Raw genomic sequence first — 56,808 nt, 5'->3', positions numbered from 1 at the left:
GATGCCGTCGGGGCTCTCGACGAGCTGTGCCCGGACATGCCCTCGGCTCAGCAGTGAGAGCAGGCCGCGCGCCGGGCGCGGCGGCCGAGCGTGAAGGTGTCTACACGCTCGGCGGCGGGTGTGCAGACACCTTCACGCTCGGCCGCGGTCGCTCGGGATCACTGTCACGTGGCTTCAGCTCCGGTTTCAGCGAGAAGCTCAGCCCTGATCCGAACATAGCGTTCGAGGAAGAGCCGTTCGTCGAGCCGCTTGCGGCGCAACCAGCCGGTGACCTCGTCATTGCACTTGCTGGCGTTGCATGCCGCGCAGGCGGGCACCACATTGTCGATGGTGTAGCGGCCGCCTCGCGAGATCGCCATGACGCAGTCGCGCTGCATCGGGCCTGTGGTCTTGCCGCAGTAGGCGCACCCCGCCCACGCCAGCTGCAGCGCGGCCCACTGCTGCTCGGTCAGGTCGTTGAGGACGGCCGCGACCCGGCGCTTGCGACGACGCGCTGCACGCGCCCTGCGACTGTTGTTGACCGCCACCCCGAAAGCATGGGGTGCGAGCGTGCACGAACTCCGCTATGCCCGCGGCGTGTCGCCCGCAGACCCGCACGCTCGCGCCAGGAGAACGGGGGTCAGGCGGTGTCGAACTGGCGTGCCTTCAACGAGCGCTCGACCCCGGCGCGGCCCTCCAGCACCAACCGGCGCAGCGCGGGCGGCACCTCCGGGTCAGCCAGGAACCGGTCCGCGGCGGCCAGGGCGTCCTGGCTGATGTCCCACGACGGGTACAGACCGACCACGACGGTCTGGGCGACCTCGCTGGAGCGGCGTTCCCACACACCGGAGATGGCGCCGAAGTAGCGCTCCCGGAACGGGGCCAGCACCTCACCCTGACCGGGCTGCACGAAGCCGCCGATGATCGCCCGGGCGGTGATGTTGGCCAGCGTGTCGTCCTCGACGACCTGCTCCCACGCCGCGTCCTTGACCGCTGCCTGCGGACGGGCCGCCGCGGCGGCGGCTGCCTGCCGACGGCCTGCCGCGGTGGGGTCATTCTTCGCCTCGGAATCGATGAACGGCGTGGCCGTGCCGTCGGCATCGAGGACGCCGGCGCGGGCCAGCGCGGTCACGATGCGCCACCGCAGGTCGGTGTCGAGCACCAGGCCGTCCAGGTTGACCGCGGCGGGTTCGTTGTCCAGCAGCGTCGAGAGCACCGCAACATGGTTGGGTGACAGCACCGACGAACACAGCGCATTCACGAACGCCAGCTGATGATCCGAGCCGGGGGCCGACTCACGGGCCAGGTCGAGTAGCGCGTCACCGAATGCTGGCCAACCGTTCTCGGCCGCCCACTGTGGATCGGCGTAGGACCCCAGTGCCGTCTGCGCCTGCAACAGCAACCTCTGCGCGACACCGACTTCGGACTCGGCGTGCAGACCGCTGATGACCAGGGCGACGAAGTCGCGGGCGCGCAACTCGGCGTCGCGGGTCATCTCCCAGGCTGCCGACCACGCCAGCGTGCGGGGGAGCGGTTCGGCGATGTCGGCGATGCGGGTCAACACCGTCTGCAGCGACTCAGGGTCCAGCCGCAGCGAACAATAGGTCAGGTCGTCGTCGTTGACGAGGATCAACTTGCCCCGCGAGACACCTTGGAGCGCAGGAACTTCGGTGACCGAGCCGTCGACGTCGAGTTCCTCGCGGTGCACCCGCACCAACCTGCCGGATCCATCGTCGTCGTAGATGCCCACCGCCAACCGGTGCACCCGGGTCTCGCCGGCGCCGGGTTTGGCGCCGCCCTGCTCGACGGCGAACCGGGTGAAGGTGCCCTTGTCGTCGACGCCGAATTCGGGTCGGAGCGTGTTCAGCCCGGTGGTCTTGAGCCACTGCCTGCCCCAGCCGGACAGGTCACGGCCCGACGACTTCTCCAGCGCGCCGAGCAGGTCACCGAAGGTGGCGTTGCCGAAGGCGTGGTCGCGGAAGTAGTCGCGTAGACCCGAGAGGAAGGACTCCAGCCCGACGTAGGCCACCAACTGCTTGAGGACGCTGGCGCCCTTGGCGTAGGTGATGCCGTCGAAGTTGACCTCGACAGCGTGCAGATCGGGGATGTCGGCGGCTACCGGGTGGGTCGACGGCAACTGGTCCTGGCGGTAGGCCCACGACTTCTCGACGTTGGCGAACGTCGTCCAGGCCTGGGTGTACTCGGTGGCCTCGGCCTGGCACAGCACCGAGGCGAACGTGGCGAAGGACTCGTTGAGCCACAGGTCATCCCACCACTGCATGGTGACCAGATCGCCGAACCACATGTGCGCCATCTCGTGCAACACCGTCTCGGCGCGGCGCTCGTAGGAGTAGCGCGTCACTTTGGAGCGGAACACGTAGTCTTCGAGGAACGTCACCGCGCCGGCGTTCTCCATCGCGCCGGCGTTGAATTCCGGGACGAACAGCTGGTCGTACTTGCCGAACGCGTACGGGGTTCCGAAGTTGTTGTGGTAGAAAGCAAAACCCTGCTTGGTCTCGGTGAAGAGGCGTTCGGAGTCCATGTACTCGGCCAGCGAGGAGCGGCAGAAGATGCCCAGCGGAATGGCGCCGTGGTCGTCGGAGTACTCGTCGTCCCACCGGGCGTACGGCCCGGCGATCAGAGCGACAAGGTAGGTGCTCATCCGCGGGGTGGCGGCGAAGGTGTGGCGCTTGGCGCCGGAGCCGAGTTCTTCGACCTCGGCGGTGGCGCCGTTGGACACCACCTCCCAGTGGGCCGGCGCCACGACGGTGACGTCGAACGCCGCCTTGAGATCAGGCTGATCGAAACAGGCGAACATCCGTTTGGCGTCCGCGGTCTCGAATTGCGAGTACAGGTACACCTCGTCGTCGACCGGGTCGACGAAGCGGTGCAGTCCCTCACCGGTGTTGGAGTAGAGGCAGTCCGCGTCGACAACCAGGATGTTGTGCGCGGCCAACCCCTGCAACGGGATCCCGGTGGCTTCGTCGTACCCCGAAACGTCGATGTCGGAGCCGTTGAGCGTGGCGCTGCGGACAGTGGCGGCGGCGAGGTCGATGTAGGTGTCGGCCCCGGCGAGGGCGTCGAACTCGACCGTCGTCACGGACCGGAAAGTCCGCTCGCCGGGCTTGCCCGCACCGTCGGTGAGGTCCAGATCGATGCGGTAGCTGTCGACGGTCACCAGCGCTGCGCGCTCGACAGCCTGCTCACGGGTCAGGTTAGGAAGTGCCACGCTGGTCAACACTAGCCTCATCTCGGGAAGACCGGACGGCCGTCGCGGGTTGTGCCGAACGGACGTCTGTCACAGTGCGAGCTCCAAGAGAGGACCACCCATGTCTGATAAGTCCCGCGTCGATTTCTGGTTCGATCCGCTGTGCCCGTGGGCCTGGATCACCTCCCGGTGGGTGCTCGAGGTCGAGAAGGTGCGCGACGTGGAGGTGAACTTCCACGTGATGAGCCTGGCCGTGCTCAATGAAGGCCGGGACCTGCCCGAGGAGTACATCGAGATGATGAAGAAGGCCTGGGGTCCGGTCCGGGTCGCGATCGCCGCCGAGCAGGCCAAGGGGCCGGAGATCCTCGGGCCGCTCTACACCGCGATGGGCACCCGGATCCACAACCAGAGCTACCGGGAGACCGATCCGGACTTCACGCGGGTGATCAGCGAGTCACTCGACGAGGTCGGTCTGCCCGCGGAGCTGGCCGAGGCAGCCACCTCGACGTCCTATGACGAGGCGCTGCGTTCAAGCCATCACGCCGGCATGGATCCGGTGGGCGAAGATGTCGGAACCCCGACCATCCACGTCAACGGGGTGGCCTTCTTCGGGCCGGTGCTCTCGCGCATCCCGCGCGGCGAAGAAGCCGGGAAGCTGTTCGACGCCTCGGTGACCTTCGCGTCGTATCCGCACTTCTGGGAACTCAAGCGCACCCGGACCGAATCGCCGCAATTCGACTGACTCAGGCGGGTTCACCCCACACCCGGCTGGACCGTTCGGTGTCCAGCCGGTAGTCGGTGACCCGGATGTCGAACAGCCGCGAGCCGAGGTCGTAGGCGCGCGACACCGGATCGGACGGGTCGCGCACGATCTCGCCGCGGCTGTTCGCGTTGCCGGTGACGACGCCGACGAGGTCCTGGCGCAGGTACCGGGTGATCTCCTGGAACTGCGCGACGACGCCCTGGGTGGCGCCGACGTAGTTCTCTTCACACGAGATCAGCACGCCGACCTTCTTGTCCATGATTCCGCTGACCACGACATCCTGCTGCGGCGCACTGTTGGCCGTGTAGCAGAACAGCCGGTCGAACACGGTCTTCAACCGTGCCGGCATCCCGTAGAAATAGAGCGGCATTGCGTAGACGATGGCGTCGGCGACCAGCAGATGGTCCAGTAACAACTCTTCGTAGCGGTCCTGCAAGCCGCAGCTGCCGTCGCTGAGCCGGCACCGCCGACAGTTGCCGAGCATCTTGTCGACGAACTCGTCGAGGAACAGATGTTCCACCTGGTGGCCTGCCGCGCAGGCCCCGTCGCCCGCGGCGCGAGCCAGCGTGTGAGAGTTCCCGTCGTCGCGTGGGCTGGTGCTCAGGATCACGGCTTTCATCGTCGCGTTCAACCACAACCGGGACGCGATTGTTTCCGGCCGGATTGTTTCCAGTTGGTTGCGCCGGTTGCGGACCGGCGTTCACGGGGTGACGGTAATGCGGTGATTGTGGCCGAGCCGACGAGTGAGGGCACCTACCGCGACCGCGTCGTGGCCGTGGAGCCCGGGGGTAACGAGTACATCGCCGACATCGACCGGCACGGCAGGCCGCACCAGTTGTTCTGGACGTGGACGTCACCGAATCTGGAGTTCGCGACGATCTTCGTCGGCATGCTGGCGGTGCTCGCCTTCGGCATGACGTTCTGGCAGGCGGTGGCCGGAATCGTGCTCGGCACCGGCCTCGGCGCCATCGCGCACTACTTCCTGTCCGCCCGGGGCCCGCGTCACGGCGTGCCGCAGATGGTGTTGGCGCGCTTGGCATTCGGGTTCAAGGGCAACGCCATACCCGCCGGGTTCATGTGCGTCACCGCCGGCGTGGGGTGGTTCGCCACCAACAGTGTCAGCGGCGCGTTCGCACTGTCGACGCTGTTCGGCTTCGCCCCGCTGGTAGGTCTGGTCATCATCGTCGTCGCCCAGACCGCGCTGGCGTTCTTCGGGCACAACCTCGTCCAGGCCTTCGAGCGGTACTCGTTCCCGGTGCTGGCCGTCATCTTTCTCGCGGCGGCGGTGGCGATCTTCGCGCACGCCGACATCGGGAACTCCGAACCGGCAGCAGCCGGGGTGGGCGGTATGGGCGGGTTCCTGCTCACCGTGGGGACATCGTTCGGGTATGCCGCCGGCTGGACGCCCTATGCGGCGGACTTCACCCGTTACCTGCCCGCATCGGTCTCCCCGGCCCGCACCGGCTTCTTCGCCGCGGCCGGCCTGTTCACCGCCTGCGTGGTGTTGGAGGTGGTCGGAGCGGCGTCGGTGACGACCGGCGGAGCGTCATTGGCCGATCCGACCGGTTCGTTCACCGCGACCCTGGCCTCACCGCTGGCGAAGGCGACCCTGCTCGCCATCGCGGTGGGCGCGATCGCGGCCAACGCGATCAACGTGTACTCCGGCGCAATGGCGTTCGTGACGATCGGCGTGAAGCTGCCTGTCCATGTGGCGCGTGCACTGGTCACCGTGTTCTTCGGGGTGGCCGGATTCCTGGTCGCCTGGTGGGCCCTGCCCGACGCCGCACACAGCTATGAGGCCTTCCTGCTGATCATTGCGTACTGGGTGGGTCCGTGGCTGGGCGTCGTGTTCGCCGACCAGTACCTGCGTCGCGGCGGTGCCGACGTGTCGCACCTGCTCTACGACCGTTCATACGCGAACTGGGGTGGCTTGGCCGCATTCGTGATCGGCCTTGTGGTGTCGGTGGGGTTGTTCGCCAACCAGGAGCTGTTGGTCGGCTTGGTGGCCTCCGCGGTGCCCCAGCTCGGCGACATCACCTTCTTCGTCGGATTCCTGCTGGCCGGGGTCGCATACTTGATGCTGTGTCGCTCCAAGATCGCCGCCGAGAAGGTATGACCACCGCCGAGATGCTCGATGTCGCCGTCGGCGAGGCGCGAAAAGGATTGGCCGAAGGGGGGATTCCGATCGGCGCCGCGCTGTTCTCTGCCGATGGCACTCTGCTGGGCAGCGGCCACAACCGGCGTGTGCAGCTCGACGACCCGTCGATCCACGCCGAGACCGATGCGTTTCGCAACGCGGGGCGGCAGCGTGGATACCGCGAGACGACCATGGTGACCACCTTGTCGCCGTGCTGGTACTGCAGTGGTCTGGTACGTCAGTTCAACATCGGAGCCGTGGTGATCGGGGAGAGTCAGACTTTCAGCGGCGGGCACGACTGGCTCGCCGAGCACGGCGTGGAGGTGACGGTCCTCGACGACGAGCGGTGTGTGACGCTGATGCGTGAGTTCATCGCGTCCCACCCCGATCTGTGGGCGGAGGACATCGGAGAATGAGTGTGATTGCCACGGTTGACCTTTCGCAATGGCGACGCGGTGGTTCGATCGCCGACGAGATTGCCCGGGAGGTGGACGCCGGCCTACAACGGGCGGGTTTCATCATGGTGCGCGGCCATGGCGTCGATGCGTCGCTGGCGCGCGACGTGCGCACCGCCGCCCGCGAGTTCTTTGCGTTGCCGGCGCAGGTGAAGGCGCGCTACTCGGTGCCGGTCGGGGGACACGGCTGGATCGGGCCGGGCGCGGAGGCCAACGGCTACGCCGAGGGCACCGAGACCCCGCCGGATCTCAAGGAGAGCTTCTCGCTGGGAGCCGAGACCGCCACCGGGGATCCCGACGTCGATCGGTTGTGGTTCGCGCCGAACGTCTGGCCGCACCAGGTGCCGACGTTGCAGCCGCTGGTCGCCGAGTACACCGTGCAGATGCGCCGCGTCGCCGACGAACTGCTCGCGCTGTTCGCGCACGCGCTGAAGCTGCCCGCCAATCCGTTCGCGGAGTTGGCCAGCAGGCCCACCTGGACGATGAACATCAACCATTATCCGCCGGTGAGTGTGGTCGGCGAACCCGAATCCGGCCAATTCCGGATCGGGCCGCACACCGACTTCGGCACCGTCACGATTCTCGACCGGGAGCCGGGTGCGGGCGGGCTGCAGGTATTTTCCGAACAGCAGGGCTGGCAGGACGCGCCCTACGATCCACATGCCTTGACGGTGAACATCGGTGACCTGCTGGAGTATTGGAGTGGTCGGCGCTGGCCGTCAGGTCGGCATCGGGTGCTGCCGCCGCAACCGCATGCCCCCGAGGAGGACCTGGTGTCGCTGATCTACTTCTACGAGGCCAACCATGACGCGGTGATCGCACCGCTGGAACCCCCGGTGGGCCGGGTGTGCGGGCTGGCGCCGGTGACGTCGGCGGATTTCATCAAGGAGCGGTTGGACGCCATCACGGTCGGCTGAGCCGACGGTCGAACTGGGGTCGGCTGAGCCGACGGTTGGGCTGGGGTCGGCTGAGCCGACGGTCGAACTGGGGTCGGCTGAGCCGACGGTCGAACTGGGGAAATGCGAGAGGTATGGTTTGCGGCATGCGCGTCTACGTCGGGGCCGACCACGCCGGATACGAACTCAAACAGGCCGTCCTGGAGCATCTGAAGGCGACCGGGCACGAGCCGGTGGACTGTGGTGCGTTCAGCTACGACGCCGAGGACGACTACCCGGCGTTCTGCATCGCCGCCGCGCAGAAGACGGTGGCCGACCCGGGCAGTCTCGGGATCGTGTTGGGCGGGTCCGGCAATGGGGAGCAGATCGCGGCGAACAAGGTGCCCGGCGCGCGGTGCGCCCTGGCGTGGAGCACCGAGACCGCATCGCTGGCCCGCGAGCACAACAACGCGCAGCTGGTCGGAATCGGTGGACGCATGCATTCCACCGAGGAGGCGCTGGCGATCGTCGACGCCTTTCTGGCCGCGCAGTGGTCCGAGGCGCCCCGGCACCAGCGCCGCATCGACATCCTGAGCGAGTTCGAGCAGACCCACGTCGCACCTCCGGTTCCCGGCGCCTGAACGCTCACGCGCGTCGTATTCCGCGATGACGGTGTGGATCAGCCGGCGTCCGGAAGCCGATGTCAGGCGAGAACTCGACACAAGCCGTGCCAGCTGTGGGTCCCTGGCCGGTGTGCGGCTGGTCGTGCAGGACAACGTGGATGTGAGAGGGTTGCCGACCACCGCGGGTTGCCCGGAGTTCGCCCGCGTTCCCGAGCGCGACGCACCCGTGGTGGCGGCGCTGCGGGATGCCGGGGCGGTGGTGCTGGGTAAAGCCAACCTGGACCAGTTCGCCGTCGGTCTGGTCGGGACCCGGTCGCCCTACGGTGTGGTGCACGACCGTCGCAGACCCGAATTCATCAGTGGTGGACCGGCTTCCGGGTCAGCTGTGGCCGTAGCTGAGGGAGCTGCCGATCTCGCGGTCGTCACCGACCCGGTCGGCACGGGCGGGATCTCGGCGGCTCTGCAGGGCATCGTCAGTATCAAACCGACCGCCGGTGTCATCGACGGCGCCGGTGTGCTGCCGGGTGGTCGGTTCGGCATCGGCATCTTCGCCGGCTCCCTGGCCTTGGCCGACCGCGCTGCGGCGGTGATCGCCGCCGGTGCGCCGGCGCGGAACTGGCCCGCGGACGTCCGGCTGGCCGCCCCGCTGTCGCCGGTCGTGGCAGTTCCTCGTGAGCCGCATCCAGACCGGCGCTGGCGGTCGGCGTTCGACGCCGCGGTCGAAGCGCTGGCGGGGCGCGGAGCGCGCATCGTCGAGGTCGACGTCGCCGGATTCCTGGCGGCGAGCCGACTCGTCGACGACGTAGCCTTGCTCAACGAACGTCTGGCGATTGTGGATCAGTTCGTCGAATCCCATCCCGACGCGGCGCTGGACCCGGCCGTGCTGGCGAGTGTCGTTGCGGTGCGGGGTGTTTCCGCCCAGCAGCTGATCCGGGAGCGCGACAAGGTCCGACGACTGCGGGACGGCGCGATGTCCGTGCTGGCCGGAGCCGACGTTCTGGTGGTTCCGACGGTTGCCGGGCATCCCGCCATCGCCGACGTGGCGGCGGAGCCGGAGGCGGTCGACCGGCTGGTGGGCGGTTTCACGAACTTCTGTGCGGCGTTCGACATGTGTGCCGTCGGCGTGCCCGCCGGAACGGCGGGTGACGCACAGTTCGGGGTGACGGTGTTGGCGCGGGCGTTCGACGATGCGGTGGCGCTCGACGTCGCGGCGTTGTTGGAAGGCGAACCGATGCCGACGGTGTGGCCGATGGCCATTGCCGACCACGTCGAGTTGGTGGTGTTCGGTGCGCACCTTCGGGGTGGCCCGCTGGTTCATCAGCTGACCGACCGTGGTGCCCGATTCGCCGGGGAGATCACCACTGCGGCGCGGTACAAGATGGTCGCCCTGCCCACCACACCACCGAAGCCGGGTGTCACCCGGGTTCCTGAGGGCACCGAGGGGGCGGCGCTGACCGGACATCGCTGGCTGCTTTCACCGGCTGCGCTCGGTGCGTTCCTGGCCGCCCTGCCGGCCCCGATGCAGCTGGGCGCCGTCGAGTTCGCCGACGGCAGCTGGCGCACCGCGTTCGGTTGCGACGCCTCGGTCCAGGGTCTTGATATCAGCGGGTACGGCAGCTGGACCAACGCGCTGGCGGCCGGGGCGGTGGGACAGACTTAGCCTCGATCCGTGGACTGAAGTGGTTGATGTGTCTGTTGTGGCTGTTTTTCGGTCTGCAGGGGTGTGAGCACGAGGTAGTCGCTGGTCTGTCCAGCTTTTCCTGTGGTTTTCTGGTCGGGCCTCTCGGCGGTGGTCAGGCGGGGGTGGCTGCTGGTGGGCTGTAGCCGATGGTGTTGCGCCACAGTGCCAGCCACTGGTCTGTCCACGGCCAATGTGTTGGTAGGTGCAAGATCGGTCGGCGTTGGGGCCGGGCCAGCCGGGCCGCGACGTTGACGATTGTGCGGCGCAAGGTGGCCCCGCGGGCCACCGCGTGGGTTCCTCCGGCGAGTACGCCGGCGGCGCGCAGCAGGTTGTGGGCGATAGCCGCGCACAGGATCCATGCTGAGTTCGCGGCGAAGTGTCCTGAGGGCATGTGGGCCAGGGGTCCGTCGATCAGATCTGAGAACACGGTCTCGATGATCGCGTGGCGGCGGTGAGTGATATCAGCGGCATCGATGGGTTCGTCGGAGTCGGTGAAGAACGGGTGATACCGCCACACCGGGAACAACGCGTCGGGGTAGCGGGCGTCTTTGACGCGGCGCACGATCAGGCGGGCGGTGATCGGGGTTTCGGTGGAACTGAAGGCGGTGTAGCCGATTTCGGCGACTTCGGCATCGGAGATCCAGACACCGGTGTCGGGGTCGCGGACCGCACCCGGGTAGGACACGGGGGTCCAGGCGTTCTCGGGGATCGACTCGATCGCCGCAGCCACGGTTGTTGTTTTGTTCAGCACCAGCGAGAACCGGGCTCCGGCGCGGCGGGCGGCCGCGGCCACGGTGCTGGTGCCGTAGGCGGAGTCGCCGCGGACCAGGATCTGGCCACTGACTCCGGCCCCGCGGGCGGTCGCCACGGCCGCAGCGATCATGCTCGCTGCGCCCTTGCCAGAGTTGGTCTTTCCGGCCCGCAGTCGGGCTCCGGTGATCACCGGAGCGCCGTGGTCGGTGCTCAGGGTGGTCACCAACGGTGAGAGACCTTTGCGCAAGATCTGTTTCCCGGCGATCTTGGTGTGTCCGTAGGAAGCGCCCTGTTTGGCGTGACCATAGACCGGGCGCAGCAGCGAGTCGATGTCGATGTATGCCCGTTCGTGAGCACCGGGCAGCAGTGGCACTCGCTCGCAGAGTGCGCCCAGGTGTTCTCCCAGCACACCATCGAGTTGGCGAGCGTGACCGAAGGTGAACTCCCGCAGCAAAGTTCCGATCGTGGATGGCGCATACACACTGTCGAAGAGCGTTTTCATCCCGCCGCAGCGCACGATGTCGAGGTCATCGATGCTGTCTGCACCGGCGCACATCCCGGCGATCAGCGTGCTCAGCTTGGGTGACGGATTGGCCGCACCAGATTTGATCCGCTCGCAGGTGAACCGAACCTTGCGTTCCAGCAGCGCCGTCAGTCCGCACTGCTCCGCCAAGGTCATCACCGGCACAAGCCCAGCGCACGACACGAGATGGGCATCGTCGAACACTGCCGAGGACACGGCGAACCTATGGGACACTTGCACTGGAAGTGCCTTTCTGAACCGGTCTGATTGATGCCTAGAGAACACCAATCATCCCAGCTCAAGGGGCACTTTCCTCGTTCCGACACTCACTGACCAGCCAATTCATCAGTGGATCGAGGCTTAGGCCATGCCCGAAGGACACACCCTGCACCGGTTGGCCCGGCAGCACCAGCGTCGTTACGGTCGCGCGCCGGTGGCGGTGTCCAGCCCGCAGGGCAGATTCGCCGACGGTGCCGCTACGGTGAGCGGTCGGGTGTTCACCAAGGCCAGTGCGTGGGGTAAGCACCTGTTCCATCATTACGCCGGCGGTCGGGTGGTGCATGTGCACCTGGGCCTGTATGGATCGTTCACCGAGTGGCCGCTGCCCGACGACCGGACACTGCCGGCGGTGGTCGGGCAGGTGCGGATGCGGATGCTGGGATCCGGCCACGGCACCGATCTGCGTGGGCCCACGGTGTGTGAGGTGATCGAGGAACCCGAGATCGCCGACGTGGTGGCCCGGCTCGGCCCTGACCCATTGCGCCGCGACGCCGACCCGGGGCTGGCATGGGGACGAATCAGCAAGTCCCGCAGGACTATCGGCGCTCTGCTGATGGACCAGGGTGTGCTCGCCGGCGTCGGCAATGTGTACCGCAGCGAGCTGCTGTTCCGGCATCGCATCGACCCGTTCCGGCCCGGGACCACGATCACTGCCGACGAGTTCGCCGCGATGTGGGCCGACCTGGTGGAGTTGATGAAGGTGGGGGTCCGGCGCGGCCGGATCGTGGTCGTGCGGCCTGAACACGACCAAGGTGCGCCGTCCTACCGGGAAGGCCGTCCCCGCACCTACGTCTACCGGCGCGCGGGCGACGGGTGCCGGGTCTGCCGGACACCCGTCCGGACCGTCGAACTCGAAGGCCGCAATCTGTTCTGGTGCCCGAGCTGCCAGAAATAGCTCGGGGTCTCGTGTTCGACGGGACATCCGCCGCGTTTGCCGCGAGAATCTGCGGGTGGAACTGATCCTGGTAGTCGTGGGTGCGATCGTCGTCACGGCGATGGCGCATCGGCGCGGACTGGAACCGGCGCTGATCATCGTCGTCGTCGGCATCGCGGTGTCGTTCGTCCCCGGATTCGAGGCGCCCGAGCTGGACTCGCACATCCTGCTCTCGGTGGTGCTGCCGCCACTGCTCTACTCGGCCGCGCTGAACTTCTCGTTCCCGACCTTTCTGCGCAACATCAAACCGATCCTCGGTCTCGGTGTCGGCCTTGTGGTCGTCACCGCCTTCACGGTCGCCGCGGTGTCGTCGTTGTTGGTCGTGGTTCCGTTGACGTTCGCGACCGCGCTGGTGCTCGGCGCCATCGTCGCCCCGCCGGATGCTGTCACCGCTGTTGCGGTCGGCCGTAAGCTCGGCCTGCCCAAGCGCGTCATGTCGATCCTCACCGGGGAGAGCTTGATCAACGACGCGGCCGCGCTGGCGCTGTTCTCGATGGCCGTGGCGCAGGTGGCCGGAAGCCACACCTTCATCGAGAACCCGCTGCTGTTGTTCTCCTACAGTGCGGTGGTCGGACCGCTGGTCGGTGCCGCCCTGGGCTGGGTCACGCTGTGGATCCGCCGGCGGCTGGCCAACCCCGCGCTGGAGACGGTGCAGGGCTTGATGGTGCCGTTCGCCGCGTTCATCCTTGCCGAGGAGATCCACGCCTCTGGCGTCCTGGCGGTGGTGGTGGCCGGATTCGTCGTGGGCAGCGGCACGGTGGACGCCGGCTACCAGACCCGGCTGCAGGAGCGGTTCGTCTGGAATTCGGTGGACGTGCTGCTCGAAGCATTCGTGTTCGCCTACATCGGATTGCACCTGCGCTTCGTGCTGGAGGATCTGCAGCAGGCGCACGAGTCGCTGGCCCAGGTGGCGGTGGCCTCCGTGGTGGTGCTGCTCATCGTGCTGGTGATCCGCCCGTTGTCGGTGTTCGCGATGTTCAGCAGGGGAGTGCTGGCACGCCAGGTCGAGAAGCGATTGAGCGTGCCGATCCCCGACGGGGGCGGCCGTGGGGCGCTGGGTGTGCGGCGTCGAGAGCAGCCGGTGCGCTCGTGGAGATCGCGCATCGACAACCGCGCCCTGAGTTGGCAGGAGAACGTCATCGTGTCCTGGACCGGTATGCGCGGGGTGGTGACCCTGGCGGCGGCCGCCGCCATTCCGGTCACCACCACGGCCGGCGAACCGTTCCCCGAACGCGCCACGATCCAGGCGATCGCGTTCGTGGTGAGCGTGGGCACCTTGTTGCTGCAGGGGTGGACGCTGCCGCTGTTGATCCGCCGGCTCAACCTGTCCGCGGACGCCGACCAGGCCTACACCTCGGCCGAAACCGTGAAGGCCGAGCGGGTGGTACACGAAGCCGCCGACGAGGTGCTGGCAGCCTTCAGGGCCAACCCACCGGCGGGGCTGGATCCGCGCGTACTGGCCGAGATCCGCGGCATCGTGGCCCGGCACTCCCAGGATGCCGACGAGATGCCCGACCCGGAGGCGCTGACGTTGCGCGCGACGGTGTTCGGTCAGCTCTACCGGGACGTGCTGGCCTCTCAGCGCGCGGCGCTCATCGGTGAACGCGACGCCGGGCGCATCGACGAGGAGGCGGTGCGCGCCATGCTGGAGCGGCTCGACTTGCAGGAGGCCGGAGTGTCGGCGCGGTTGGAGAGCCGGTTCTAGAAGCCGCCGAAGTCCCCGCCGAAGTCACCACCGGAATCCCAGCCGCCACCGCCCCAGTCGCCGCCTCCGGCGTCTCCGCCGTCGCCACCCCAGCCGCCGCCGTCGAGCTGACCCTGGTCGAAGCCGTCCTGGAATCCGTCGCCGTAGCCACCCTCGAAGGCCTGTGCGTCGTATCCGACACCGGCCATTCCGGAGAAGAGGCTGCTGAACAACAGCGCCGAACCCAGGCCCCACGCGCCGGCGACCAGCGCCGGCTTCCACCACGGTTCGGAGTACCAGCCCGCGGGCACCGGGCGGCCCGCGACACGACCGCCGGGGTAGTAGTTCGGCGTGCGCTGCGACGGGCTGGGCGATGCCTCGATCTCACGCCCTTCGAATTGCACGCGCCGGTCTTCGGTCACGGTCCCCGCGCTGCGCTGACCCGCCAGTGTCTCCAGTTCGGGACCCGGGTCCATACCCATCGCGGTCCGGGCCGCGCGCACGTAGTAGAGCCCTTCGAGCGCACTTTCCTTGGCGAGTTCGGCCTGGCGGGAGGTGGTGGCCTGATCGATCTGTGACGAGGCCGCGGTGTAGCGCTCCGAGGCGTCGGCCAGTGCCTGCTTGGCGGCTTCGTCGGTGCCGGTCAGTGCGAACACCTGTCCGCCGAGGCGCTCGATGACGCGGCGCGCATCGGCCTTGGCGTCGGCCAGCGACGCGGCGCTGCGCTTCTGCGAGGACTTCGACGTCGTGTACACGGCAAGACCGATGGCCGCCACGACCAGCACGATGAGCACGAGTAATACGCCATCCATGGCTCACAGCGTACCGACAGCGAGCCGATACACCGCGGGCGTCGCCGACGTCGCACCGCCGGTGACGGCTCGCGGGCGGCCGCGCCGGCTCCGTGGCCGGCGGGCCGTCGAATATGGCCCAAGTCCGTGTTTTCTTCGTGCCCGCCCGGGTAGTTCACGCGCCATGTCGAATACCGAGAATCGAGTGACGAAATCGCGTACCCCGGTACAGCTGGCGGCGCTCATCGTGGGAGCGGTCTTCCTGGTCGTGGGCGTCGCCGGCTTCATTCCGGGGATCACCACCAACTACGGCGAACTCACCTTCGCCGGCCACCACTCCGGGGCCATGCTGCTGGGCATCTTCGCTGTGTCGGTGCTGCACAACATCGTCCACCTGTTGTTCGGTGTGGCGGGGATCGCCCTCGCACGCACCTTCTCCGCCGCCCGGATGTACCTCATCGCCGGCGGCGCGATCTATGCGTTGCTCTGGGTCTACGGAATGGTGATCGACCACGACAGCAGCGCCAACTTCATCCCTGTCAACACCGCCGACGATTGGCTGCACTTCGGGCTCGCGGTCGGGATGATCGGTCTGGGTGTGGTTCTTGGTCGGACCGGTGCCCGTGCCGGGGTCCCCACCACCGCCACAACCGACAGGGGAGATCAGGTCTGAGGCAACGCGATCGGCGCCCGGTGAGCCGGGCAGCCGGTCGGAAGGACAGCCCGGTCGGAAGTACAGCGCGGTCAGACGGATACCGTCTGACCGCGCTCCACTTCGACGACTCGGTCAGCCAGGCCGCGTTCGGCCATCGCCGAAACGAAATCTGCGAGTGGGGAGGCGAATACGCCGTAGTCGTCGAAGTGCACCGGTATCACCCGGGGTAGCTCGAGCCGGTCTGCCAGCCGGGCCCCCTGCGCACCGTCCATGGTGACCGTCACCCCGAAGGGCAACCTGTCGCCGGCGGGGAGTCGTGTCCCGCCGAGGTGCAGGACACCGGCGTCGATGGTCCGGAATCGCACTGGGATGTCGTCCAATTCATCGATCAGCAGCGTGTCGCCCGACAGGTACAGATGCCTGGCCGTTCCCTGCGTCGGTTCGAACGCGAGCATCGTGCCCATCACCGGCGGCAGCAGACGATCGAGCGGGTTGGGCGCATGGCGCCCCGGCAAGGCGGTGAACGTCAACCGCTGAGGTCCTTTGACGATGGTGAAGCTGTCCCAGGTCGACAGTCCGAGGGCGTTGCCGAATCCCCGGCGGCGCAGCCGTTTCGCGGCGTGAGGGGTGGTGATGATCGGCAACCCGCGGTCGAGCCCGCGTTCGGCCACCCTGTCCCAGTGGTCGCCGTGCAGGTGCGAGAGCACCACCGCATCCAGCGCGGGCAGCTCGTCGATGGCCAACGCCGGCGGTTGGCGACGCTTGGACCACAGACCGTAGCCCAGGTAGGCGTGCTGTCCCTGATGCAGAAAGTTCGGATCGGTGAGGATCGTGATGTCGCCGCAACGGATGACGGTCGTCGCCGTCCCCACAAAAGTCACGTCGATGTTCATGTGTCAGTCACCTTTCGATGCAACGGGCAGGCGGAGCGGCCGGCGCGCGCCGTGCATGCGGGCCGCCAGCGGTTCTGATTCGCGGATGACGATGCTGTGGGCTCCCACGGCGATCCAGCCGCGGTCCGCGAAATCGCACAACGCCTTGTTGACCGACTCCCGCGAGGTTCCGACCAAGTGGGCGAACTGCTGCTGGGTGAGGTCCATCGGCACCCGCATCGCCCCGTCCTCCTGCACCCCGAACCGCTGGGCGAGTCCGAGAAGGTGTTTGGCCACCCTGGCGTTGACGTCGGCGTAGACGGCGTCGGTGATATTGCCCGACGTCCGCCGGATGCGACGGGCGAGGATCCGCAGGAACCCGTGCGCGAGCTGTGGTCGGGCGACCATCATCGACATCAGCGCCTGGCGCCCCACCAATACGGCGCGCAGCGTGGTGATCGCCTGGGCGCCGGAACTTCGAGGTCCAGGGTCGAACACCGATTCCTCACCGAACACCTCGCCGGGGCCGAGAACGGTGAATGTGCACTCCCTGCCGTCGCGGCCGCTGCACCCGACCTGAACTCGTCCTTCGATGATGAGATACAACCTGGCGTCTCTGTCACCCTCGACGAAGACCGCCCGCCCGGCGGCGACGTCGACCCGGTGGGCATCGCCGATCTCCAGCAGATCGGGCAGCTGCAGACCCGGGAACAGTGCGCTGACGCCGAGTCCGCCGTCGCTGAGGTTCATCCGCGCTCCTTCGATCGGCGGTGCTGATTGCGCGTGGGTCTACCCGCGTTGGGACGACTTATCCGCCGACATTGCAACGGGTTCGCATCCCGGACGAATCGCAGGCCGGTAGCGCTCGCTATGCGGGATCGGGCCAGCGAGAGGGTGTTGCGCAATCGTCGGTGCACTGAGGATGATCCGAGTAGCATTCGCGCGCATCCGACTTCACATTTCGGGGGATGAAATGGGCGCTGCGCGATTCGTCGGCAGAGTCGGCGGGCTTGCCGCCGCCTTGGGTCTGGGTTCCGCGGTGCTGTTCGTCGTTCCGGCGGTGGCTTCGGCGCAGCCTGATGAATCCTCTGCGACTGAGTCGATCTCGCAGTCGAGTAGGTCTCCAGATCGCCCCGACCAGGACCGCCTGTCGCCGACCGATGACTCCGACCTCACCCATGGTGCCGGAGGTGCCGAGGAGGACACCGGTGCCGGAGGTGCCGAGGAGGACACCGGTGCCGGAGGTGCCGAGGAGGACACCGGTGCCGGAGGTGCTGACCGCGCGGAGGATCCACTCACCTCCACAGCGCTGGCCGCCCAGTCCGCCGGAGAATCGGTGCAGTTCGATTCCCAACCCCTGCCGAGTCCCGAACCTGGGGACGTCGGGTCGGGAGATGCGCCCGCGCCCGCGCCCGCCGCCGACGGCGCGCCCGCGACCACCGTCGACGGTGCGCCCGCGACCACCGTCGACGGTGCGCCCGCGCCCGCGACGCCCAGTCCGGCTGCGGCCGCAGCTTCACCACCGCTCGGCCCGACCCGACCCGACACCGGCCCAGCGCGGACGGACATCACCGACAGTGTCACCGTCACCGACGGCGTCATCACCGGCAGCCTGGCGCAGGACCCGTGGCCGAACAGTCCACTGCCGTTGTCCTACCGGGTGATCGGTAAGCCCAGCGGCGGCGGCAAGATCACCCTCGACCGCGACGCGGGCACCTTCAGCTACCTGCCCTATTCGCCTGGGCAGAACCCGGACTCGTCGCCGGCGTTTCTGCCCTCGGAGAACTTCAAGGTCCTGGTCGCCCAGGTGACCCCGCTGCTCGCGGCGTTGGAGAAGGTGCCGGTGCTGGGCGGGGTGGTCACCCGAGTCGTGGTGTGCGTGCAGCAGGTCCCCATCGTGCGGGGACTACTGGCCCCGCTGATCGGCCACTCGCAGATCCTGCGACTGTCCATCGACGACGCGACTGTCGCCGCCGGTGCCGGCGCGCCGATCGCCTTCACCACCACCGTGGTCAACCCTGGCGACGGCACCCGGATCAGCGTCAACTGGTTCCCCAAGGTCGGGCTCGGCCCCGGCGACGACGCGCCCACCATCCTCAACGGCCCGAGTCTGGCGACCGCCGGCTATATCGACCCCACCCAGGAGAACACCGTCTTCGGGCTCGTTCCGGGGTTGAAGCTGCTACGCACCGACTACAACGTCGTCACCTGGGATCCCCGCGGCGAGTTCGCGTCCACGGGCGTGCTGCAACTGGACTCGTGGCGGCACGAGGCCCGGGATGTGCAGGCCATCATCTCGTTCGTCGGCGGCCTGCCGGGAACCCGATTCGACCAGGGCAGCGTGGTCGATCCGCTGATCGGGATGGTCGGCGGGTCCTACGGCGGCGGGATCCAGCTCACCTCGGCCGGCATCGACGACCGCATCGACGTGATCGCACCGGGCATCGCGTGGAACAACCTGTACACCACGCTGTACCCCAACCACGGTTTCAAGACGTCGTTCGCCTCGTTGCTGCTGCTCTCGCTGGTGGTCTCGGGCTCGCGGATCGACCCGACCATCTACTCGGGCATCTTCACCGGCGCCGCGTTCGGCTTCCTCACCCCGCGGCAGCGGGAATTCCTGCTCGACGCCAGCCCGTTCAACGTCACACCCGATATCGACATCCCCGTGCTCTACCTGCAGGGCACCGTCGACGTGCTGTTCCCGCTGCAGCAGGCGCTCGACAACGCCGCGCAGATCCCGGGCGGGCCGGAGAAGATGATCTGGTATTGCGGCGGGCACGGTCAGTGCCTGGACCCGGTGGACACCACCAAGCAGACCGACTTTCTCACCAGGCAGACCCTGGCCTGGATGGACACCTACCTGCTCGGCGCCGCCAACGACATCCCGACCTTCCAGTGGGTTGACCAGCGAGGCGACCTGTGGAGATCGGATCTGCTGCCGATCGATCCGGGATTCAGCACCGGTCAGATCTCGACGGGCCTCCTCGAGCCGCAACGTCGACTGCTGCCCGTGGTCCCGGTGCTCGGCGGGTCGGGGCCGCAGCCCTCGGCCGGCTTCCCGGTGTCGCTGGCCACCGCGTCGGTCGCGCGCAACGCTGCCACCGTCGCGATCCCCAACCCGGTGCCGGCGGCGTCGGCGGAGAAGGTCAACATCGTCGGCGCGCCGACCGTGACCGTCGAGTACACCGGCTTCGGCACCGGCCGCAACGTCTACGCCCAGATCGTCGACACCACGACCCAACGTGTCGTCGGCAACATCCTCACCCCGGTCCCTGTCATCCTCGACGGGCGTACTCGGCAGGTGAGCATCCCGATGGAGAACATCGCCTACACACTGGACTCGGATTCCCGACTGGCATTGCAAATCGTCACCACCGCAACGCCGTTCGAGAACGCCACGTCCTACGGATGGATCGATATCCACCGCGTGGGGGTCGACTTGCCGGTCACCACGACGGGGACCTATTCCGAGTCGTTCAGCGGGTTGCCGGCCTCGCCGCCGCCGGGATCGCTACTCGGGGTCTGACCGGGCGCAGACACACAAACCGCCCCATTCGGGGCGGTCGTTGGAGCGGGCGACGGGAATCGAACCCGCGTAGCTAGTTTGGAAGACTAGGGCTCTACCATTGAGCTACGCCCGCGTGTGTTGCTCTACGAAAGAGTACCGGCAGACTGTACCGGGCCCGCCCAACTCAAATCCAATTGAGGCTTCGGCGCGGCCAGGCCGTAGGATCGCCGGTGGTCGAACGCTGCGCACCCGCGTGCCGCCGCCACGACCGGGGTGTAGCGCAGCTTGGTAGCGCATCCGCTTTGGGAGCGGAAGGCCGCAGGTTCAAATCCTGTCACCCCGACCAGCAGCACCCCACCTACACAGCGACAAGACAGACAAGCCACAGAGGAGCACCACAGTGAAGAGCACCGTCGAGAAGTTGAGCCCGACCCGGGTTCGCATCAACGTGGAGGTGCCCTTCACCGAACTCGAACCCGACATCGACCGGGCGTTCAAGCAGCTGGCCAAGCAGATCCGGCTGCCCGGATTCCGGCCCGGCAAGGCGCCGCGCAAGCTGCTGGAGGCCCGCGTCGGACGCGGCGCGGTGCTCGAGCAGGTCGTCAACGACGCGCTGCCGGCCCGCTACAGCGAGGCCATCACCTCCGAGTCGCTGCAGCCGATCGGCCAGCCCGAGATCGAGGTGACCAAGCTCGAGGACAACGAGGAACTGGTCTTCACCGCCGAGGTCGACATCCGCCCCGAGATCGAGCTGCCCGAGCTCGGTGACCTCAAAATCACCGTCGACCCGATCAGCGTCGCCGACGAGGATGTCGACGCCGAGATCGAGGCGCTTCAGAAGCGCTTCGGCACCCTCACCGGTGTCGAGCGGCCCGCCGAGGACGGCGACTTCGTCTCCATCGACCTGTCGGCCACCGTCGACGGCAAGGACGTCGCCGAGGCCAAGACCGAGGGGTTGTCCCACGAGGTCGGTTCCGGTCAGCTCATCGAGGGCCTCGACGCGGCCATCATCGGTCTCAAGGAAGACGAATCCAAGACCTTCACCACCACCCTGGTCGCCGGTGAGCACGCCGGGCAGGAGGCCGAGGTGACCGTCACCGTCAAATCGGTGAAGGTACGCGAGCTGCCCGAGGTCGACGACGACTTCGCCCAGCTGGCAAGCGAATTCGACACCGTCGAGGAGTTGCGTACCGATCTGCGAGAGAAGATCAGCCGGCTCAAGCGGGTCCAGCAGGCCGAGGCGATCCGGGACAAGGCGATCGAGGTGCTGCTGGAGCAGACCGAGATCCCGCTGCCCGAGGCGGTGGTCCAGGCCCAGGTCGACGACGCGCTGCACAACGCGATCCATCCGCTGGATCACGATGAGGAGAAGTTCGCCGAGAGCCTCGCCGAGCAGGGCAGCAGCCGTGAGGAGTTCGACGCCGACAACCGCGCCAACGCCGAGAAGGCCATCAAGACCCAGCTGCTGATGGACGCGATCGCCGACAAACTGGACATCCAGGTCGGCCAGAACGACCTCACCGAACGGCTGGTACTGATGTCGCGCCAGTACGGCCTGGAACCCCAGCAGCTGCTGCAGATGCTGCAGCAGAACAATCAGCTGCCCGCGATGTTCGCCGACGTGCGCCGCGGCCTGACCGTGGCGGCGGTGGTGCACGGTGCGACCGTCACCGACACCGACGGCGCCGAGATCGACACCACCGAGTTCTTCGGTCCGTCGGGTGAGCAGGGCGAGGCCGCCGAGCCCGCCGACGAGGACGATTCCGAGGCGGCGGACGTCGCCTCCGGGGAAGACACCGACGCGGACGCCGACGACGCGAAGTGATGCTCTGAGCGAACGCGCGCCGTCTGGGGACTCCCCGGCGGCGCGGGTTCGTTAGTGTCATTCGTAAGACCGGTCACCGCGTCCGAAGTACACAAAGAAAGCAGGTATCCAGTCGTGACTGACATGCGTGGCGCCTCATCGGGCCTCAACCTTGTCGACTCGGTGTATGAGCGGTTGCTGGCCGAGCGCATCATCTTCTTGGGCTCCCAGGTCGACGACGACATCGCCAATCGGCTCTGCGCCCAGATCCTGCTGCTGTCGGCCGAGGATCCCACCAAGGACATTCACCTCTACATCAACTCGCCCGGCGGCTCGATCAGCGCCGGCATGGCGATTTACGACACCATGGTGCTGGCGCCCTGCGATGTGGCGACCTACGCGATGGGTATGGCCGCCTCGATGGGCGAGTTCCTGCTCGCCGCGGGGACCAAGGGCAAGCGCTACGCGCTGCCGCACGCGCGCATCCTGATGCATCAGCCGCTCGGCGGCATCACCGGTGGCGCCGCCGACATCGCCATCCAGGCCGAGCAGTTCGCGTCCATCAAGAAGGAGATGTTCCGGCTGAACGCCGAGTTCACCGGGCAGAGCATCGAACGGATCGAAGCCGACTCCGACCGGGACCGTTGGTTCACCGCTCAGGAAGCCCTCGAGTACGGCTTCGTCGATCACATCATCACCAGCGTCAGCATCAACGGCTCAGGACCAGGAGCAGGACTCGACAAATGACCGACCACTCGTCTACCCACCCGGCCCTGGACCCCCGCGTGCAGCCCCAGGCGCGCTACATCCTGCCGTCGTTCATCGAGCATTCGAGCTTCGGCGTCAAGGAGTCCAACCCGTACAACAAGCTGTTCGAGGAACGCATCATCTTCCTCGGCGTGCAGGTCGACGACGCCTCGGCCAACGACATCATGGCCCAGCTGCTGGTCCTGGAGTCGCTGGATCCCGACCGCGACATCACGATGTACATCAACTCGCCCGGTGGCTCGTTCACCAGCCTGATGGCGATCTACGACACCATGCAGTACGTCCGGGCCGACATCCAGACCGTGTGCCTGGGTCAGGCCGCCTCGGCCGCGGCGGTGCTGCTGGCCGCCGGTACCCCGGGTAAGCGGCTCGCCCTGCCCAATGCCCGCGTGCTGATCCACCAGCCCTCGCTGGGCGGGGTGATCCAGGGACAGTTCTCCGACCTGGAGATCCAGGCCGCCGAGATCGAGCGGATGCGGACCCTGATGGAACACACACTGGCCCGCCACACCGGAAAAGACCCCGAGGTGATCCGCCGCGACACCGACCGCGACAAGATCCTCACCGCCGAGGCGGCCAAGGAATACGGGATCATCGACACGGTTCTGGAGTACCGCAAGCTGTCCGCGCAGACCGCCTGAGCCGCCGCGCTGTCCCAGGCGGCCGGCGGGCGGCCTGTCAGGCGTTGCCGTATAGCCGCGTCGGCGTGATCAGGACCGCGGTGCGGCGCTGTTCGTGCATGGTGCGGTCGTAGGCGTCCCAGTCGTCATGGGTTCCGCCCGCGGCGGTGAAGATGTCGCGCAGCAGTTGCGGCAGCACGGTGTCGGATCCCAGCCAGGGCGCCGGGTCGTCGGGTCCGGCCAGTTCGGCCTGGCCCTCGACGGTGGCCCAGCGCCAGCCGTGCCGGAAGGTCACCGCGATCTGCGGGCGGGACCGCAGGTTGGCCAGTTTCACGCGTCCGTAGGTGACGAATCCGAGGACTTCGAGTCCGGTCGACGGGTGTGCCAGCGGCCCGGCGTTGATCAACGACGACTGGATCGTGTGGTCGGCGCGCAGCGTCGACACCACCGCCAAGCCGTTGTCGGTCTCGGCCAGGGCGAACGCGTCCGCAAGAGTGGTCATGTCCGCAGGGTACGACCGGGCTGGGTGGCCGGAGTCGGTGAATTGGATGCCGGTAACGCTCAACCGTGGCAGGCTGATAATCCACGTGGTAGTCAATTTCTGGCGACTGTGGACGAGCTGAGGGGTCAGTATGGCGCTACGACGTGTGGCGATGGCAGTGTCGGCGGCCGCGGCTGCCGGGACCATCATCGCGGTGACGGCACCCATGTCGGCGTGGGCGCAGGAGCCGGTCTGTCCGGTAGGCACCTACTGGGACGTCGTCACGGCAACCTGCATCGACGTCAACGTCTACGTGAACCCACCCAACCCCGTCGTCGGACCCGCAGGCCCGATCGGCGTCGGTGGAGTGGTAGGCCCGGTGGGACCCGGCCCCGTCGGCCCGGGACCGGTCGGTCCGGGGCCGGTGGGCCCGCGCGGGCCCGGACCGCGCTGAGCGCCCGGGTCGCGCTGAGCGCCCAGGCCGCGCTGAGCGCCCGGGACGCGGTGACTCCCGGCGGCGACGTGGCCGCCAGGATCTCGTCGAGGCGCCTACCAGCAACCGCGCCGAGCGCAGGTCGCCGGACCGGTCGTGGCCGCGCGTCGTCAGTGTGACGGCCGGCCTGCCGTCGCTGACCAGCACGGAACGGTCGGAGTGCGGGACTCTCACGTCGCCACATCACGACCGGGCGGTCCGGCGGCGCCCTCGGGCGGACACTCGCCGGTTACTTCGGCACAATCCAGGTACTCTCGGTCGGGTAACGGCGGCGACACGCCAGAGACACGGAGGCGCGTTCCGTGGCCATCCCGGACGGATCAGGCGATATGTTGTCGCAACTACACGTGAATACCACCGGCGCTATTCGGCTTTATCGGTCGCACGGCGACGGAAACTGCGGGTAGCGTCGGGACTACACGTTCACGGTCCCGGTGCACCACACCGAGACGACCGATATCGACGGCGACAGGAAGTAGGACCCCAGCACCATGGCACGCATTGGAGACGGCGGTGACCTGCTGAAGTGCTCGTTCTGCGGCAAGAGCCAAAAGCAGGTGAAGAAGCTCATTGCGGGACCGGGCGTCTACATCTGCGACGAGTGCATCGATCTGTGCAACGAGATCATCGAGGAGGAGCTCGCCGACGCTGACGACGTCAAACTCGACGAACTGCCCAAGCCCGCGGAGATCCGCGACTTCCTCGAGGGCTACGTCATCGGGCAGGACACCGCCAAGCGCACCCTGGCTGTGGCCGTGTACAACCACTACAAGCGCATCCAGGCCGGTGAGAAGTCGCGCGATTCCCGTTCCGAGCCCGTCGAGCTGGCCAAGTCCAACATTCTGATGCTCGGCCCGACCGGGTGCGGCAAGACCTATCTGGCGCAGACCCTGGCCAAGATGCTCAACGTCCCCTTCGCCATTGCCGACGCCACGGCGCTGACCGAGGCCGGCTACGTCGGCGAGGATGTCGAGAACATTCTCCTCAAGCTGATCCAGGCCGCCGACTATGACGTCAAGCGCGCCGAGACCGGGATCATCTACATCGACGAAGTCGACAAGATCGCGCGCAAGAGCGAGAACCCGTCGATCACCCGCGACGTCTCCGGGGAGGGTGTGCAGCAGGCACTGCTGAAGATCCTCGAGGGCACCCAGGCCTCGGTTCCTCCGCAGGGCGGCCGCAAGCACCCGCACCAGGAGTTCATCCAGATCGACACCACCAACGTGCTGTTCATCGTCGCCGGTGCGTTCGCCGGTTTGGAGAAGATCGTGTCCGACCGCGTCGGCAAGCGCGGTCTGGGCTTCGGCGCCGAGGTGCACTCCAAGGCCGAGATCGACACCCAGGATCACTTCGCCGAGGTCATGCCCGAGGACCTGATCAAGTTCGGTTTGATCCCCGAGTTCATCGGCCGTCTGCCGGTCGTCGCCTCGGTGACCAACCTGGACAAGGAGTCGTTGGTCAAGATCCTGTCCGAGCCCAAGAACGCTCTGGTCAAGCAGTACACCCGGTTGTTCGAGATGGACGGGGTGGAGCTGGAGTTCGCCGAGGACGCGCTCGAGGCGATCGCCGATCAGGCCATCCACCGTGGTACCGGCGCCCGCGGGCTGCGCGCCATCATGGAGGAAGTCCTGCTGCCGGTGATGTACGACATCCCGAGCCGTGACGACGTCGCCAAGGTGGTCGTGACCAAGGAGACCGTCGACGACAACGTGCTGCCGACGATCGTGCCGCGTAAGCCGCCTCGCAGCGAGCGCCGCGACAAGTCGGCCTAGCCGTACCGCCCAGATTGCGCTCAGGGCCGTCCAGTCACCGCTTGGATTCAAGCGGTGGCTGCAACGAATGTGGACGGGTCTGAGAGTAGTCGGTCGAGTTCTTCGGCGGGGGTGCGCCAGTTGTGGCGTTTGCGGGGTCGGGCGTTGAGTTCGGCGGCGACCTGGTCGAGCCATCCGGGACCGTAGAACGACAGGTCGGTGCCTTTGGGGAAGTACTGACGGAGCAAGCCGTTGGTGTTCTCGTTGGTGCCGCGTTGCCAGGGGCTGTGCGGGTCGCAGAAGTAGATCGGCAGCCCGGTGGCCTCGGTGATCTTGGTGTGCAGCGCCATTTCGCTGCCTTGGTCCCAGGTCAGGGAGCGGCGCAGGATCTCAGGTATCTCGGGGATCTTGGTGCTGATCGCCTCGGCCAGGGTGGCGGCGGTGTGGTCGCCGGGCAGGTGTAGCAGGACCACAAAACCGGTGGTGCGTTCGACCAAGGTGCCGATCGCCGAGGCCGAAGCGGTGCTGCCCAGGATCAGATCTCCTTCCCAATGGCCGGGGATCGCGCGGTCATCAGCTTCGGCGGGCCGCTCACTGATGTTGATCATGCCTTTGAGCTTTCCTGGCCCAGTTTCGTTGCGGCCCTGATGTTTCCGCCGGGTTCGGCCGGTACGCAGCGCGGCCTTGACCACTTTCGCCAGCTCGCCGCGGGGCTGGACATACAGCGCTTGGTAGATCGTCTCGTGTGACACCCACATCTCCGGTTTCTTGGGGAAATCCTCGCGCAGCCGGCCCGCGATCTGCTCGGGACTATGCCGCTTCTCCAAGCGTGCCACCACCTCGGCCAACAGCGCCGGGTTGTCCTCGAGCTTGCGCGGTTTGGGCCGTTTACGGCTGGCCTCGGCCACGTCCTGGCCGAGGCGGGCTCGATACCCCGACTCGGTCATTCCCTTGCCGATCTCACGGCTGATGGTGGCGGGGTGGCGACCCAGCACCTCGGCGGCCCGCCGCGGAGCGCATCCGGTCTCGAGCAGCTCTTCGAGACGGTAACGCTCGGTGAACGTCAACGGCGCTCGCGGCCGAGGCGCTCGCGCGGTTGACTCCTCGACAGGGACAGCTGTTCTGGGCACATAACCAGCCTGTTTGACCCAGATCGCGCCGGCGTTCTCCGACACGCCGGCCACCAGTGCGGCCTCGGTGATCGACGATCCGGCATTCATCGCTGACCAGAAAGCCTCCCGAGCGGCCACCGAATACCGGGTTCCGCGGTGTTTGAGATTGGCCGGGATACCGGCCGCCTTCGCCCACTTCGACCCCTGCTGGTGGGCCACCCCGGCGACCGTCGCGGCCGCCGACTGCGACAAACCCGACCTCAACGCCTCAAAGAACACCTCACGCGCCGACTCATGAACCTCGTTGCTGCCATGCCCGCCAAAACCCATCGAACAACACCTCCGGACAAATCAGGTGTTGCAGCGACCACTTGAGTCTGAGCCGAGACTGGCGGCCCTGAGCGCATTCTGGGCGGATGAGATCGGCGGGCAGAAGGCCGGGGGGTCAGGCCGACTGCAGTGCCCGGCACCGTTCCGAGATCACCTCGTCGACGAGGCACGCGATCTCGGTGCTGCTGTCGCGGGTGGCGTACGCACTTTGCAGACGCCGGGCGTTCTTCCGGTGCGCGGAGTTCTGCAGCACCGTCCGCACGGCGTGGCGCACCTGTGCCGGCGTCGGGGTGCCGGTGCGCAGGTTGACCCCTACCCCGAAGTGCTCGACCCGGGCGGCGACCTCGGGCTTGTCCTCCGTCATCCCGGCGACCACCAGCGGCACCCCGTCGGACAGGGCCCGCTGCACGGCGCCGTAGCCACCGTTGGTGACCATCACGTCGACCATCGGCAGCAGCACGTCATGCGGCACATACTCGGCGACGAACGTGTTCGACGGCAGCGGGTGGCGGATCTGGGACACCGGGCGTCCGCCGGTGGTGACCACCACGGTGACGTCCTCGCCGGCGAGAGCCGCGATGGCGGGCTCGACAAGGCGGGTCAGGTCGGCGTTGTCCACGGTGCCCTGGGTGACGTGCACGACGGGGCGGCCGCTGTTGAGTTGGTCCCACCACGGCGGAGCGAGGAAATCGCGGCTGGGCAGCGGGCCGACCGCACCCACGAACCGCACGTGGGCGGGTAGATCGCTACGCGTGTATTCGAACTCCGGGATGGTCGGAACGATCACGCGGTCGGCCAGGGCGGCGCTGTCGAGGACGAACACCGGGAGTTTGGGCATGCCCATGGCTGCGAGCATGCGGTCGGTGGCGCGTTGTGCCGGGCGAAGAGACACCGACTGTGTCATCAGGGTCAGGATGCGGTTGCGCAGCCGTCCGACCGCACCGGGCATCGGGGTGATGCCCGGTCCTGCCGGCGCGGTGTCCTTGCTGGTGAGAAACAGCGGCGTCGAGGAATACGACAGGATGGGCGGCCGCTCGGCGGATCTGTCGAGCAGCAGCGGCAGGGCACCCAGGAAGAGGGCGTCGGTGATGACCGCGTCGAAATCGTTGGCGGTCAACAACTCCTGTAGGGCGTTGAACTGGTGTGGCAGGGGACGGACGAAGATGTGCTCGATGTCGAAGTTGATTCGGGCGATTCCCGATGTCTCGGCCCGACCGGGCAGCATCTCGTCGAGCGCCGAACCGTCGTAGTCGGCGCAGTAGGGCAGGGCGCGGGCTTCAGCCCCGACCGACCTGATCTTGTCGGCGTGAGCGGCGCTGGTGAGGACCGTGACGCGATCGCCACGTGCCACCAGGGTGCGCGCCACGTTCAGCAGCGGCGAGATGTGTCCGACGGGTGGGCAGGATGCGATGAGAATTTCTGGCATGGCGTCGATCCTGGCCACCGGCACGATCGGCTGCTTGGAGGTTTCGTGGAGAAACCCTGGAGATGAGAAGCCGTGGAGTTTCGACCGCCAAGGTCAGCTGAGCACCCGGTCCGGCCGGGTGTAGACGTTCATCGACGCACCGCGCAAGAACGCCACCAGCGTCAGACCCGACTGGCCGGCCAGATCGACGGCCAGCGAGGACGGTGCGGACACCGCGGCCAGCACCGGGATGCCGGCCATCACCGCCTTCTGGGTGAGCTCGAAAGACGCCCGACCGCTCACCAGCAGAACGGTTCCGGCGAGCGGAATCCGGTTGTTCTCCAGCGCCCAGCCGATCACCTTGTCGACGGCGTTGTGTCTGCCGATGTCCTCGCGGACGACCAGGGCGGTGCCGTCGGTGTCGAACAACGCCGCACCGTGCAACCCACCGGTGGCCGCGAACACCTTCTGCGCCTCACGAAGCCTGTCCGGCAACGCCGACAGGGTGTGTGCGGTCACCGAGGACGGGTCATCACCGGGACTGTGCCTGCTGCTCAGCCGGACCGCCTCCAGCGAGGCCTTGCCGCACACCCCACACGACGACGTCGTGTAGAAGTTGCGGGTCGGGTCGACGTCGGGCGCCGGAACCTCAGGCGCCAGCGTCACATCGAGCACGTTGTAGGTGTTGACGCCGTCGTCGTCGGCGCCGCGACAGTACCGCACCGACAGAATGTCCTCGCGGCGGGCGACGAGTCCCTCGGTCAGCAGAAAACCCTGTGCCAGTTCGACATCCGACCCGGGAGTGCGCATCGTGACGGTGATCGGCGCTCCGTTGACCCGGATCTCCAGCGGCTCTTCGACCACCAGCGTGTCCGGCCTGGCGACCGCGTCGGCTGCGGTGACGTGATGTACCCGGCGCCGCGCTGTCACCCGGCCCATGTCAGGTGCGCTCCAGACGGACGACCACTGCCTTCGACACCGGCGTGTTCGACCGGTCGGCGGTGTGATCCAACGGCACAAGGGGATTGGTTTCGGGGTAGTAGGCGGCCGCGTTGCCCACCGGTGTCGAGTATCCGATCACCGCGAAGTCTTTGGCTCTGCGCTCCTGCACCCGGCCGTCGGCATCGGTGAATTCGGATATCAGGTCGACGCGGTCGCCGTCGGAAAGTCCGAACATCTCCAGGTCGGCAGGGTTGACGAACACCACCCGGCGTCCGCCCTTGACTCCCCGGTAGCGGTCGTCGAGGCCGTAGATGGTGGTGTTGTACTGATCGTGGCTGCGCAGTGTCTGCAGCACCAGTCTGCCGTCGGGGACCGCGACCCACTGGAGTGGATGTGCCGCAAAGTTGGCTTTTCCGGTGGTGGTGGGGAAGTGGCGGGAGTCCCGGGGCGGATGGGGTAGCTGGAACCCGTCAGGGGCGCGCACCCTGCGGTTGTAGTCCGCACAGCCGGGGACGACCGCGGCGATAGCATCCCGGATCGTGTCGTAGTCGGCGGTGAACGTCTCCCAGGGGACCGGGTGGTCGGGGCCGAGGACGGCGCGGGCCAGCTGGCAGACGATCGCGACCTCACTGCGCACCTGATCACTCGGCGGCTGCAGGCTGCCCCGTGACAGGTGCACCATGGACATCGAATCCTCCACCGACACCTGCTGTTTCCCGCCGGTCTGGATGTCACGGTCGGTGCGGCCCAGGGACGGCAGGATCAGCGCCGTGCGGCCGTGCACGAGGTGGCTGCGGTTGAGCTTCGTCGAAACCTGCACGGTCAGTGAGCAATTGCGCAGCGCGGCCTCGGTGACGTCGGTGTCGGGAGTGGCCGAGGCGAAATTCCCGCCCATCGCCATGAACACCTTTGCGGCGCCGTCGCGCATCGCACGGATCGCGTCGACGGTGTCGAAACCGTGGTCGCGCGGGCTGGTGATGCCGAACCTGGCGTCGAGCGCGGCCAGGAACTGCTCAGGCATCTTCTCCCAGATTCCCATCGTGCGGTCGCCCTGCACGTTGGAGTGGCCGCGGACCGGGCACAGTCCTGCACCGGGTTTGCCGATCATGCCGCGCATCAACAGCACATTGGAGATCTCGGCGATGGAAGACACCGCATGCTTGTGCTGGGTCAGTCCCATCGCCCAGCACACGACGATGCGCTGCGATGTCGCCATCATCTGCGCGACCCGTTCGAGTTGACCCCGCTCGATGCCGGTTGCCTGCAGGACGGTGTCGAGATCGATGTGGCGGGTGCGAGCCTCGTAGTCCTCGAATCCGGCGGTGTGTCCGGCGACGAACCCGCGGTCCACCACGGCGCCTGGCATCCGGTCATCGGCCTCCAGCAGCAGCCGGCCCAACCCCGCGAACAATGCCATGTCGCCGCCGAGGCGGATCTGGACGAACTCGTCGGCGATGGGCACGCCGTCGCCGACCACGCCGTGCACTTTCTGCGGGTCTTTGAACCGGATCAGGCCGGCCTCCGGCAACGGGTTGACCGCGATGATCGTGGCGCCATTGGCTTTGGCCTTCTCCAGCACCGACAGCATCCGGGGATGGTTGGTGCCTGGGTTCTGGCCGGCGATCACGATGAGATCTGCGTTGACGAGGTCCTCGACGGTGACCGAGCCCTTGCCGATGCCGATGGCGTCGGTCAGTGCGGTGCCCGAGGACTCGTGGCACATGTTCGAGCAGTCCGGCAGGTTGTTGGTGCCGAAGCTGCGGACCAGCAGCTGGTACAGGAACGCCGCCTCGTTGCTGGTGCGGCCCGAGGTGTAGAACACCGCCTCGTTCGGGTCGTCGAGGGCGTGGAGTTCTTCGGCGATGAGCCGGTAGGCGTCATCCCACCCGATGGGCCGGTAGCGGTCGTCGCCGGCGCGCAGCACCACCGGGTGGGTGAGCCTGCCCTGTTGCGAGAGCCAGTACTCGGGTTTGGCGTCGAGTTCGGCGATCGAGTGCCGCTCGAAGAACTCCGGGCTGACGACCCGGGTGGTGCCTTCTTCGGCGACCGCCTTGGCGCCGTTCTCACAGAACTCGGCCAGCTTGCGGCCGCCGTGTTCCTCGGGCCACGCGCAGCCCGGGCAGTCGAAGCCGTGGCGCTGGTTGAGTTTGGACAGGGCCGCCACGGTGCGCACCGGGCCCATCTGCGACACCGCCCGCTGCAGGCTGACCAGTACCGCCTTCACACCGGCGGCCTCGTCTTTGGCCCCGCTGACCTGGACATCCCGCTCGTCGTAGTCCGCGTCGATGTCCTTGGCCCTGGTCATGTTTCCAATCTAGACGCTGGAAAAGTGCGCCAAACCGAATGAACGGGGCCGACCGTTTGGTATTCCACATGCAGTGATAGACGTTGTCTATCAAAGTGACGGAGGTGGAGCCCCTTGTCCAACGACGTGTTGCTGCAACACCTGGACTACCTCCTGGCGCTCGCGGCCGAGCGGCACTTTGGCCGCGCGGCGGCCCGTTGCCATGTGAGCCAGCCGACCCTGTCGGTCGCGATCCGCCGGCTCGAACGCGACCTGGGCATCGTCATCGTGCAGCGCGGGCACCGCTTCGAAGGCTTTACTGAGGAGGGCCGTCGCGTCGTGACATGGGCGCAGCGGATCACCGCCGAGCGCGATGAGATGCTCGCCGACCTGGAACGTATGCAGGGGCGGTTGACGGTCACCGCTCGGCTCGGGGCCATCCCCACGGCCGTGCCCGCGAGCCCGTTCATCACCGAGGGATTTCTCAGCCGCAACCCGGCCGCCTCGGTGCGCATCGAGGCGCTCTCGTCGCGGGAGATCGCCCGCCGCTTGGCCGATTTCGAGATCGATGCCGGGGTGACCTATCTCGACGACGAAGCGCCGCCCGGCACCCGTTCGGTCGAGCTGTATCGAGAACAGTACGTCTTGCTGGCGCCCGCCGACCATCGCCTGATGGGCGAGCGGGCGGTGGCGTGGGCCGACGCGGCGACCCTGCCGTTGTGTGTACTGACGACAACAATGCGCAACCGTCGCATCCTCGACGCCAACATGGCGGCCGAAGGTGTCCACTACCGCCCGGTCGTGGAAGCCGATTCCGTCGACGCGCTCTATGCCCACCTGGCCCATTCGGGGCGCGCGACCATCGCCTCCACCGCATGGCTGCCTCAGCTCGGCGTGCCACAGGGCTTCACCGCGCGGCCGATGATCCAGCACGGCCCTCGCCCACCGATCGGGCTGGTGGTCCACGACCGGGCTCCGGCGTCGATCGTCGCGGCAGCACTCGTCGCGGTGGCGGCCGATCTGGACCTGGGCAGTCGTATCGACGCCATGTGGAGTGACGCTGTGCGCCATCTGCCCTGAGATGACAGTCACCGCCCCGAGGTCGCGCTCGGCGGTTCGGCGACCAGTGGTAACGGTTGCCTCGCGGCGTTGACGCGCACGTAACAAGATCGGCATCGAATGTTCCTAGTGTTGGCCGGTCAACCGTCCGCGAAGCAGATCCGGGCGAGGAAACGATGAGGAAGTCCATTGAGCGGTAATGCGGTGCGCCTGCAGGCGATCAACAACGTCGAAGCCTATGTACCGCCGGCGATCAGCTTCGATCCCACCGAGGCGCCCGGCGAGATCTTCGGAGCCAACGTCTTCACCAAGGCCGAGATGCAGTTGCGGCTACCGAAGTCGGTGTACAAGTCGGTCGTGGCGACCATCGAGAAGGGCGCCACCCTGGACCCGGCGGTGGCCGACGCCGTCGCATCGGCGATGAAAGACTGGGCGTTGTCGAAGGGCGCCACCCACTACGCGCACGTGTTCTATCCGATGACCGGGCTGACCGCCGAGAAGCACGACAGCTTCCTCGAGCCGGTCTCCGACGGCCAGACGCTCGCCGAGTTCGCCGGCAAAACCCTGATCCAGGGCGAGCCCGACGCCTCCAGCTTCCCGTCGGGCGGCCTGCGCAGCACCTTCGAGGCGCGCGGCTACACCGGCTGGGACGTCACCAGCCCGGCCTACATCCTGGAGAATCCGAACGGCAACACCCTGTGCATCCCCACGGTGTTCGTGTCGATGACCGGTGAGGCGCTGGACTACAAGACGCCGTTGCTGCGCAGTCAGCAGGCCATGGGCGTGCACGCCGAGCGCATCCTGACACTGTTCGGGCACAAGAACCTGGACAAGGTCGTCTCGTTCTGCGGACCGGAACAGGAGTACTTCCTCGTCGACCGGCACTTCTTCCTTGCCCGTCCGGACCTGATCAATGCCGGGCGCACCCTGTTCGGGGCCAAACCACCCAAAGGCCAGGAGTTCGACGACCACTATTTCGGCGCGGTTCCCGAGCGGGTGCTGGGCTTCATGATGGACACCGAGCGGGAGTTGTTCAAGCTCGGCATCCCCGCCAAGACCCGGCACAACGAGGTCGCGCCGGCGCAGTTCGAGGTCGCGCCGATGTTCGAGCGCGCCAACATCGCCTCCGACCACCAGCAGCTGCTGATGACGGTCTTCAAGACCATCGCCCGCAAGCACGGTATGGAGTGCCTGTTCCACGAGAAGCCGTTCGCCGGAGTGAACGGATCGGGTAAGCACGTCAACTTCTCGGTCGGCAACGCCGAGCTCGGGTCACTGTTGGTGCCCGGTGACACCCCCCACGAGAACGCACAGTTCCTGGTGTTCTGTGCAGCGGTGATCCGCGCGGTCCACAAATTCGGTGGGCTGCTTCGTGTTTCGGTGGCCTCGGCGACCAACGACCACCGCCTGGGCGCCAACGAGGCGCCGCCCGCCATCATTTCGATTTTCCTCGGCGAGCAGCTGGCCGATGTGTTCGACCAGATCGCCAAGGGTGCCGCGACGTCGTCGAAGGGGAAGGGGGTCATGCACATCGGCGTCGACACCCTGCCGGCGCTGCCGACCGATCCCGGCGACCGCAACCGCACCAGTCCTTTCGCGTTCACCGGCAATCGTTTCGAGTTCCGTGCGCCCGGTTCAGGTCAGACCGTCGCGGTGCCGATGATCGTGCTCAACACGATCATGGCCGACTCGTTCGACTACATGGCCACCGCGCTGGAGAAGGCGGTCGCCGACGGCACCGAATTCGACTCGGCCGTGCAACAATTGCTGACCGAGATCATCACCGAGCACGGTGCGGTCGTCTTCAACGGCGACGGCTACTCGGAGAACTGGCAGATCGAGGCGGCCGAACGGGGTCTGCCGAACCTCAAGACCACCCTGGACGCGATTCCGGAGCTCATCAAACCGGAGGCGGTCGAGGTGTTCGAGCGTTACGGCGTCTTCAACGAACGAGAGTTGCACAGCCGCTACGAAGTTCGTCTTGAGCAGTACGCGCTGACCATTGCGGTGGAGGCCAAACTGGCTCTGGAGCTCGGTACCACGGTGATTCTGCCCGCAGCGGTGCGCTATCAGACCGAGCTGGCGCAGAACGTCGCCACCTTGAAGGCAGCCGGCGTGGCGGCGGACACCACTCTGCTGGAGGCGGTTTCGGCTCCGATCGCCGAGCTCACCGCGGCGGTGGGTGCACTCAAGACGGGACTTTCGGACCATTCGGGGGAGTCCGTGCTCGACGAGGCGACGCACGCCCAGAAGGTGCTGCTGCCGGCGATGGAGGCCGTTCGTGCGGCCGCCGATGCGCTGGAGGGCGTGGTCGCCGACGACCTGTGGCCGCTGCCCACCTACCAGGAGATGCTCTACATCCTGTGAAGTGAATCAGTCGACCGCTGGTGGTGGTTGGGGTTCAAAGGGGTCGTACCACCACCAGTCGGCGCGTTCGCCGAGCGGACCGCCGTAGGGCGGGACGGCGGGCGGGGGCGCGGTGGGCGGTCGGGCCAGGGACCGGCCGGTCATCGGCTGGCCGTAGTCGTCGGTGACGACGAGGCGGTCGGCGGTGCCGGCGATCGTGATGCCGCCGCGGTGGTGTAGTCGGTGGTGATAGGGGCAGACCAGCACGAGGTTGTCGAGTTCGGTGGGGCCGCCGTGTTCCCAGTGGCGGATGTGGTGGGCGTGCAGGCCGCGGGTGGCCGCACAGCCGGGCACCACGCAGCAGCGGTCGCGGTGTTCCAACGCTCGGCGCAACCGCCGGTTGACCGTGCGGGTGGCCCGCCCGCACCCGATCACCCGGCCGTGGTGCTCGAACCAGACTTCGCAGGTCGCGTCACAGGTCAGATACTGGCGCTCGGCGTCGGTCAGCAACGGTCCCAGATGCAGTTCACCCACGTGCTTGTCCACGTCCACGTGCACGACGACGGCGGTGTGCTGACCGTGCGGGCGCCGGGTGGCTTCGCTGTCCCAGCCTGCCTCCACCAGGCTCATGAACGCATCGAGGGTGGTCGGCAATGGGCTGAGTGGACCAGGGACCCGTTGATCGACGCTGTTGTGGACAGTGATCAGGTCGGGGTCGGGGCCACCGCCACCGGCATTGGCGTCACCGCCGAGGTTGTCATGGTCGTGATCCCAGCGGGCCATCAGTGCGTCGCGGTGGGACTGCAGGGCAGCGTCGAACTTTGCGGCGTCCACCCGGGGCAGGGTGATCCGGTAGGTCGTGTACTCACTGTTGGGCCCGCCGGCGGTCTTGGTGATCGCGGGCTGCGGCGCCGGGCGGGGGTCGGGTTCGGGTTGGGGTTCGAGTCTGACCGCGTGACGCAACTGGGTGACGGTGCAGATCTCGGCCAGCGGTGCGTAGTGATCGTCGGAGCCGTCGGCGGCGTTCTCGGCGAGGACACCGACCTGATCCAGGGAAAGCCGGCCTCCGCGTAGACCTTCGACGCATCGGGGGAACTGGTCGGCGCGACGCGCGATGGCCACGACGGTGTCGGCATTACGCGGCGCGCAGCCGGTCTTCCACGCCACCAATGCCGACACGGAGCGGACACCGGTCATGCCCCACAGTCCGTCCCGGTCGATCTCGGCGATGATGTCGACGATGCGCCCGTCGATGGCGTTGCGCTGTCCGGTCAGCTCCGCGATCTCGTCGAACAACAGGTCCAAACGCTCCTTGGGCGGCCGCTCAGGCGCCAAAGCCGCTGCGCTGGAAGACATGACCCCATCATCACAGAGGGGTACGACAACTCGTCGGGCCGTGAACGAGGTGGTCGGCGATCGTCGACTCGTCGACCCGAGGGAGAGGGTCGTGCATCGCTCATCGCGGACGGAACGCCGCAGATGGTGTGCCATCCGACACTTTGGCGGAAACACGTGATTGACGCCACAGGATCCGATGTATACATTCGAGTCACTTCGTACACGTGGAGGTCGAATGGCATACCAAAGTGCGGCGAGCCGCATCGCCGCTCAGCTGCGAGATGAGATCCTGCACGGGCAGATCGCCCCGGGCTCGCACCTGTCACAGCTGAGCATCGCCGAGCGCTTCGGCGTCAGCCGGATCCCGGTCCGCGACGCGATTCAGCTGCTGGCCGGTGAAGGTCTGCTGCACCCCACCTCGAAGGCATCGGCAATCGTCACCGGCATGTCGGTCCCCGAACTCCAGGAGCTCTACGAGCTACGCGAGGCGGTCGAACCCTTGGCCACCCGGATCGCGGTACCCAACGTGGGCCGCGCCGACATCCTGACCATGCGTAAACAGATGGCGCTCATGGAATCCAGTGACGAGGCGCCGATCTGGTTGGCGGCCAACGCCGAGTTCCACGCGTCGGTCTACAAGCGCGCCAACCGTCCACGCATGATCGAGATGGTCGAGCAGCTGCGCCGGCTGACCGACCGGTATCTGTACATGCATCTCGAGGTGATCGGTCACACCGAGCATCTGCACGCCGAGCATGCCGCGATCCTGCGCGCGGTCGAAAGCGGTGACGCGGCATTGGCCGCGACCCTCACTCGCGAGCATCTGGCGACATCGCACGACTTCATCCTGTCCTACCTATTGGAAAACCCGACCGCGACCGGTGGCGACGACGTCATCAGTTTCCACGAGCGCGGTCACCGAGAACCCGCACCTGCGGCAACGACGCCGAAGGGCGCTCAACTGAAGGGAACGAAATCGTGAACGGTCTGGGACATCGGCTGGCGGTCGCGCTGATCGCCGCATCCACCGCGATCGCGATGTCGGGATGTGTGTCCCGGCCCAACTCGGAGGCCAGTGGTGGCGAGGGCGGAACCATTCGCTTCACCTTTGCCCCCGACCCGGTCTGGGACTACATCACCGACCAGGGCATCCTCGCCGAGATGGAGGCCGAGTCGGGCTACAAGATCGATGCGTCGTCGACCTGGGACGAGTTCGGGGTCTTCGCCGGCGGACACGCCGACATCGTGTCGTCAGCGTCCTACGAGGTGCCGGTCATCGAGCAGGAGACCGGGCGGGACACCGTCGTGATCGGCAAGTACAACATGGACCGCAGCGTCATCATCGCCCGCGCCGACAATCCCGCCAACACCCTCGCCGACCTCAAGGGACAGGACATCTCCGCGTTCACCTCGGTGTCGGCGACACTGGTCTGGGGTTCCTACGCCAAGAAGCTCCATGACGTCGACTTCCGTTCCGGCGGAGGTGATTACAACATCATCGTGTCCGACCCGCAACAACAGGCGGGCCTTGTCGAGCGTGGTGAGGTGGCGGCATGTGTCTGCCTGCCCGAGTTTGCCACCCCCGGTCTGCGCAGTGGCGAGCTGAAGGTCCTCTACGACGGCAAGGCGTCCTCGGACATGTACTCCGAGCTGGTCGTCGCGGGCCATGAGGGCCCGATGATCAACGTGTTCCTGGCGGGTTCGGAATGGGCTGAGGAGAACCCGGAGCAGGTCGAGTTCTTCCTCGACGTGTGGCAGCGCGGCCTGCAGGAATGGGAAGCCAACAACGCCCAGATCATCGAGACCTATCCGCAGCATTTCGCGGTGGAAGCCCCCGAGGACATCGCGTTCGTGCAGGACTACGTCAGTGACCACGATTGGTTCGTCCGCGACATCCGGTTCGATCAGACCTGGGCCGACAACGAATCGATGGTGTTCCCGCTGCTGAAGGAAACCGGGTTCATGGAGCAGGACCAGGCACTGCCGAAGTTCCGGCCTTCCGAGAGCGGCGGCGCTTCGTGACCGTCATCACCAACAAGCCGGCGGATGCCGCCAGCCCCGCCGCCGACCACGGACCAGCGCCCGCCCGGCCGGGTGCCGCGGCGGCACGCCGAATCGGGTTGCAGTTCCTCGGCTACGCCACCCTGCTCGCCGCGTGGTCATTCTGCTCGCTGGTGCTGTTCACCGAGTACGTGCTGCCTGCGCCGTGGACGGTGGCCGCCGAGATGTGGCACCTGGCCTCTGATGGCACCGCGTTCGTCCAATTCGGTTCCAGCATTGTCAAGATCGGACTCGGCTTCGCCATCGGCACCGTGTTCGGTGTGCCGCTGGGTCTGTTGATGGGCCGGGTCCGCTACCAGAAGTACTTCTGGCAACAGCCATTACTGGTCCTGGGCAACGTGCCCGGGCTGGCGTACGCGGTCTTCGCGCTGATCCTGTTCGGTATCGGCGCCATCGGCCCGGTGGTGGTGGTCGCCTTCGTCGCGTTGCCTTACGTCGCACTCAACGTCGCCCAGGGTGTCGAGGAGGTGGACCGACGACTCGTCGACATGAGCGCGGTCTACGGAATCGGCCGCGGCGAGATCATCCGATCGGTGTTCCTGCCGTCGGTGATGCCCTTCCTGTTCGCGGCCCTGCGCTACGGGTTCGCGATGGCGTGGAAGGTGGAGGCCCTGACCGAGGTCTTCGGCGGTCGCAGCGGTATCGGCTTCATGATCCGCCAGTCCTATCAGGAGTTTTCGGTGGCCGGTGTGCTGGCGTGGACCGGATTCTTCGTGATCTTCATCCTGCTCATCGAGCGGGTGTTCCTTGCCGGTCTGGAACGCCGGTTCTTCGCCTGGAGAGGTGGTCGCTGACATGACAGCACCGGTCATGGAACGAGGAAACGCGCCAAGGACAACCTGGCTCACCGGCCCATTCGGGGCCAGTATGGCGGCCGCGCTGCTCTTCCTGTGCGCCTGGCAACTGTTCGGCATGTTCAGTGCACGGATCCCGGGCCCGATTCCGGTCGTGAACGCGGCAATGAGCGAGATCGAGCGCGGAGAGTTCTTTTACAACTTCTCGATCAGTATGCAGCGGTTTGCGATCGGCATGGTGATCTCGATCGTCCTCGGTATCGCCATCGGGATCGCGATCGGCTCGTCACGGCTGTGCGACAACTTGTTCGGCGACGTCAACCTGGTCGGATTGGCGATACCCGCGGTGATCTGGGCATTGTTGTGCGCCATGTGGTTCGGATTCTCTGACACCGCGCCAATCGTCACGGTGATTCTGTCGGCCGTGCCGTTCGTCGTCGTCAATGTGGCAGCCGGAGCCAGATCGGTACCACCGGAACTGCTGGACATGTCCCGGTCCTATGACGTGTCACCGATGCGCCGGCTGCGGCACACCACCATGCCCGCGGTCACCGGCTACGTCGTCGCCGGCATCCGATTCGGCGTCATGTCGGGCTGGAACGGGTTGCTGCTCTCCGAGTGGTTCGGCTCGGCCGACGGTGTCGGCCACCGTGCCCGCTACTGGTACGACGCCAACCAACTGCCGGGCTTCGTGGCATGGATCGCCTTCTTCATCCTGTTCATGGTGCTCACCGACCGGGTCCTGCTGGAACGGCTGTCGCGCCGCGCCTTCCGCTGGCGGGACAACGCATCCGCACCTGGCGAACCCACCGCCGCCGCCTAGCCCTCACACCCATTTAGGAGATTTCATGGCCAACGTCACCGTGACCGACCTGCTCAAGGTGTTCGGTACACCCACGGGTCCGCAGACCGTCATCAACCGCGTCAGCTTCGAGATCGCGGACCAATCCTTCGTGTCCCTGGTGGGACCGTCGGGATGCGGAAAAACCACACTGCTCAACATCATCGCGGGGATCGAGTCGGCCTCGTCGGGGACGGTGACCGTCGGATCCGGAGGCCGGCAGGCGAAGCTGGCCTATGTGTTCCAGGAGCCACGGCTCCTGCCCTGGCGCTCGATCTTCGACAACCTGATGTACGTACAGCAGGTACGCGACGACGCCGCCAAGGAGAGGGTGCACGAGGCCTTGCGGCGAGTCGGCCTCGGCCACGCCGAAAAGAAGTGGCCCGGACAGCTTTCGGGTGGGCAGCAGCAGCGCGTGGGTATCGCGCGCGCACTGTCCATCGAACCGGACGTCCTGTTGATGGACGAACCGTTCAGTCACCTGGACGCGATCACCGCGCGCGGACTGCGTGAGCACCTGCAGGAGTTGTGGGCGCAGACGCGAAAGACGGTGGTCTTCGTGACTCACGACGTCAGCGAGGCCGCCGAACTGTCCGACCGCATCCTCATGCTGGCGCCCGGCGGAACCATCCACGAAGACATCACCGTCGACCTGCCTCGTCCCCGCAAGGCGTCGAATACCGAGGTGGCGGTGCTGGAGTCGTCGATATTGCGACGGTTCGAGGAGCTCGAAGCCAGTTCGCGGCAACGTTCCACCGCCCCTGTAAGCGCCTGATCTTCTGCCCTCGATCGGAAAGTAGAACGTAGAACCATGTCTGAATCGGTTGTGACCACTGCTGTCTCAAATCTCGCCCGCAACGGCGACCACGTGCACGGCCTACTCATCGACGGCACCGTACGGCCTGGCGGCGGTGAGATCCTGGAGCTCGTCAACCCCGCAACAGGCCGGGTGTTCGCGCGATGCCACAGTGCCAGCGCCGAGGACACCGGGGCCGCCGTGGAGAGCGCCCGCGCCGCGTTCGACTCGGGTGTCTGGTCGCAGATGCCGATTCATCAGCGTGCCCGAATTCTCAACAAGTTCGGTGACCTGCTCGAGCGGGATATGCACAAGCTGTACCGGCTGGAGACCGACAACAACGGCAGGCCCATCACCGAGACCAAGGCCCAGATCACCAGGCTGCCGGAGTGGTACCGGTACAACGCCGCGTTGTTGCTCGCCGCACGGGACTCCGTGGTGCCGATGTCGGGTCACTATCACGCGTACACCTCCCGTTTCCCGCTCGGGGTGGTCGCCACGCTGTCGTCGTTCAATCATCCTTTGATGATCGCCTCGAAGAGCGTCGCTCCCGCTTTGGCGACCGGAAACAGCGTCGTACTCAAGCCTTCTGAGCAGACACCGCTCACGGCGCTGCTGATCGGGGAGCTCGCGCTGGAAGCGGGCGTACCCCCGGGCGTCTTCAACGTCATCCCCGGCCTCGGGCCGGTAGCCGGTGCGGGACTGGCGGAGCACCCGCTGGTCGACAAGGTGGTGTTCACCGGCGGGACCGAAGTCGGCCGGATCATCTCGGTGGCGACCGCATCCCGGTTCGCCAAGTCGACCGTCGAACTCGGAGGTAAGACACCGGTGCTGGTGTTCGACGACGTCCCGGTGGAGGTCTCGGGGCGTGGCGCGGCTTTCGGCGGGTTCGTCGGCGCCGGTCAGACCTGTATCGCCGGTACCCGGATCTTGGTGCAGGAGAGCGTCTATGACGACTTCGTGGCAGCATTGGTCGCCCAGGCCGAACGCATCCGCATCGGGGATCCCAGCCAGGCGTCCACTCAGCTCGGACCCGTCATCTCCGAGCGGGCCCGCCGCCGGATCCTGGACTACGTCGAGATCGGGGTGTCTGAGGGCGCGACCCTCGCGACCGGGGGAGTGGCGATCGACGTGCCCGGACTCGACGGTTACTTCGTCGCGCCGACGGTGCTGTCGAACGTCACCAACCAGATGCGCGTGGCCCGCGAGGAGATCTTCGGACCTGTGCTGGTGGTGATCCCGTTCCGCGACGAAGCCGACGCGATCAGCATCGCCAACGACTCACCGTACGGTTTGGGTTCCTCGATCTGGACGCGCGATGTCGCCCGCGCACACCGGGTGGCCGCGCAGCTGGAACACGGCATCGTCTGGGTCAACGACCACCACCGGCTCGACCCCTGCTCCCCCTGGGGCGGAGTGCGTGAGAGCGGGCACGGGCGGGAGGGCGGTTGGGAATCATTCGACGATTTCTCCCACGTGCGCGCGGTCACCGTGCGCACCGCACCCGACGATGTGGACTGGTACGGCGGCATCGCGCTGGAGAGGTTGAACTGATATGACGACGGATCTGTTGCAAGACGGCGCGATTGCCGGCACGGCGGGGCTGAGCTTCGAGCGCGACGGTGCGGTGCTGACCGCACGGCTGGACAGTCCGGACGGAAACCTGATGACAATGGCCATGTGCGACGCGCTGGCCGCGGTGTTGAAGTCACCCCCGGCGGGCGTTCACGTGGTGGTGCTGACTGCCGAGGGTGAGGCCTTCTGTATGGGCCGGGAACGCACCGCAGCCACTCCCGACGATCTTCCCGGCGAGGTGCGTCGGTTGGTGGCGGTCAACGACGCGCTTGCGCAGACATCGGTGGTGACCGTGGCCCGGGTGCATGGGAACGCCGCAGGGTTCGGCGTCGGCCTGGCGGCGCTGTGCGATGTCGCGGTTGCGACCCGCACGGCTGCACTCAGCTTTCCCGAGGTGCGGATCAATCTGGCGCCGGCGCTGGTGTTGGCGTGGCTTCCGCATATGGTGGGACGCCGGGCCGCCTTCTGGCTGACTGCCAGTGGCGCAACGGTTTCCGGGGATGAGGCGGTACGCGTCGGGCTGGTGAACGAGGTGGTCGACGGGGTCGATGCGCTCGACCGGACGATCGCGGACAAGGTGGCCGCACTGCTGGCCGCGGAGCCCCGCGTCCACACCGAGATCAAGGCGATGTTGCGCTCGGTGGAATCGCTGTCGGTGGACCAGTCCTACGAACTGGCCGCCGATCGCCTGGTGCTGGGATCGTTGCGCAGGTTGCGGACCTAGCCGGCCAACAGCCCCCGCCGACGTCGATTCTGCGTGTCGAGCGTGCGTGAAGTTCTGCCCGCGGGCGGCGTGTCGGCCTCTGACACGCTCGCTCGCGCAAGAGAAAAATGTCAGGGGCGGTCGGCGAGGTGGACGGCGACGGGCAGACCGGTCTCCAGTGACTCGACACCGGCGGCGCAGGCCGCGGCGGCGGCGTAGCCGTCCCAGGCGGTGGGCCCGTCGGTGTAGTCACCCGTCGCGGCACCCGAACGCACGGCGTCGACCCAGCGTTGGATCTCGGTGTCGTACGCCCCGCTGAACCGCTCCCGGAAGCCGGGCGCGATCTGCCCGCCCCAGGTGGCCGGACCCGTCGCCCCGCCCTGTGATCGCACCGCGCTCTTGCGGATCATCCCGACATCCAGACCGATGATCGCACTGCCATATTCACCGACCACCTCGGTGCGCACCTCGTAGGCGACCCCGGTGGTGACGAACAGTTCGACGTCGACGTGACGCCCGGACACCGTCCGCAGAATCGCGATCTGCGGATCGATCACGCCCTCGGGCGCACCGGGATTCGACGACGGTGTGAGGATCTGCACGCTGGCGATCTCCTCGCCGAACAGGTAACGCGTCACGTCGATCTCATGGACCAGCGAGTCCTTCACGATCAGCGAGCTGTCGAAGTACGAGGGGACATTCGGGTTGCGGTGCACACAGTGCATCAGCAGCGGCTGACCCAGCGCGCCTCCGTCGAGCAGCGCCTTGAGCCGCAGATACTCGTCATCGAAGCGGCGCATGAACCCGACCTGGATCAGCGCCCGGCCGAGTTCTGCTTCGCGGCGCACGATCTCCAATGATGTGGCTACGTCGGTGGTGAGCGGCTTCTCGCACATCACCGGCTTACCGTGCTCCACACAGGCCAGCAGCTGCTTCTCGTGGGTGCTGCCCGGGGTCGCCAGCACCACGGCGTCGACATCGGCGGCGGCGATCGCGTCCAGAGGGTCGGCCACCGCCCGGCATCCGTCGATACCGGCGGCGATCTGTTCGGCCTTCTCGGCGACATAGTCGTTGACCACCGACACCCGGGCCCCGGAGATGCGGGAGGTGATGCGGGCGACGTGGTCGGCGCCCATGACGCCCACCCCGAGAACGGCGACTCGCAGATCAGTCATGACTCAGAACCTCACCGACGGGATGCCACACGACCCCAGGTAGTTCCGGGTGCGGGTGGCGATGGGCAGGGGTGCGTCGAACTCACAGGGATACATGTCCTGCTCCACGATCGCGAACACGTCGACGCCGAGTCTGTCGATCTCGGCCAGCAGCGGTGCCAGCTCCGGAATCCCCAGCGGGGGTTCGGTCATCGCGCCCAGCTTGACGGCCTCGCCGAACGGCAGATCCTCGGCGTCGACCTTGGCGCGCACCTCCGGGTCGACCTGCTTGAGGTGCAGATAGCCGATCCGTTCGGGGGCGCGGCGGATGATCGCGAGGTTGTCACCACCGCAGTAGGAGATGTGTCCGGTGTCCAGGCACAGGTTCACGAACTCGGCGTCGGTGCCGTCGAGGAAACGGTACACGTTGTCCTCGGTGTCGACGTGGGAGTCGGCGTGCGGATGGTATTGCGCACGCACACCGTAGGTTTCGAACATGGCCCGGCCGAGCTCGTTCATCCCTTCGGTCTTGTGGCGCCATTGCGCGGGTGTCAGGGTGCGGTCTTCGAGTACAGCGCCGGTGGACGCGTCGCGCCACATCTCGGGGATCACCACGACATGCTTGCCGCCGACCGCGGCGGTGAGCCGCGCGACATCCTCGATCTGGGCCCAGACCGCGTTCCACGCGTCATCCGCACGCGCGCCGGACTGGTGCAGCCGCTCGAACACCGTGCCCGCCGAGAGCCGCAACCCACGTGCACCGAGCTCCTCGAGCAGCTGTTCCGGGTGAGTCGGCAGATAACCGTAGGGGCCCAACTCGATCCACTCGTAGCCCGCGGCGGCGACCTCGTCGAGGAACCGGGTGTAAGGCGTCTGCCTGGGGTCGTCGGGGAACCACACGCCCCACGAATCGGGTGCCGACCCCACCGTGATGGTGCTCATCATCTGCCCTCGTGACTAACGGTCGGACGGGTTGATCAACGGTCGCTGGACCTTTTTCCAGTCCGCGTACCGCTGATGGGCCCGCCGGGTCGACTCCAGCGTCGACACCTCGCTGACCGGGACGTCCCACCAGGAGTGACTGTCGGGGGCGAAGACCATCGGATCGGTCTCGACGTGGATGACCGTGGTGCGGTCGGCGGCCTTGGCGACCTTGACGGCGTCGGTGAACTCGGCTGCGGTGGTGACGCGGATGACGTCGGCGCCCAGGCTGGCCGCATTGGCGGCCAGGTCGACCGGCAGCTTGTCCCCATCGAGCCGGCCGTCCTGCCCCCGGTACCGGTACGCGGTGCCGAAGCGTTGGGAGCCCAACGATTCCGACAGGCCACCGATGGACGCGAAGCCGTGGTTCTGCACCAGCACCGGGATGATCTTGACGCCTTCCTGAACGGCGGTGACCAGTTCGGTCGCCATCATCAGATACGAGCCGTCGCCGACCATGACGAACACGTCCCGGTCCGGTGCAGCCATCCGCACGCCGATTCCGCCGGCGATCTCGTACCCCATACAGGAGAACCCGTACTCGACGTGGTAGCCCTTACGGTCCCGCATGCGCCACAGCTTGTGCAGATCGCCCGGCATGGACCCGGCAGCGCACACCACGACGTCGCGGGGGTCCGACAACGTGTTGACCAGGCCGATCACCTGATTCTGGTTGAGCGCGACGCCCTCCTCGGTGCGGTAGGCCGCCGACACCGTGTCGTTCCACTCGGTCATGAGCTCACCGATCCGCGCCGCGTAATCCTCGCCGACGGTGTACCCGTCGAGCAGGTCCGTGAGAGCGTCGAGGGCCTCCCGGGCGTCGGCCACCACGCTGATCGCGCCCTGCTTCACCGAATCCAGCGAGGCCACGTTGATGTTGACGAACCGGACTTCGGGATTGTTGAACGCGGTGCGTGAGGCCGAGGTGAAATCGCTGTACCGGGTCCCGATTCCGATGACCACATCGGCCTCGGCGGCCAGTGCGTTCGCCGCAGTGGTGCCCGTCGAGCCGACCGCGCCGACCGAGCGGGGATCGTCGTGCAGCAGAGATCCCTTACCGGCCTGACTCTCGGACACCGGGATTCCGGTCTTCGCAACGAAACGGGCGAGGGCGTCGTTGGCGCCCGAATAGATGACACCTCCACCGGCGACTATCAACGGCTTGGTGGCCGTGCGGATCACCTCGGCAGCCTTGGCGATCACCGAACGCTCCGGAAGCGGGCGGGCGATATGCCAGGTCCGCTCGGCGAACAGCGACACCGGCCACTCGAACGACTCGGCCTGGACGTCCTGCGGCAGGGCCACCGTCGCGGCCCCCGTCTCCACCGGGTCGGTGAGCACGCGCATCGCCCCGAGCAGAGCCGCCGGCAGCTGTTCCGGGCGCCATACCCGATCGAAGTAGCGCGACAACGGCTTGAACGCGTCGTTGACCGTCACATCACCGCTGGACGGCAGTTCCAACTCCTGCAACACCGGTGAGCTCACCCGGGTGGCGAAAGTGTCTGCTGGCAGCAGCAGCACCGGAAGACGGTTGATGGTGGCCAGCGCCGCGCCGGTGAGCATATTGGTCGAGCCGGGGCCCACGCTCGCGGTGACCACCCACGTCTGGGTGCGATCCTGTTGGCGGGCATAGGCCACCGCGGTGTGCACCATGGCCTGCTCGTTGCGTCCCAGCACGTACCTCAGGCCGGGCTCTACACCGTCCTCGTGGGCTTGCACCTCGTCCTGCAGCAGCGCCTGCCCGATGCCGGCCACATTCCCGTGGCCGAAGATGCCGAGGCAGCCGGCGAAGAACTTGTGCCGCAACCCGTCCCGCTCGACGTACTGGTTGGCCAGGAAGCGCACGGTTGCCTGGGCGACGGTGAGCCGCACGGTGGCTTCACTGTCGACGATCTTGTCGGTGGACTTCGGCGCGGTGGAAACCACGGGTCTCGTCTCCTATCCAGCCGGCGCGGCCGGCGTTTGCGTCGCGGAGGGCGAAGTGAACGGCAGGCGGGGGTCGATCTGCTGGTGTTCCCAGCTGGCGCGTAACCAGGTGTGGTTCGGGTCGTCACAGATGAGCCAGGCGCGGTTGGGCCCGGAGCCGGCCATCACGTTGAGGTAGTACATGTGGTGGCCGGGTGCTGCGATCGACGGGCCGTGGTACCCATGCGGGACCAGTACCACATCGCCGGTGCGGACCTCCTCAAGCACCTCGATCGGACGCTCCGGGGTGCCATAGACCCGGTGATATCCGAATCCTGCTGTGCCCGCCGGACTGTCGTCGACCTCGAAGTAGTAGATCTCCTCGAGTTGGGTCTCGACCTCGGTGTTCTCGTCATGTTTATGGGCGGGGTAGCTCGACCAGTTGCCGCCCGGCGTGATCACCTCACATGCGATCAGCGAGTCCGCCTCGAACGCGGTGGCGGTACCGAAGTTGTGCACCTGCCTGCTGCAGTTGCCCGCACCGCGCAGTTCGACGGCGACATCGGCCGCGGCGACGCGGCGGTTGGGATAGGACTTGGTCGCCCTGGCACCGCAGATCGCGATACGCCCCCGCCCGGTCACGGTGTAGGCCTGCGCGACACCGAGATACACCATGTCTGCCGGGCCGTCGAACACCGATGCGCGAGGCGACAACTCGTACACCTGCCCGTCGCAGTCGACCGAGCCGCCGCCGGCCAGCGGTAGGATCATCACTTCGGTGTCGCCGGTGTTCAACGACACCGACTCACCCTCGGCGTCCAGATCGAGCACGTGCAGCGAGCATTCGGCCCAGCCGGCGTCCGCCGGTGTGATCGCGACGGAATACGGTGCGGTAGCACTGCCCGCGGGAATGTAAAGGTTGGACCTCATCGGACCATCGCCACCGCGGTCGCGACTGCCGAGCTGACATCGTCGTCGGGTGGGTAGAGCAAGGTGCGGCCCACGATCAGGCCGCGCACCGAGGGCAGCGAGAGCGCCTTCTCCCAACTGGCGAACGCCTCATCGGGATCGGTGGGGTCCCCGCCGAGCAGCAGGGTCGGCATGGTGGTCGCCTCCATCACCCGGTCCATCTCGCCGACCACCGGGAGCTTCATCCACGTGTACGCCGAGGTCGAGCCCAGGCCCTGGCTGATGTGCACCGACTTGATCACCGCGTCGGGGGAGAGGTCGTTGCGCACCCTGCCCTCGATCCGCGACGACATGAAGGGCTCCAGCATCGCGATCAGCCCGCGGGCGGCGAGCTCGTCGACGGCCTGTGCGCATGCCGCCAGTGTGGCCACCGTGCCCGAGTCGTCGAGATCGATGCGGCACAACATCTTTCCGCCGTTCATCCGCGCGGCGGCTGTCGACGCCGCGGTCGCTCCGGTCATCCGGTCGTCGAGTTCGAACGACGAGCCGGCCAGACCGCCCCGGTTGAACGACGAGAACACGACCTTGTCCTCCAACGCACCCAGTAGCACCAGATCGTCGAGGATGTCCGCGGTGGCCAACACGCCGTCCACGCCCGGGTCGGCGAGCGCCGCACGCAGCCGGTCGAGCAGGTCGGTGCGGCTGTTCATCGCGGTGGGCCGCGACCCGACCGCGAGCGCACCCCGGGCCGGGTGGTCGGCGGCGACGATCATCAGACGCCCGTCTCCGCGCACGGTGGGACGCGTCGTCCGGCGTGCCCAGGCGCGTGCGACGGCATCCGGGTCGGTCGCACGGAGCTCGGTGACTGCCGGGTAATCACCGCACACCGCCGCACCGCGCCGTCCGCTGTCAGACGGGGCAGGGTCAGAGGCTGCAGACTCAGACATTGACAGCCTCGATCGCGGTTCGCTCGGCGAGTTCGGCGACCTCCGCGGCGGTGGGCATCGCGGTCGAACATTCCAGCCGCCCGGCCACGATCGCCCCTGCGGCGTTGGCGTAGCGCAGCGTCTTCTCCAACGGCCAGCCGTGTAGCAGCCCATGACACAGGCTGCCACCGAACGCGTCACCGGCACCGAGACCGTTGACCACGTCAACCTCGTTGGGCGCCACGGTGACCGAGGAGTGGCGGGTCTTGCCCAGCACCCCCCGGGGTCCTTGTTTGACGATCGCCAACTCGACGCCGAGGTCGAGCAGCGCGTCGGCGGCCTTGTGCGGATTCGACTCGCCGACGGCGATCTGGCACTCCTCACGGTTGCCGACCGCGACGGTCACGTGCGCGAGCGCCTTCTGGACCTGCTCGGTGGCGGCGCCCGGACTGGCCCAGAACATCGGGCGGTAATCCAGATCGAGGACCGTCAGCGGTGTCCTGCCCACTCGACCATCCGTCGCTTCACTCGCCGTGATGCCATTCCCCGTTGCTTCGCTCGCCGTGATGCCATTCCCCGTCGCTTCGCTCGCCGTGGCACGTATCTCCCATGCCGCGAAATGGGCGCTGCGGCTTGGCTCTTCGGAAAGTCCGGTGACGGTCGACCAGAACAGCCGGGCCGAGCGCACGGCGTCGGTATCGATCTCGTCGGGCCTGATCTGCAGATCCGGGGCGCTGGGTCTGCGATAGAAGTACAGCGGGAAGTCGTCGGGCGGGAAGATCTCACAGAACGTCACCGGTGTCGGGAACTCGGCGTGGACCGTCACGAACCGGTTGTCGACCTCGAGGCGGGACAGCTCGGCCCGCACGTAGCGGCCGAACGGATCGTCACCCACTCCGGAGATCAGAGCCGACCGATTGCCGAGGCGGGCCGCGGCGACCGCGACGTTCGCGGCGCTGCCGCCCAGGAACTTCCCGAACGTCTCGACGTCCTCCAGGCCGACACCGACCTGCAACGGGTAGACGTCGACCCCGCTACGCCCGATGGCAAGGACGTCATATGGCTGATTGGTCATCAAAGTCACTCCGACGGTTTGATGTGGGTGGCTGATGACGACTGTGCCCCTCGTCACCTCGTCGTGTCAAGAGTTTGTCCTGACATTCTATCTTTATCTCAAGCGGTGTTACGATGCAGCTACGGTTGACAGGCCCAACTCGAGATCGGAGCTGACGTGCCACTGACAGTGGAGCTCGACAGGTCAAGCCCGGTTCCGCTGTACTACCAGTTGGCCCAGGCGATCGAGGCCGCGATCAGGGACGGCGAACTCGCGCCTGGCGACCGCTTCGAGAATGAGCTCGCGCTCGCCAAGCGCCTGACGCTGTCGCGTCCGACCACCCGCCGCGCCATCCAGGAGCTGGTCGACAAGGGGCTGCTGGTGCGCAAGCGGGGGGTCGGCACGCAGGTGGTGCAGAACCCGGTCCACCGTCGAGTCGAGCTGACCAGCTTGTTCGACGACCTGGCGCGCGCCGGGCAGGAGCCCACCACGCGGTTGCTCAAGTTTCACGTCGGCCCGCCCGACGAAGAGGTTGCCCGCGAGTTGAACCTGGCCGAGGGGCGCGATGTCGCCTCGATCCACCGGTTGCGTTGCGCCAATGGCGAACCGCTGGCGTTGATGATCAACCACCTGCCGGCCGACCTCGCCCCGGATGCCGCGGAGTTGGAGGGCAACGGTCTCTATCAGTCGTTGCGTGCCCGCGGTGTGCACATCCGGTTGGCCCGGCAGCGCATCGGCGCGCGCAGTGCGACCCGTGCCGAGGCGCAGCTGCTGGACGAGAAGCCGAACGCGCCGCTGCTGACGATGACCCGCACCGCATTCGATGATTCGGGTGCCGCGGTGGAGTTCGGCAATCACTGCTACCGCGCGTCGCGCTACTACTTCGACACCACGCTCGTCGACCGCTGACCCACCGATCGTCGAGGCCGCCTAACGCATCCGCTGGGTTACGTAAACGCATGCGCCACAAGCAGTCTCGGCGTGATCCGGGGTGCTCAGGTCATGAGAAGGCGGCACGGAAGGCCGCCAGCGCAGCCTCACTGCCCGCGGCGCCCGCGGTGGAAGCCCAGGCTTCCAGGCCGATCGTCGCGGTGTAGCCCCCGTCGCGCACCACGGCGGCGATCGCGGGATAGTTGATCTCGCCGGTGCCGGGTTCGCATCGACCGGGTACATCGGCGACCTGGATCTCGCCGATGGCATCGCCGCAGCGGCGGACCAGCTCGATCAGATTTCCTTCCCCGATCTGGGCGTGGTACAGGTCGAGCATCATCTTGACGTTCGGATGGCCGACGGCCTCGACGAGGGCAAGCGTGTCCTTCGCCCGGGCCAGCGGAACGCCCGGGTGATCGACGATGGTGTTGAGGTTCTCCAGGCAGAACGTCACGCCCGCCGCCGCTCCGAGCTCGCCGATTCGCTCCAAGGTGCGGGCCGCGGTCAGCCACATCTGCCCGGTGCTGCGCTGCCTGGGCCGCGCGGCCCGGCCGCCGACGAGTTCGGCGGTGTGCAGATTCAACCGGGTAACCCCCAGTGTTTCAGCAGCTTTGATGCTCTGCTCGGCCGTCCGCACCACCTCGTCACAGGTCGCCGGATCGATCAGGTCGCCGTGCAGATAGCCCGTCATCGAGGTGATCGGCACGCCGGTGGCTGCCAGCGCCGGCAGGTCTTTGTCGTGCCAGCTCCAGATCTCCGCGGCGAAACCGAGGTCCCCGATGCGCCGCACCCGCTCGGTGATGGGCAGGTCGGTGAAGACCATCTCCGCGCACACCGACAACGAAACGTTCGCGCCGGCGGGTCCGGCGCTTGCGGCGATCTCGGGGGTGGGCATGAGAAGCTCCGAATCTGGCGCGCCGGGTGAGGCCTCGTCTGACGCGACGGGCATGAGTGTTGTCGACCGTAGGTCGTCGTCGTGATCCGCGTCAACGGGTGGACCGATCCTGTCTCGATCGGAAGATGCGCGGTGGCGCCCGCCCATACAGGCGAAAAGCCGCTTCGGCCAAGCTCATTGGGCATGGGTTGTGGCGTCGGAACCGGGCGGGTATCGCGCGGTCTCGACGCGTCCGTCAACTGCCCTGAACTGCGAGAACTCTCCGGACGTATGACTTGCAGTCCTAATGTCAGGACAAAGTATTGACTTTCTGGTGTGAGGCGTATTACATCACCTATGAGGCGTATCGCCCGGCACAACCCGCAACGGGTCGACGTGGGCGTCGCGACAGTCTCGAAGACAAGGAGAAACTGTGATGAGCCCTCGCCCGAAGATCGGGAAGTCAAGGATGTTCACGCGGCTCGCGGCGGCGGCCGGGGCGAGCGTCCTGGCGTTGGGAATCGTGTCGTGCTCGTCCACCGGCGGTGCGCCGCAGCAATCCGGTGAGGGCGGCGGCGGCGGGGGCACCGTCGACACCCCCCGGATGACGATCGCGATGATCACGCACGAGGTTCCCGGCGATTCGTTCTGGGATCTCGTCCGCAAGGGCGCCGAGACGGCTGCCAAGAAGGACAACATCGAGCTGCGCTACTCCAACGACCCCGAGGCCCCCAACCAGGCCAACCTGGTGCAGTCGGCCATCGACAGCAATGTCGACGGTATCGCCGTCACTCTGGCCAAGCCCGATGCCATGCAGGCCGCGGTGCGCGCGGCCGAGGCCAAGGGCATCCCGGTGGTGGCGTTCAACGCCGGCATGGATGCGTGGCAGGGCATGGGTGTCAAGGAGTACTTCGGGCAGGACGGCCGCATCGCCGGTCAGGGTGTCGGCGACCGGCTGCGCAGCGAGGGGGCCACCAAGGCGATCTGCGTGATCCAGGAGCAGGGTCACGTCGACCTGGAGGCCCGATGCGCTGGAGTGCGCGACACCTTCCCGGCCACCGAGGTCCTCAACGTCAACGGCAAGGACATGCCTTCGGTCGAGTCGACCATCACCGCCAAACTGCAGCAGGATCCCGCGATCGACTACGTGGTGACCCTGGGTGCACCGTTCGCGTTGACCGCGGTGCAGTCGGTCGGAAACGCCGGTAGCAGCGCCAAGATCGGCACGTTCGACACCAACGCCGCACTGGTGGACGCCATTCAGAATGGTGACGTGCAATGGGCCGTCGACCAGCAGCCCTATCTGCAGGGCTACCTCGCCGTGGACTCGTTGTGGCTCTATCTGAGCAACGGCAACGTCATCGGCGGTGGCCAGCCCACGCTGACGGGTCCGGCGTTCATCGACCAGTCGAACATCGAAGCAGTGGCCGAGTACGCCAAGGGCGGAACCCGGTAGCGGGGCGGAAGGCAACCCATGACTACACAAGCAGATCTCGACGTCGCCGCCCACACGGTGGTCCGCGACGAACGTGTCAAAGAGCGAAACCGGCTGCAGCGCATCCTGATCCGTCCCGAGATGGGTGCCGGCATCGGCGCGATCGGCATCTTCGTCTTCTTCCTCGTCGTGGCGGGCCCGTTCCGGGAGGCTTCCTCGCTGGCGACCGTGCTCTACGCGAGTTCCACGATCGGCATCATGGCGTGCGGTGTCGCGGTGTTGATGATCGGCGGCGAGTTCGACCTCTCGGCCGGCGTTGCGGTGACGTTCAGTTCACTGGCGGCCTCGATGCTGGCCTACAACCTGCACCTGAACCTGTGGGTGGGCGCGCTGCTGGCACTGGTGCTGGCGTTGACGGTGGGTTTCTTCAACGGCTTTCTGGTGATGAAGACCAAGATCCCGAGCTTCTTGATCACCCTGAGCACTTTTTTCATGCTCGCCGGTATCAACCTCGCGGTGACCAAACTGGTGGCCGGCCAGGTTGCCACCCAGAGCGTCAGCGATATGCAGGGATGGGATTCGGCGCGCAACGTGTTCGCGTCGTCGTTCACCCTGTTCGGGGTCAGCATCCGCATCACGGTGGTGTGGTGGCTGGTCTTCACCGCCGTCGCGACCTGGGTGCTGTTCAAGACCAAGATCGGCAACTGGATCTTCGCGGTCGGCGGTGACAAGGAGAGCGCGCGCGCCGTCGGCGTCCCGGTCACCAAGGTCAAGATCGGGTTGTTCATGTTCGTCGGCTTCTGCGCCTGGTTCGTGGGCATGCACCTGCTGTTCGCGTTCAACACCGTGCAGTCCGGCCAGGGCATCGGCAACGAGTTCTTCTACATCATCGCCGCGGTCATCGGCGGCTGCCTGCTCACCGGCGGCTACGGCACCGCGATCGGCGCCGCCATCGGCGCGTTCATCTTCGGCATGACCAACCAGGGCATCGTGTACGCAGGCTGGGACCCGGACTGGTTCAAGTTCTTCCTGGGCGCGATGCTGCTGTTCGCGGTGATCGCCAACAACGCCTTCCGCAACTATGCAGCAAAGAAGTGATCCGATGACCATCTCTGTCGAAAAGCCCAGCAGTGACGCGCAACCCGGCGGCAAGGTGCCACTGGTCGAGCTGCGCAACGTCGGCAAGTCCTACGGCAACATCACCGCGCTGAAGGACATCTGCCTGCGGGTCCACGCCGGCGAGGTCACCGGCATCCTCGGCGACAACGGGGCGGGGAAGTCCACGCTGATCAAGATCATCGCCGGCCTGCACCAGCAGACCGAGGGTGAGCTGCTCGTGGACGGCGAACCCACCAAGTTCGGTTCCCCGGCCGACGCCCTGGGCAAGGGCATCGCGACGGTCTACCAGAACCTGGCGGTCGTGCCGTTGATGCCGGTGTGGCGCAACTTCTTTCTCGGTCAGGAACTGCGCAAGAAATCGTTCCCGTTCTCGTTGGACGCCAACGCCATGCGCGCCACCACGTTGTCGGAGCTGTCGAAGATGGGCATCGACCTGCCCGACGTCGACGTCCCGATCGGTTCGCTCTCGGGTGGCCAGAAGCAGTGTGTGGCGATCGCGCGCGCAGTGTTCTTCGGGGCCAGGGTGTTGATCCTCGACGAACCGACGGCGGCGCTGGGTGTCAAGCAGTCCGGGGTGGTGCTCAAGTACATCACCGCAGCCAAGGAGGCCGGTTTCGGCGTGGTGTTCATCACCCACAACCCGCACCACGCTCACATGGTCGGCGACCATTTCGTGCTGCTCAACCGGGGCCGGCAGAAGCTGGACTGCACCTACGACGACATCACCCTCGAGCACCTGACCCAGGAGATGGCCGGCGGCGACGAGCTCGAAGCGCTCACCCACGAGCTCCGCGCCGCCAAGCAATAGCACTCGGACTCCCACGCCCCGCCGACCGATTGGGCGGCGGGGCGCGCGGGTACGCCTGGCCGATGACCATCTCCACCCTCAAGACCGAGAACGCAGGTCCCAAGACCGTGAGCCGCAGCATCCAGGTATCGGCACCGGTTGCCGAGCTATTCGGGCTGATCGCCGACCCGCACCGGCACCCCGAGATCGACGGGTCGGGCACGGTGCGGGGCACAGACCAGTGTCAGATCAAGGGACCGCACCGGCTCGCCGTCGGCGACACGTTCACCGTCGGGATGACCCAGTACCGACTGCCGTACAAGATCACGTCGACCGCGACCGCCGTGGAGGAAGATCGGCTGGTGGAATGGCAGCACCCGCTGGGCCACCGTTGGCGGTGGGAACTGGCCGAAGTCGGCCCGGGTGCGACGAAGGTCACCGAGACGTTCGACTACTCCACGGCCAAGGCGCCGTTCCTGATCGAACTGCTCGGCATGTCGAAGAAGAACGCCGACGGTATCGAGTCCACCCTGCTCGCCCTGGCCACTCGCTACGACGCGCACTGAGTCAGCGACCCGCACTGAACAGGGGCCTCAGCCCACCTCCAGCACCGCTTTGCCCGCAACCCTCCTGTCGAGCAGCGCTTCGGCGGCGTGGGCGACGTTGTCCCAGGAGTCCCGCAAACCGATCTGCGGATCCAGTCCGCCCTCGGCCAACAGCGTCACCAGGTACTGCATGTCGTCGTGCAGCGGGAAGTGAACGTTGAACGGCTCCAACCGTTTCCGGCGGCCGGCACGGCGCTGCTGTTCGAAGTCGATGGTGCTGGGCTGTCCTGAGGCCATCCCGATGGACAGCAGCAGGCCGCCGTCGTCGAGCAGATCGAAAGCCTCTACCAGCAGCGGACCGCCGACGCTGTCGAGTACCCCGAACACCGGATCGGCCACGGCGTCCAACCCGACGACGACCTCGTCGGCGCCGAGCTCACGCAGGCCCGCACCGCGGGCGGGACTACCGACGGCCGCAACGACGTGGGCGCCCGCGCGAGCGGCCAGCTGCACCGCGAACCTGCCCACGCCACCGGAGGCGCCGGTGATCAGGACGCGGCGTCCCACCACCGGCCCGAGTGCGCGGATTGCCTGTAGCGCGGTCACGCCGGCCACCGGGAGGGCCGCGGCCGCGGCAAAGTCCACCGATGAGGGCAGGACGGCGAGGTTGCCGGTCGACGCGACGCGGCGGTCGGCCCAGCCGCCACCCTGGTCAAAAGTGACCACACGGCTGCCCACCGGCGGGCCGGTCCCGGCCGCGGCGGCCTCGACCACCACGCCGGCGGCGTCCCAGCCAGGTACTTCACCCGGCCGACGGGCGTTCTCGATCCAGTGGATCTCGCCGAAGTTCAACGCGATGGCCTTCACGTCGACGAGGACCTGATCCGGCCCGGGTACGGGTTCGGCGACATCGCCGAAACTGAGGTTGGTAGGGGCTTCCGGGTCGTACACCACCGCGCGCAT

51 protein-coding genes and 2 tRNA genes (1 of these 53 only partly in view) are annotated in these 56,808 nt (G+C 67.0%); 31 read left to right on the top strand and 22 right to left on the bottom strand.

The features are described 5' to 3' along the window. Nucleotides 1-57 carry the 3' end of a hypothetical protein gene (locus tag ACNUDN_RS18785; protein ID WP_419123297.1) on the top strand. Its footprint begins 411 nt before the window's first position, so 57 of the gene's 468 nt are visible here — the last part of the coding sequence; the start codon falls outside the window, past its left edge; the stop codon is at nt 55-57. 107 nt (nt 58-164) lie between these two features. Here ACNUDN_RS18785 and ACNUDN_RS18780 read toward each other — a convergent pair whose 3' ends face one another. Together ACNUDN_RS18780 and pepN are read right to left on the bottom strand one after the other, a co-directional pair. Next, on the bottom strand, nt 165-527 hold the full coding sequence (locus tag ACNUDN_RS18780) for an HNH endonuclease (RefSeq protein ID WP_419123296.1): 363 nt from the start codon (nt 525-527) through the stop codon (nt 165-167). A gap of 92 nt (nt 528-619) precedes the next feature. Continuing rightward, nucleotides 620-3,208: an aminopeptidase N gene (gene pepN, locus ACNUDN_RS18775; protein ID WP_419123295.1), complete on the bottom strand. Its 2,589-nt coding sequence runs from the start codon at nt 3,206-3,208 to the stop codon at nt 620-622. A gap of 100 nt (nt 3,209-3,308) precedes the next feature. On the opposite strand from pepN, the gene ACNUDN_RS18770 reads away from it, so the two are divergent. Next, nucleotides 3,309-3,929, top strand: a complete 621-nt coding sequence (locus ACNUDN_RS18770; RefSeq protein ID WP_419123294.1) for a mycothiol-dependent nitroreductase Rv2466c family protein — start codon at nt 3,309-3,311, stop codon at nt 3,927-3,929. A gap of 1 nt (nt 3,930) precedes the next feature. Here the strand turns inward: ACNUDN_RS18770 and ACNUDN_RS18765 are convergent, their stop codons facing one another. Further along, complete coding sequence (locus ACNUDN_RS18765) at nt 3,931-4,560, bottom strand: flavodoxin family protein (RefSeq protein ID WP_419123293.1); 630 nt, start codon at nt 4,558-4,560, stop codon at nt 3,931-3,933. A 111-nt stretch (nt 4,561-4,671) separates the two neighbouring features. Here ACNUDN_RS18765 and ACNUDN_RS18760 point away from each other — a divergent pair, with 111 nt between their 5' ends. The 5 genes from ACNUDN_RS18760 (at nt 4,672) to ACNUDN_RS18740 (ending at nt 9,700) form a co-directional block, all read left to right on the top strand. Beyond that, entirely contained in the window at nt 4,672-6,066 is a 1,395-nt protein-coding gene (locus ACNUDN_RS18760; RefSeq protein ID WP_419123292.1) for a purine-cytosine permease family protein, read from the top strand. Next, the gene (locus ACNUDN_RS18755) at nt 6,063-6,503 is read left to right on the top strand and encodes a nucleoside deaminase (protein WP_419123291.1); all 441 of its coding nucleotides are present in this window, start codon (nt 6,063-6,065) and stop codon (nt 6,501-6,503) included. The genes ACNUDN_RS18760 and ACNUDN_RS18755 overlap by 4 nt, the downstream gene beginning before the upstream one ends. Next, on the top strand, nt 6,500-7,459 hold the full coding sequence (locus ACNUDN_RS18750; protein ID WP_419123290.1) for an isopenicillin N synthase family dioxygenase: 960 nt from the start codon (nt 6,500-6,502) through the stop codon (nt 7,457-7,459). The genes ACNUDN_RS18755 and ACNUDN_RS18750 overlap by 4 nt, the downstream gene beginning before the upstream one ends. 125 nt (nt 7,460-7,584) lie before the next feature. After that, nucleotides 7,585-8,058 carry a ribose-5-phosphate isomerase gene (locus ACNUDN_RS18745; RefSeq protein WP_419123289.1) on the top strand — a complete coding sequence of 158 codons (474 nt, stop codon included), beginning with the start codon at nt 7,585-7,587 and terminating at the stop codon, nt 8,056-8,058. A 25-nt stretch (nt 8,059-8,083) separates the two neighbouring features. Further along, nucleotides 8,084-9,700: an allophanate hydrolase gene (locus tag ACNUDN_RS18740; RefSeq protein WP_419123288.1), complete on the top strand. Its 1,617-nt coding sequence runs from the start codon at nt 8,084-8,086 to the stop codon at nt 9,698-9,700. Between the two features lie 133 nt (nt 9,701-9,833). Here ACNUDN_RS18740 and ACNUDN_RS18735 read toward each other — a convergent pair whose 3' ends face one another. Further along, nucleotides 9,834-11,237: an IS1380 family transposase gene (locus tag ACNUDN_RS18735; RefSeq protein WP_419120488.1), complete on the bottom strand. Its 1,404-nt coding sequence runs from the start codon at nt 11,235-11,237 to the stop codon at nt 9,834-9,836. Between the two features lie 127 nt (nt 11,238-11,364). Between ACNUDN_RS18735 and ACNUDN_RS18730 the strand changes: the two genes are divergently transcribed. Together ACNUDN_RS18730 and ACNUDN_RS18725 are read left to right on the top strand one after the other, a co-directional pair. After that, a complete protein-coding gene (locus ACNUDN_RS18730) occupies nt 11,365-12,171 on the top strand; it encodes an Fpg/Nei family DNA glycosylase (protein WP_419123287.1) in 807 nt (268 codons plus the stop codon). Nucleotides 12,172-12,226: 55 nt separating this feature from the next. Continuing rightward, nucleotides 12,227-13,915: a cation:proton antiporter gene (locus tag ACNUDN_RS18725; protein ID WP_419123286.1), complete on the top strand. Its 1,689-nt coding sequence runs from the start codon at nt 12,227-12,229 to the stop codon at nt 13,913-13,915. Here ACNUDN_RS18725 and ACNUDN_RS18720 read toward each other — a convergent pair. Next, on the bottom strand, nt 13,912-14,706 hold the full coding sequence (locus ACNUDN_RS18720; protein ID WP_419123285.1) for a DUF1542 domain-containing protein: 795 nt from the start codon (nt 14,704-14,706) through the stop codon (nt 13,912-13,914). The genes ACNUDN_RS18725 and ACNUDN_RS18720 overlap by 4 nt on opposite strands. 163 nt (nt 14,707-14,869) lie before the next feature. On the opposite strand from ACNUDN_RS18720, the gene ACNUDN_RS18715 reads away from it, so the two are divergent. Beyond that, a complete protein-coding gene (locus tag ACNUDN_RS18715; protein WP_419123284.1) occupies nt 14,870-15,358 on the top strand; it encodes a DUF4383 domain-containing protein in 489 nt (162 codons plus the stop codon). Nucleotides 15,359-15,429: 71 nt separating this feature from the next. Here the strand turns inward: ACNUDN_RS18715 and ACNUDN_RS18710 are convergent, their stop codons facing one another. Further along, complete coding sequence (locus tag ACNUDN_RS18710; protein ID WP_419123283.1) at nt 15,430-16,233, bottom strand: MBL fold metallo-hydrolase; 804 nt, start codon at nt 16,231-16,233, stop codon at nt 15,430-15,432. A gap of 3 nt (nt 16,234-16,236) precedes the next feature. Further along, on the bottom strand, nt 16,237-16,962 hold the full coding sequence (locus ACNUDN_RS18705; RefSeq protein WP_419123282.1) for a Crp/Fnr family transcriptional regulator: 726 nt from the start codon (nt 16,960-16,962) through the stop codon (nt 16,237-16,239). 223 nt (nt 16,963-17,185) lie between these two features. Here ACNUDN_RS18705 and ACNUDN_RS18700 point away from each other — a divergent pair, with 223 nt between their 5' ends. Continuing rightward, nucleotides 17,186-19,741: a CocE/NonD family hydrolase gene (locus tag ACNUDN_RS18700; RefSeq protein ID WP_419123281.1), complete on the top strand. Its 2,556-nt coding sequence runs from the start codon at nt 17,186-17,188 to the stop codon at nt 19,739-19,741. A gap of 41 nt (nt 19,742-19,782) precedes the next feature. On the opposite strand, the gene ACNUDN_RS18695 is transcribed toward ACNUDN_RS18700, so the two are convergent. Then, nucleotides 19,783-19,856 (bottom strand) — tRNA-Gly (locus ACNUDN_RS18695). A gap of 136 nt (nt 19,857-19,992) precedes the next feature. Between ACNUDN_RS18695 and ACNUDN_RS18690 the strand changes: the two genes are divergently transcribed. The 4 genes from ACNUDN_RS18690 to clpP2 all read left to right on the top strand — a co-directional run bounded on the left by ACNUDN_RS18690 (nt 19,993) and on the right by clpP2 (nt 22,936). Continuing rightward, nucleotides 19,993-20,069, top strand: a tRNA-Pro gene (locus tag ACNUDN_RS18690). Nucleotides 20,070-20,123: 54 nt separating this feature from the next. Continuing rightward, nucleotides 20,124-21,548, top strand: coding sequence for a trigger factor (gene tig, locus ACNUDN_RS18685; RefSeq protein WP_419123280.1), 1,425 nt, complete (start codon nt 20,124-20,126; stop codon nt 21,546-21,548). A 54-nt stretch (nt 21,549-21,602) separates the two neighbouring features. Beyond that, nucleotides 21,603-22,274, top strand: coding sequence for an ATP-dependent Clp protease proteolytic subunit (locus tag ACNUDN_RS18680; protein WP_419123279.1), 672 nt, complete (start codon nt 21,603-21,605; stop codon nt 22,272-22,274). Next, nucleotides 22,271-22,936: an ATP-dependent CLP protease proteolytic subunit ClpP2 gene (gene clpP2, locus ACNUDN_RS18675; RefSeq protein WP_419123278.1), complete on the top strand. Its 666-nt coding sequence runs from the start codon at nt 22,271-22,273 to the stop codon at nt 22,934-22,936. Before ACNUDN_RS18680 ends, clpP2 begins: the two co-directional genes overlap by 4 nt. Before the next feature lie 37 nt (nt 22,937-22,973). On the opposite strand, the gene ACNUDN_RS18670 is transcribed toward clpP2, so the two are convergent. Continuing rightward, on the bottom strand, nt 22,974-23,417 hold the full coding sequence (locus ACNUDN_RS18670) for a TIGR03618 family F420-dependent PPOX class oxidoreductase (protein WP_419123277.1): 444 nt from the start codon (nt 23,415-23,417) through the stop codon (nt 22,974-22,976). A gap of 130 nt (nt 23,418-23,547) precedes the next feature. Between ACNUDN_RS18670 and ACNUDN_RS18665 the strand changes: the two genes are divergently transcribed. Further along, nucleotides 23,548-23,850 carry a hypothetical protein gene (locus ACNUDN_RS18665; RefSeq protein WP_419123276.1) on the top strand — a complete coding sequence of 101 codons (303 nt, stop codon included), beginning with the start codon at nt 23,548-23,550 and terminating at the stop codon, nt 23,848-23,850. A gap of 530 nt (nt 23,851-24,380) precedes the next feature. Beyond that, nucleotides 24,381-25,661, top strand: a complete 1,281-nt coding sequence (gene clpX, locus ACNUDN_RS18660; protein ID WP_419123275.1) for an ATP-dependent Clp protease ATP-binding subunit ClpX — start codon at nt 24,381-24,383, stop codon at nt 25,659-25,661. Nucleotides 25,662-25,708: 47 nt separating this feature from the next. Here clpX and ACNUDN_RS18655 read toward each other — a convergent pair whose 3' ends face one another. The 4 genes from ACNUDN_RS18655 to ACNUDN_RS18640 form a co-directional block, all read right to left on the bottom strand. Next, the gene (locus ACNUDN_RS18655) at nt 25,709-26,860 is read right to left on the bottom strand and encodes an IS30 family transposase (RefSeq protein WP_431961158.1); all 1,152 of its coding nucleotides are present in this window, start codon (nt 26,858-26,860) and stop codon (nt 25,709-25,711) included. Between the two features lie 337 nt (nt 26,861-27,197). After that, nucleotides 27,198-28,508 (bottom strand): glycosyltransferase, encoded by a 1,311-nt coding sequence (locus ACNUDN_RS18650; protein WP_419123273.1) that lies wholly within the window; start codon nt 28,506-28,508, stop codon nt 27,198-27,200. A gap of 93 nt (nt 28,509-28,601) precedes the next feature. Further along, entirely contained in the window at nt 28,602-29,426 is an 825-nt protein-coding gene (gene fdhD, locus ACNUDN_RS18645) for a formate dehydrogenase accessory sulfurtransferase FdhD (RefSeq protein WP_419123272.1), read from the bottom strand. A gap of 1 nt (nt 29,427) precedes the next feature. After that, nucleotides 29,428-31,734 (bottom strand): FdhF/YdeP family oxidoreductase, encoded by a 2,307-nt coding sequence (locus ACNUDN_RS18640; protein WP_419123271.1) that lies wholly within the window; start codon nt 31,732-31,734, stop codon nt 29,428-29,430. Between the two features lie 114 nt (nt 31,735-31,848). On the opposite strand from ACNUDN_RS18640, the gene ACNUDN_RS18635 reads away from it, so the two are divergent. Continuing rightward, nucleotides 31,849-32,793: a LysR family transcriptional regulator gene (locus ACNUDN_RS18635; protein WP_419123270.1), complete on the top strand. Its 945-nt coding sequence runs from the start codon at nt 31,849-31,851 to the stop codon at nt 32,791-32,793. A gap of 168 nt (nt 32,794-32,961) precedes the next feature. Then, nucleotides 32,962-35,139 (top strand): glutamine synthetase III family protein, encoded by a 2,178-nt coding sequence (locus ACNUDN_RS18630; RefSeq protein ID WP_419123269.1) that lies wholly within the window; start codon nt 32,962-32,964, stop codon nt 35,137-35,139. A gap of 6 nt (nt 35,140-35,145) precedes the next feature. Here the strand turns inward: ACNUDN_RS18630 and ACNUDN_RS18625 are convergent, their stop codons facing one another. Then, nucleotides 35,146-36,474: an HNH endonuclease signature motif containing protein gene (locus ACNUDN_RS18625; RefSeq protein WP_419123268.1), complete on the bottom strand. Its 1,329-nt coding sequence runs from the start codon at nt 36,472-36,474 to the stop codon at nt 35,146-35,148. A gap of 217 nt (nt 36,475-36,691) precedes the next feature. On the opposite strand from ACNUDN_RS18625, the gene ACNUDN_RS18620 reads away from it, so the two are divergent. Genes ACNUDN_RS18620 through ACNUDN_RS18590 form a run of 7 tightly spaced genes read left to right on the top strand, consistent with a single transcriptional unit; the run spans nt 36,692 to nt 43,247 of the window. Beyond that, nucleotides 36,692-37,438 (top strand): GntR family transcriptional regulator, encoded by a 747-nt coding sequence (locus tag ACNUDN_RS18620; RefSeq protein ID WP_419123267.1) that lies wholly within the window; start codon nt 36,692-36,694, stop codon nt 37,436-37,438. Next, nucleotides 37,435-38,478 carry an ABC transporter substrate-binding protein gene (locus ACNUDN_RS18615; protein WP_419123266.1) on the top strand — a complete coding sequence of 348 codons (1,044 nt, stop codon included), beginning with the start codon at nt 37,435-37,437 and terminating at the stop codon, nt 38,476-38,478. The genes ACNUDN_RS18620 and ACNUDN_RS18615 overlap by 4 nt, the downstream gene beginning before the upstream one ends. After that, nucleotides 38,475-39,311, top strand: coding sequence for an ABC transporter permease (locus ACNUDN_RS18610; protein WP_419123265.1), 837 nt, complete (start codon nt 38,475-38,477; stop codon nt 39,309-39,311). The genes ACNUDN_RS18615 and ACNUDN_RS18610 overlap by 4 nt, the downstream gene beginning before the upstream one ends. 1 nt (nt 39,312) lies before the next feature. Then, on the top strand, nt 39,313-40,134 hold the full coding sequence (locus ACNUDN_RS18605) for an ABC transporter permease (protein WP_419123264.1): 822 nt from the start codon (nt 39,313-39,315) through the stop codon (nt 40,132-40,134). A 25-nt stretch (nt 40,135-40,159) separates the two neighbouring features. Further along, nucleotides 40,160-40,927 carry an ABC transporter ATP-binding protein gene (locus tag ACNUDN_RS18600; RefSeq protein WP_419123263.1) on the top strand — a complete coding sequence of 256 codons (768 nt, stop codon included), beginning with the start codon at nt 40,160-40,162 and terminating at the stop codon, nt 40,925-40,927. A 36-nt stretch (nt 40,928-40,963) separates the two neighbouring features. Continuing rightward, complete coding sequence (locus tag ACNUDN_RS18595) at nt 40,964-42,502, top strand: aldehyde dehydrogenase (protein ID WP_419123262.1); 1,539 nt, start codon at nt 40,964-40,966, stop codon at nt 42,500-42,502. Nucleotide 42,503: 1 nt separating this feature from the next. Next, nucleotides 42,504-43,247: an enoyl-CoA hydratase/isomerase family protein gene (locus tag ACNUDN_RS18590; protein WP_419123261.1), complete on the top strand. Its 744-nt coding sequence runs from the start codon at nt 42,504-42,506 to the stop codon at nt 43,245-43,247. Between the two features lie 110 nt (nt 43,248-43,357). Here the strand turns inward: ACNUDN_RS18590 and ACNUDN_RS18585 are convergent, their stop codons facing one another. The 6 genes from ACNUDN_RS18585 to ACNUDN_RS18560 are packed head-to-tail and all read right to left on the bottom strand — an operon-like array spanning nt 43,358 to nt 50,176. Continuing rightward, nucleotides 43,358-44,401: a Gfo/Idh/MocA family protein gene (locus tag ACNUDN_RS18585; protein ID WP_419123260.1), complete on the bottom strand. Its 1,044-nt coding sequence runs from the start codon at nt 44,399-44,401 to the stop codon at nt 43,358-43,360. A gap of 3 nt (nt 44,402-44,404) precedes the next feature. Then, nucleotides 44,405-45,322 (bottom strand): sugar phosphate isomerase/epimerase family protein, encoded by a 918-nt coding sequence (locus tag ACNUDN_RS18580; protein ID WP_419123259.1) that lies wholly within the window; start codon nt 45,320-45,322, stop codon nt 44,405-44,407. Nucleotides 45,323-45,337: 15 nt separating this feature from the next. After that, nucleotides 45,338-47,287 (bottom strand): 3D-(3,5/4)-trihydroxycyclohexane-1,2-dione acylhydrolase (decyclizing), encoded by a 1,950-nt coding sequence (gene iolD, locus ACNUDN_RS18575; protein ID WP_419123258.1) that lies wholly within the window; start codon nt 47,285-47,287, stop codon nt 45,338-45,340. Nucleotides 47,288-47,299: 12 nt separating this feature from the next. Beyond that, nucleotides 47,300-48,196, bottom strand: a complete 897-nt coding sequence (gene iolB, locus ACNUDN_RS18570) for a 5-deoxy-glucuronate isomerase (RefSeq protein WP_419123257.1) — start codon at nt 48,194-48,196, stop codon at nt 47,300-47,302. Beyond that, entirely contained in the window at nt 48,193-49,122 is a 930-nt protein-coding gene (locus tag ACNUDN_RS18565; protein ID WP_419123256.1) for a Cgl0159 family (beta/alpha)8-fold protein, read from the bottom strand. The genes iolB and ACNUDN_RS18565 overlap by 4 nt, the downstream gene beginning before the upstream one ends. Then, complete coding sequence (locus tag ACNUDN_RS18560) at nt 49,115-50,176, bottom strand: 5-dehydro-2-deoxygluconokinase (RefSeq protein WP_419123255.1); 1,062 nt, start codon at nt 50,174-50,176, stop codon at nt 49,115-49,117. Before ACNUDN_RS18560 ends, ACNUDN_RS18565 begins: the two co-directional genes overlap by 8 nt. A 156-nt stretch (nt 50,177-50,332) precedes the next feature. Between ACNUDN_RS18560 and ACNUDN_RS18555 the strand changes: the two genes are divergently transcribed. Beyond that, nucleotides 50,333-51,064 (top strand): GntR family transcriptional regulator, encoded by a 732-nt coding sequence (locus tag ACNUDN_RS18555; protein WP_419123254.1) that lies wholly within the window; start codon nt 50,333-50,335, stop codon nt 51,062-51,064. Between the two features lie 91 nt (nt 51,065-51,155). Here the strand turns inward: ACNUDN_RS18555 and ACNUDN_RS18550 are convergent, their stop codons facing one another. After that, on the bottom strand, nt 51,156-51,980 hold the full coding sequence (locus tag ACNUDN_RS18550) for a TIM barrel protein (protein ID WP_419123253.1): 825 nt from the start codon (nt 51,978-51,980) through the stop codon (nt 51,156-51,158). Nucleotides 51,981-52,395: 415 nt separating this feature from the next. Here ACNUDN_RS18550 and ACNUDN_RS18545 point away from each other — a divergent pair, with 415 nt between their 5' ends. From ACNUDN_RS18545 to ACNUDN_RS18530, 4 genes are all read left to right on the top strand, one after another. Beyond that, nucleotides 52,396-53,415, top strand: coding sequence for a substrate-binding domain-containing protein (locus ACNUDN_RS18545; protein WP_419123252.1), 1,020 nt, complete (start codon nt 52,396-52,398; stop codon nt 53,413-53,415). 18 nt (nt 53,416-53,433) lie between these two features. Continuing rightward, complete coding sequence (locus ACNUDN_RS18540; RefSeq protein WP_419123251.1) at nt 53,434-54,492, top strand: ABC transporter permease; 1,059 nt, start codon at nt 53,434-53,436, stop codon at nt 54,490-54,492. 4 nt (nt 54,493-54,496) lie between these two features. Next, on the top strand, nt 54,497-55,321 hold the full coding sequence (locus ACNUDN_RS18535) for an ATP-binding cassette domain-containing protein (protein WP_419123250.1): 825 nt from the start codon (nt 54,497-54,499) through the stop codon (nt 55,319-55,321). Between the two features lie 62 nt (nt 55,322-55,383). Beyond that, the gene (locus ACNUDN_RS18530) at nt 55,384-55,866 is read left to right on the top strand and encodes an SRPBCC family protein (RefSeq protein WP_419123249.1); all 483 of its coding nucleotides are present in this window, start codon (nt 55,384-55,386) and stop codon (nt 55,864-55,866) included. 27 nt (nt 55,867-55,893) lie between these two features. On the opposite strand, the gene ACNUDN_RS18525 is transcribed toward ACNUDN_RS18530, so the two are convergent. Next, nucleotides 55,894-56,808 carry a zinc-binding dehydrogenase gene (locus tag ACNUDN_RS18525; RefSeq protein WP_419123248.1) on the bottom strand — a complete coding sequence of 305 codons (915 nt, stop codon included), beginning with the start codon at nt 56,806-56,808 and terminating at the stop codon, nt 55,894-55,896.

Origin of the sequence: Mycobacterium sp. smrl_JER01 (assembly GCF_048513595.2) — a bacterium.
Lineage (GTDB): Bacteria > Actinomycetota > Actinomycetes > Mycobacteriales > Mycobacteriaceae > Mycobacterium.
This window is presented reverse-complemented; position numbering and strand designations above follow the sequence as displayed.

What these genes read in the sequence shown, in the direction of transcription:
- ACNUDN_RS18560 (WP_419123255.1), bottom strand. Translation starts at nt 50,176, where the DNA reads ATGACCAATCAGCCATATGACGTCCTTGCCATCGGGCGTAGCGGGGTC.
- ACNUDN_RS18705 (WP_419123282.1), bottom strand. Translation starts at nt 16,962, where the DNA reads ATGAACCTCAGCGACGGCGGACTCGGCGTCAGCGCACTGTTCCCGGGT.
- ACNUDN_RS18590 (WP_419123261.1), top strand. Translation starts at nt 42,504, where the DNA reads ATGACGACGGATCTGTTGCAAGACGGCGCGATTGCCGGCACGGCGGGG.
- ACNUDN_RS18715 (WP_419123284.1), top strand. Translation starts at nt 14,870, where the DNA reads ATGTCGAATACCGAGAATCGAGTGACGAAATCGCGTACCCCGGTACAG.
- fdhD (WP_419123272.1), bottom strand. Translation starts at nt 29,426, where the DNA reads ATGGGCCGGGTGACAGCGCGGCGCCGGGTACATCACGTCACCGCAGCC.
- ACNUDN_RS18640 (WP_419123271.1), bottom strand. Translation starts at nt 31,734, where the DNA reads ATGACCAGGGCCAAGGACATCGACGCGGACTACGACGAGCGGGATGTC.
- ACNUDN_RS18550 (WP_419123253.1), bottom strand. Translation starts at nt 51,980, where the DNA reads ATGCCCACCCCCGAGATCGCCGCAAGCGCCGGACCCGCCGGCGCGAAC.
- ACNUDN_RS18620 (WP_419123267.1), top strand. Translation starts at nt 36,692, where the DNA reads ATGGCATACCAAAGTGCGGCGAGCCGCATCGCCGCTCAGCTGCGAGAT.
- ACNUDN_RS18770 (WP_419123294.1), top strand. Translation starts at nt 3,309, where the DNA reads ATGTCTGATAAGTCCCGCGTCGATTTCTGGTTCGATCCGCTGTGCCCG.
- ACNUDN_RS18745 (WP_419123289.1), top strand. Translation starts at nt 7,585, where the DNA reads ATGCGCGTCTACGTCGGGGCCGACCACGCCGGATACGAACTCAAACAG.
- ACNUDN_RS18600 (WP_419123263.1), top strand. Translation starts at nt 40,160, where the DNA reads ATGGCCAACGTCACCGTGACCGACCTGCTCAAGGTGTTCGGTACACCC.
- ACNUDN_RS18655 (WP_431961158.1), bottom strand. Translation starts at nt 26,860, where the DNA reads ATGAATGCCGGATCGTCGATCACCGAGGCCGCACTGGTGGCCGGCGTG.
- ACNUDN_RS18525 (WP_419123248.1), bottom strand. Translation starts at nt 56,808, where the DNA reads ATGCGCGCGGTGGTGTACGACCCGGAAGCCCCTACCAACCTCAGTTTC.
- ACNUDN_RS18670 (WP_419123277.1), bottom strand. Translation starts at nt 23,417, where the DNA reads ATGACCACTCTTGCGGACGCGTTCGCCCTGGCCGAGACCGACAACGGC.
- ACNUDN_RS18665 (WP_419123276.1), top strand. Translation starts at nt 23,548, where the DNA reads ATGGCGCTACGACGTGTGGCGATGGCAGTGTCGGCGGCCGCGGCTGCC.
- ACNUDN_RS18595 (WP_419123262.1), top strand. Translation starts at nt 40,964, where the DNA reads ATGTCTGAATCGGTTGTGACCACTGCTGTCTCAAATCTCGCCCGCAAC.
- ACNUDN_RS18625 (WP_419123268.1), bottom strand. Translation starts at nt 36,474, where the DNA reads ATGTCTTCCAGCGCAGCGGCTTTGGCGCCTGAGCGGCCGCCCAAGGAG.
- ACNUDN_RS18750 (WP_419123290.1), top strand. Translation starts at nt 6,500, where the DNA reads ATGAGTGTGATTGCCACGGTTGACCTTTCGCAATGGCGACGCGGTGGT.
- iolB (WP_419123257.1), bottom strand. Translation starts at nt 48,196, where the DNA reads ATGAGGTCCAACCTTTACATTCCCGCGGGCAGTGCTACCGCACCGTAT.
- ACNUDN_RS18535 (WP_419123250.1), top strand. Translation starts at nt 54,497, where the DNA reads ATGACCATCTCTGTCGAAAAGCCCAGCAGTGACGCGCAACCCGGCGGC.
- ACNUDN_RS18530 (WP_419123249.1), top strand. Translation starts at nt 55,384, where the DNA reads ATGACCATCTCCACCCTCAAGACCGAGAACGCAGGTCCCAAGACCGTG.
- ACNUDN_RS18710 (WP_419123283.1), bottom strand. Translation starts at nt 16,233, where the DNA reads ATGAACATCGACGTGACTTTTGTGGGGACGGCGACGACCGTCATCCGT.
- clpP2 (WP_419123278.1), top strand. Translation starts at nt 22,271, where the DNA reads ATGACCGACCACTCGTCTACCCACCCGGCCCTGGACCCCCGCGTGCAG.
- ACNUDN_RS18755 (WP_419123291.1), top strand. Translation starts at nt 6,063, where the DNA reads ATGACCACCGCCGAGATGCTCGATGTCGCCGTCGGCGAGGCGCGAAAA.
- ACNUDN_RS18650 (WP_419123273.1), bottom strand. Translation starts at nt 28,508, where the DNA reads ATGCCAGAAATTCTCATCGCATCCTGCCCACCCGTCGGACACATCTCG.
- clpX (WP_419123275.1), top strand. Translation starts at nt 24,381, where the DNA reads ATGGCACGCATTGGAGACGGCGGTGACCTGCTGAAGTGCTCGTTCTGC.
- ACNUDN_RS18565 (WP_419123256.1), bottom strand. Translation starts at nt 49,122, where the DNA reads ATGTCTGAGTCTGCAGCCTCTGACCCTGCCCCGTCTGACAGCGGACGG.
- ACNUDN_RS18580 (WP_419123259.1), bottom strand. Translation starts at nt 45,322, where the DNA reads ATGAGCACCATCACGGTGGGGTCGGCACCCGATTCGTGGGGCGTGTGG.
- ACNUDN_RS18730 (WP_419123287.1), top strand. Translation starts at nt 11,365, where the DNA reads ATGCCCGAAGGACACACCCTGCACCGGTTGGCCCGGCAGCACCAGCGT.
- ACNUDN_RS18585 (WP_419123260.1), bottom strand. Translation starts at nt 44,401, where the DNA reads ATGACTGATCTGCGAGTCGCCGTTCTCGGGGTGGGCGTCATGGGCGCC.
- ACNUDN_RS18720 (WP_419123285.1), bottom strand. Translation starts at nt 14,706, where the DNA reads ATGGATGGCGTATTACTCGTGCTCATCGTGCTGGTCGTGGCGGCCATC.
- ACNUDN_RS18605 (WP_419123264.1), top strand. Translation starts at nt 39,313, where the DNA reads ATGACAGCACCGGTCATGGAACGAGGAAACGCGCCAAGGACAACCTGG.
- ACNUDN_RS18700 (WP_419123281.1), top strand. Translation starts at nt 17,186, where the DNA reads ATGGGCGCTGCGCGATTCGTCGGCAGAGTCGGCGGGCTTGCCGCCGCC.
- ACNUDN_RS18740 (WP_419123288.1), top strand. Translation starts at nt 8,084, where the DNA reads ATGACGGTGTGGATCAGCCGGCGTCCGGAAGCCGATGTCAGGCGAGAA.
- ACNUDN_RS18540 (WP_419123251.1), top strand. Translation starts at nt 53,434, where the DNA reads ATGACTACACAAGCAGATCTCGACGTCGCCGCCCACACGGTGGTCCGC.
- ACNUDN_RS18545 (WP_419123252.1), top strand. Translation starts at nt 52,396, where the DNA reads ATGAGCCCTCGCCCGAAGATCGGGAAGTCAAGGATGTTCACGCGGCTC.